The following is a 55,891-nucleotide window of genomic DNA, read 5'->3' as shown; positions in this document are numbered from 1 at the left end:
CTCAGCGATTACGAGACGCGATTGTCCGACAAGATCCAGCTTCTGCTCGATGCCGTGCTCGGCTTCATCAACATCCAGCAGAACGAGATCTTCAAGGTCCTGACAATTGTCTCCGTGGTCGGCGTGCCGCCCACGATCCTGGTCGGTGTCTGGGGCATGAACTTCAAGAACATGCCGGAGCTGAGCTGGACGTTCGGCTATCCGCTGTCGCTGCTCGTGATCGTCGCCAGCGGCGTGTTGCCGCTGATCTGGTTCAAGCGGCGCGGCTGGTTCGAGTGAGACGGCAGCGCACCGTCCGAAAACGATGCGCCGCTGGCCGCTTCATGCCGCCTTCGCCTCGACGCTGCCGATCCAGCTACGGGCGAGCGTGACGTCGGCCTGCGACAGCTGATGGCCGGCCGGCAAGACCTTGTGCTCGACGCGCGCGCCTGCTTCCGACAGCAGCGCCGCAAGCCCTGCCGAATTGGTCGCCGGCACGATCGGGTCACTTTGGCCGGACAGCAACAGAACGGGCTTGCCTGCAAGGTTGGCCTTGGGCGGATCCGACAGCGGCACCATGGCGCGCAGCAGGATCGCGCCTGCAAGCACGTCTGGCTTCAGCAGCAACAGTGCGGCTGCGATGTTGGCGCCATTGGAGAAGCCGACCGCAACTGGCGCGCCAATGCCGTATTGCTTCCGTGCGTCGGCGACGAACTCGCCGAGCTCGAGCGCGCGGCGACGCACGTCCTCCTCGTCGAACACGCCTTCGGCAAGTCGGCGGAAGAAGCGCGGCATGCCGTGCTCGAGCACGCGGCCGCGCGGCGAGAGCAGGGCGGAGCCGGGAGCGATCATCTCGCCGAGCCCGAGCAGATCGTTCTCGTCGCCGCCGGTGCCGTGCAGCAGCAGGAGAGGGGGAGAGCCCGCCTTGGTGGCGGGCTCGTAGCGATGGATGAAGCCGGTCATGACGCGGTCTCTTCCAAATTCGGCAGCACGCCCTCGATCTGCTTGCGATGCGCTTCGAGGAAGCCCGGCAGCTTCAGGTCGCGTCCGAGCGTCGCGACGGGCTCGTCGACGGCGAAGCCGGGGATATCGGTCGCGATCTCGAACAGCACGCCGCCCGGCTCACGGAAATAGATCGAGCGGAAGTAGTTGCGGTCTCGCTGCTCGGTCGGATGCAGGCCGTGATTGGTCACGAGCTTCTGCGCCATCTTGCCCTGCTCGGCATCGTCAGCCGCGCGGAACGCGATGTGGTGCACCGAGCCGCCGCCCTGATGTCCACGCAGGAAGCCCTTGGCCTCGTAGATGTCGACGACGCTGCCCTCAGCATCGCCCGAGGCCTTGAAGCGGATCACCGAGCCTTCGCGCCCGGTCTCCTTGAAGCCGAACACGTCGGTGAGGACGGCGGCCGTCTTCGCCGCGCTGTCGAGCAGCAGCGTCACGCCGTGGAAGCCGCGGATCGCATGCTCGGCGGGCACGTCGCCATTGCTCCAACCCGGCTCGTTCTCGGCGCCGGGAATGCCGACCAGCGCGAGCGCCATGCCGTCAGGGTCGGTGAACGGCAGCACGGACTCGCCGAAGCGCTTCTCGAGCGCCTCGTAGGCGATGCCCTTCTCGACGAAGCGCTGCGTCCAGTAGCCGAGCGAGCGCTGCGGCACGCGGAAGGCGGTCTGATGGGTCTCGCCGACGCCGCGACGCCCGGCCGATGCGCCGGCCCACGGGAAGAAGGTGAGGATGGTGCCGGGGCGGCCGGTCTCGTCGCCATAATAGAAGTGATAGGTGCCGGGATCGTCGAAATTGACCGTCTTCTTGACGAAGCGCAGGCCGAGATCCCGGGTGTAGAAGCCGAAATTGCGGATGGGGTCGCCGGCAATCGCGGTGACATGGTGCAGTCCAGACATTGTCGTCCTCCAGTATTCGGGGAGCGGTCTTGCTCTGGGACGAAATATCGTTCCGCTTTGGATTGGAGACAATCCATGCAAATATGACGTCTATGTCTACGATTTGGAACCAATCGGGGCTGGTCCTTGGATAAGGTCGCCAGCCTCCGGGCCTTCGTGAAGGTGGTCGAAAGCGGCAGCTTTGCCGAAGCCGGCCGGCAGCTGCGGCTGTCGCGCTCGGCGATCAGCAAATACATCGCCGACCTCGAGGAGAGCCTCGGCGTCCAGCTTTTGAACCGGACCACCCGCCACGCCAGCCCGACCGAGAACGGCCAGCGCTATTTCGAGCGCGCCGTCGTCATCCTCTCGGAGATCGAGGCCGCCGATCAGGCGGTGGCGCAGGCCCAGTCGGCGCCGCGAGGACTGTTGCGTGTCAACGCGCCGATGTCGTTCGGCACGATGCGGCTCGGGCCTGTTCTCGCGGACTTCATGAAGCAATATCCGGAGCTTCAGCTCCAGATCGTGCTCAGCGACGATCTACTCGACCCCGTCCAGGACGGCTTTGACGTGACGCTGCGGATCGCGGAGCTGGAATCCTCGAGCTTGATTGCGCGAAAAATCATGCCGGTGGCGCGCATGATCTGCGCATCGCCGGATTATCTCGCGCGCCACGGTTCGCCAAAGCATCCGCAGGATCTGCGCGAGCATGCCTCGCTTACCTACGGCTTCCTGCTCACCGGCAACCAGTGGAAGCTCACCGGCCGCGACGGCGATCACTGGATCCAGCCGGCCTGGTCGCTCTGCGTCAACAATGCCGAGGTGCTGCGCGATGCCGCGATCAAAGGCAGGGGGCTCGCGCTGTTGCCCGACTTCATCGCTGCGGATGCCTTGCGCAAGGGCGAGCTGCGAACGGTACTGGACGGTTATTCCGCGCCGCCGCTCGCGCTCTATGCGGTCTATCCGCCGACGCGGCATTTGTCGGTGAAGGTGCGGCTGTTTATTGATTTCCTGGTTGAGCGGTTCGGGCGCGAGGAGGAGGGGGGCGCGCGTTCATGAGATCCGCGATGCCCGCTTGTCTCCTGGCAGCGGTGGAGGAGCGGACATTTGCATGAGGTCCGAAGGCCACGAACTGGCCTCCTCGCTCGATTTTTTTATCTCAACGTCACGTTGCAGCCTTTCACTCGCCGAGGTAGTACTTTGCCGGGTTGAAATCATGCAAGCCGGGGTGCGCGCAATGGCGCGCCCTCGAAAGCAGCGACATGATGCCGACAGGGCGGGAGACGTGATGGCCGAATTGGTCCGAGATATTGTACTCACAGCGTATCCATCGAGCCTACTCGGGAAGATCAGGACCTCGCTTGGAATCGACCGCATCGCGGCCGTCGATTTCGCGGAGCATCAAGGCAAAATCGACGGGGTCACCGGTTTCGCCCACAGCCTTTGGGAGCGGTATTTCCTCGACACCGAGATGCCTATCGAAGCAATTAATGTCTCCCGCGTGAACCGTCTTGTGGGAGAGGTTGATAACGGCGGCCTCTGGCAATTCGTGCAAAACACAAGTTGGGATAAATACATTGTCGAGGGAACACGGGATGGCCTGAAGGCTGTCGGCGCCGACGAGCATCTGGCCGTTTTCGACGGTGCGGCGCGAATGATCGAGGAAGCGAACGCCAACGGCGGCAACATCGACCTCAATGAATTTTACGCAAAGGTCAAGCGCCTAGAGACCGAGTTCTTCAGTGATGCAAAGCTGAGTCGGCGGCTGCGACGAAGAGTGGACCCATCGTGGACCTGGGGCACTCGCTGGGCAATTGCCCGGCTCCTGACCTCTCGCTACATCGACGGCTTGAAGAACATTCGCGTCGTCGCGCCGCAGCGCTACGAAGAAGAACTCGACAGACTGATGTCGGCCATCCCGGATCTCGAATTTCGCCGGGCGGCCCGCGCGGACGCTCGGCCTTGGGAAAAGAAAACCATCGAGCGTGTCATGACGGCAAAAGGCCTGGATCATGTCTGGTACACTGCGTTTTCGGCGCGGGCTCATGGCGGCAAGACTCTTTGGTGTTGGAATTTCACGGTGGGGACCACGCCGAGCGAGGGTCACCATCAGGCGATTTTCGCTGACGGTGAGGTCATCGTCTATAAGGGCCATACGGACGAAATCGTGACGCGCGCGCCATGCCCGGAAGCTGCGGAAGGCAGCACCGAGCCTGACCAGGAGCCCGGGAATTACGGTGACAGTGCACTTAATGCGTTCGGTCGAATTGAATGCACTGTCACCGTAACTTCTCGTCTTCCTTTGGCTGGGCGGGCTATATTGCACCTGCCGGTATTGGAAAGATTTTAGAGAAGATGAAATACGGCGCGGCGGATCAAAGAGGACCGCCCGGGAAAAATGGCATTCACTACACCCGCCTTCGAACTAGGTATTGGTTGTGAGCTATAGGTCGGAGCAGCCCTCAGCGACACCGCCGTGAAGGCCAGCTATGGGCCACAAGCCGACCTTATCCGCCTGCCTCGTTTCATAACGGAGCGCCAAAGCCTATCTTGCGGCAAGCCATCCACAAGCGGTGCAGATCATCGTCCGATGGAGCATCCGAATGGTCCATGCCGGTTTCAATGCACGCATTATTCAGTTCTCTGTATTGCGGCGATCCGTAGAAATAGAGACCTACAAGCAGTGCGAGCGCCAAGCCTATACCCATCATCGCGCGCTGCATCAGCGTTCGCCGTCGGTCATGAGTTAGGCCATTTGTTGACGTGACGTGCAAGTAGAACCACTGCGCACATCGCCGCTATAGAAATCGCGAAAGACAGGGGCACTATTGGAAACGCTCGCGACGAGCTTCCGCTCACAAACAGGTACTGCAGCGTGATTGCTGTCAGCTTCCAAACAAAAAACCAAAGGATCCCAATGCCCGCAGCAGCGATCAACGTATAACCAGCGCCACCCGCCCTCGGGGAGGTCGAGCTTGCTTCGACCGGAGCTATTGCTTGCTCGCTTGTTGAGCTGTCGGCCGCAATGGGCGCTCGTAGCAGCAAGAATGCCAATGCCGTGAAGAGGGCGATGATCCCGACCGCAAGGGTTAGAAGCGCCAAACCCATTTTATCGACCTTCCTCGCGACCTCACACGCGGCTTACATCATCGTTTGGTTGCGTGTACGCTGCATGTCAACCGATCGCGCCGCAGATGCTCAATTTTAGATAAACATCGGCTTGACCGCTTTGGGTCACTAGCGGAAGTCGACCGTTAGGGTGCTGCTGCGCGCTTCCACACCGTTCGAAGCGTCATGCCGTTTGGCGTTCGAGGATTATCGAACTTGAGTTCGTCAGCGGTTAGCAGAGTAATCGTTCTCTTCTGATCGGGAATAGCCGCAACGTTCGCGTAAGTACTGGTGGCAAGGTTGACCACCATGACCTTTGTCTGCTCGTCAATCGAATATGTGCCGTAATACGCTATGCTTGATGCGACGATGCTTTGAGCTTCTTCGGGCGTAGCCTTGGCCCGGTCATTGGCCGCTATCTTGGGGATTTCCGCGCGTGATTGAAAAAGCGAGAAGTGGCCGTCGTTAGAGAATATGACCACGCCCTTGGGGGATGGACCGAATGGCTCCCCTTTTTTGCCATCGTCCATCTCACTGTTGACAGACACTAGGGTCCATGCGCCGACAATCGCGTCTTTAGCCGACTTCTGTTGACCGAGCGCGGTGCCCGACAGGACGAAGCCAAGTACAATGATGACGAAAGTCTTCTTCTTCATCGTATTTCTCCGTGATAAAAATATCCATTATTGTGCGCCTCTGGCGTCACCACGGCAAGGTCGGCTTCGGGTCAACAACTGTCCGCGACCGGCTGCGCGCGGCAGGTCAGCTGTGGGCCGCTTTCGGACTCATGCGCCGCAACAAAAAGCGCCTTCAATATCGCCCCTCGATCATCAATATCCGGGATATATTGGGGGGATACTGACCGCTTTGTGAGAGATGATCCAATGGAGCCCATCAGTGCAGATCTTTCCACGATACTAAACCGCATCCTTGATACGGCGGCAGATAATCTCAGGATTACAAAGATTCTCGTTCAAATGGGGCTTGATCCCAACAACATCACCTACGACGCACTGTTTGATCGGCTGCTGGAAATTATGTTGGCCAACATCACGCTCGCCAGCATGTTTGCCTTGGTCGGCGCAATCTTCTTTGTCGCTACCTTGCTGATGCAGAGAATGGTGCCGCTGCGGGTCGCGAATATGGTCGGCTGTGCATTCTTCGTAATCTCTGGCGCGCTTGCCGGAAGCGTCGCCACCTTTCTGCTTTATCTGCTGTTGCTGCCGGTCAATGCCGTTCGTCTCCGCCAACTGCTCAGGCTCGTTAAGAAGGCACGTAACGCGATGCAAGGTGACATGTCGATGGAATGGCTCAAACCGTTCATGACCGAACGCAGATATCGCCATGGCGACCGATTATTTAGGAAGGGTGATGCGGCGACCGAAATGTTTCTCACCGTCACCGGGAAGTTTCTCGTCAAAGAAATCGGCGTCGAGCTTCCGCCGGGGCGTCTCATGGGAGAACTTGGCTTCCTTGCGCCCGATAAGCGACGAACCGGAACGGTCGAGTGCATAGAAGACGGACAAGTCCTGACTATAACTTATGAAAGGCTGCTCGAAATCTACTTTCAAAGTAATCAGCAATTCGGCTACTACATCCTCCTCCTCACCAGTCAGCGTCTGCTGGAAAATAACCAGCGCCTCCAGGAAAATATCTCGCGGCTGGAAGCAACTCTCGCGCAAGAGAAAGCGGCGCGACAGACCCCCGCCGCGGATGGCACGGCTTGAAACTTGTCTCTTGATTGCTCCACCAACGCGGTGCAGGTCTCGCGAGGCAACGACGTCCGCTCGGGGTCACCGCGGCGTTTCGGCATACCGGCCGCTTACTTCTGGTTAAGCACCGTGAGCGGACATCACCGGCGCCGGTCGGGAGGTCCGAGATGGATCAAAAGCGCAGTTTGGCGCTCATCTGCAAACTTCCGGTCTGCCACTGTGAGCCGACATTTAGCAGCGCGGAATCAAGGGCAGCCATGGGCCACAAGCGGAAGTCGTCAACTATGCACGCCTGCGGCTTCGTCGCGCTATGTACATGACCGTAACGGCAGCTGCGGGATAAATTAGCAATGGCCAAAGGTCCGACCATTTCGGATGCCGAAAGACCAGAAACGAATAGACCGCGAAGCTGAGGGCGGCGAAAACATAAAACACAGACTTGCGATCAGGATAGTTAGCAAACAGGCCAAGCTCTCCGAGGGCCAGCCACGTTATGTAAGGGAGCCACCATCCCACGTAAAAGAAAGACACGAAAGCGATGGCGATTAGCACGTCTCCGGGATGAGCGTATGCTCCTGAGCCGCCCAGAACACCACTGATGAGCAGCCACAACGCAATTGCGCCAAGATACCACATAGGGTCATTCACTTTCGCGAAACATGATCTGGACCCTTTGGTTGTATGGAGCGCAGATTAATCTTCAATGACTGAGAAATTCCCAGTTTACGGTACTCTGTGCGCGACTTCGATGTCGGCTTCGGGTCAAAACCAGAAGCGACTACCGACGAGCACAATGAGCCCGCTTTTGGCCGGGTCGTGATCGAAATACGCGACAATCGGCTTGCTGACGCGCTCCTGTCTCGCGCGCCTATCCAGTCCTAGCTGACCGACCGCTGCTCGGTGGGCGCGAGCAGATCGTCCAGCGCGCTCATCGACGATGCGCGAAGCGCGGCCAGCTCGCGCGCTGCATCCTGGCACTTGGCGAGCGGCATCGACGGCGCGGCCAGCTCGATGTCACGGCAGCGCTCGAACAGGCGGACCAAACCGAGCGCACTGGCCGCGCTGCCGAGCTGGTGCGCGGATCGCGCCAGCTGCTTGTGATCGCCGGCTGCGGCCGCCGCGGTGATGTCGGCGATCAGCTTTTCGCCGGTCTGGTCCAGCAACTGGTGAAGCTTCGCGATCTGCGAGGCGCCGAGCAGCTCCTTCTGATCGTCGAGAAAGTGCCGGTCGATCAATGCGCCGGCCGCAAGCGGCGCGTCGGTCGAGCGGTGCTCGGGCTCGTCCTCGATCGCCTCGCGAAGCGCGTTGATCAGGATCGGCTTGCTGACGATTTTGGTGATCCCGGCGACTGCGAGCCGCTCGCGGGTGCTGCGCGACACGTCGGCGGTCACGACGATGATCCGCGGCATCGGCTGCAGCGGGAGCTGTCGAATGCGCGCGGCCGCCTCGACGCCATCCATGTCGGGCATGTGCAGATCCATCAGGATGGCGTCGAACGACTGGTCGGCGGCGAGCGCGACCGCGGCCGCACCATTCCTTGCGATCCTGGAACGGTGGCCGAGCCGGTTCAGAATCGCTTCGCCGACCTCGCAATTGACGGGGTCGTCATCGACCAGCAGCACGCGGCGCTGCCGCGATGGCGGCGAAGGCGCGCCTTGTGCAACGCCGCTGCCGGCATAGCCGAGTGGAACTAGAAGCGTGAACACGCTGCCTTTGCCCGGCGTGCTCGCCACCGTCAGCTCGCCGTGCATCAGCCGGGTGAGGCGGCGGGCGATCGCAAGTCCGAGGCCGGTGCCGCCGAACCGCCGCGCGATGCTGTCGTCGGCCTGCACAAAATCCTCGAAAATCCGCTCGTGCATGTCGGGCGCGATGCCGATCCCGGTGTCACGAACGACGAGGCGAAGCAGGGCATGATCGTCGTGCCGCCCAGCGGTCGCGCTCAGCGAGATGCCGCCGCTCGGGGTGAACTTGACGGCGTTGCCGATCAAATTGAGCAGGATGCGGTTGAGCCTGACAGGATCGCCGTGCACGGAGGTGCTGAGCGTCGCATCACAGTCGAGGTCGAAGCTCAATCCCTTGCCGAAGGCTTGCGGTCGCATCAGATCGGCCGCGGTCTCGACCAGCCGGTCGAGACGGAAGTCGCGCGTCTCCAGCGCCTCAGTGCTGGCCTCGAGACGGGCATATTCTAGAATGGCGTCGACCAGCGCGATCAGCGTTTCGCCCGAGGCGGCGGCGGTTGCGAGGTGGCGGCGCTGGACCTCGCCGAGGCGGCCGTCGTCCAGCAGCTGCAGCACGCCCATGACGCCGTTGAGCGGCGTGCGCAGCTCGTGGCTGACCACGGCAAGGAAGCGCGATTTGGTTTCGTTGGCCACAACCGCTACGCTGCGCGCACGCTCGGCCGCATCGTGCTCGGCAAGGGCGTGATCGCGCGCCTTCTCGAGCTCGGAGGTCCGTTCGATGACCTTCCGCTCCAGCGTCGCATAGGATTCACGCAAATGCGCGGCCATCCGGTTGAACTGGTCGCCGAGCGCCTCGAGCTCGTCACCCGTCCTGATCGCGAGCCGCAATCCGAGATCGCCGCTCTCGATCCGCCGCGCGCCCTGCGTCAGCATCTGGATCGGCACGGTCATGCGCCGGCTGAGCCAGAGCGACACCAGGGCCGCGAAGGCCAGCAGGACGATCAGCAGGAACGTCGACCGTCCGATCGAGGCGTAGATCGGCGCGTAGGCTTCGCCGAGCGGAAGCTCGACGAACACCAGCCAGCCGAGCGAGGGGACCGTCGCATAGGTCGAAAGCACGCGTTGCCCGGAGAAATCCTGCTTGATCAGGCCGCTGGAGGGCGGGCCTACGCCGTCGAGCGCGGCGCGCACATCCGGATGGCCGGAGAGATCGCTGCGGCGGAGCGCCGGCCACAAATCGGGATGCGCGATCAGCACGCCAAGGCGATCGACCACATAGGCCTTGCCGGTGTTGCCGACCCTGATCCCGGCGACAAGGTCCCAGATGAAGCGCAGATTGACCTCGGCGACGACCACATGGGGCTCGCGGCCGGTGCCGCGGGTGGCGATCGTCATGAAGGGCTCGGTGTCGCCGAAGAAGTAGACCGGCCCGTAATAGGCCCGGCTTTCATTGGCGCCGCGGAAGGCGGCAGAGGAGGAGTAGTCGGCGTTGCTGCCGATCCTGTCCGCGACACGGCGCGACACGCGCACCTGCTCGCGGCCTTGCGCATCGAGCTCGGTCAATTCGGCGATTGCGGGCGAAAGGCGAAGCAGGCGGATGGCGTTCAGGCGCTCGTCCTCGTTGTTCGACAGCTCCGGAGGCAGGCGGGAGAGCCATCTGATTTGACTCTCGATCCGGCCGATGAATTGGCCGATCTGAATGGCCGCGCTTGCGGCCTGCTCGCGCTGGGTCGCCGCGAGAAGCTGCTTCTGCTCGCGATAGGAGAACCAGATGTCGAAGCCGGTGTTGATGGCGAGCGCAGCAAAGGCGAGGGCGGCGATCGAGTAGAGATATTTGCGGAACAGCCGGCCCGGAGGCGTCCGCAAATGTCCCTGGTCGACCGCCTCGTTCACTCGCGAATCTCGTCGGCGCGCGCGAGCAGCGTGAACGGGATGGTCAGCCCGAGCGCGTTGGCAACGGTACGGTTGATCAACAGCTCGTATTTCCGCGGCGATTGCACCGGGAGATCGCCGGCCTTGGTGCCGCGCAGGATGAGATCGACGTAATCGGCCGAGCGCACCTCCAGCGTCGGCCCGTAGCTCATCAGCCCGCCGGCATCCATGAAGTAGTGGAACGGATAGATCATCGGCACGCGATATTTCGCGGTCGTCGCGACGATCGCCTGCCGGTTCACTACCAGAAAGCTGTCGACGAGCGAGATCATCGCCGCCTTCGGCGGCCCGGCGAAGCGGCCGATCGCGCCGTCGATTTCGGCTGCCGTGCTGATCGGGGTGAGGACCACGGTCACGCCCGAGGCCGCGGCCTCCTGCTCGACGGAGTCAAGATAGAAGCGCCCGGCGCGAGGCGTGCTCGCCGGATTGAACAGGACGCCGACGCGCTGGATATCCGGCACGGCCTCCCTGACCAGCTGAAGCCATTTGCCACCCATCTCGGGGGTGCTGCTGGTGAAGCCCGTGACGTTGCCGCCGGGACGGGCGAGGCTTTGAACGAAGCCATTGCCGATGGGGTCGTTGGATGTCGCGAAAACGATCGGGATGGTCTTGGTGGCTGCCATGACGGCTGCGGTTTCGACGGTCGAGCCGGTGAGGATGACATCCGGGTTGAGGTCGATGAGCTCGGCGACCGCGGACTTCATCTTGTCCGGTCCGCCGAAACTCGAGCGGATCTCGAAACGGTAGTTGACCCCTTCGACCCAGCCACGCTGCCTCAGGCCCGCGATCAGCGCACCGAGGCGCGTGGTCGGGCTTTCGGTCATGTTTCGTCTGGTCAGCTCGTCGTCGAGCGACAGGCTGGTGATCGAGGCGACGACCCGCATGCGATCCGACGTTGCCCCAAGCGCAAAAAATCCCGCGGCTGTCGCGCCCGCAAGGCGAATGAAATCGCGGCGGGCGACCGCCGGCACAACGCGGGCAGGAGCGGGCCGCTCAGTCATGACATGCTTCGCAAAGATTGTCCCTGAGCATGTGCATAACGCGAAAGCCTGACGGCGACAATTGATGAAAAAATACCCTTGTGAATGTTCATTCGCAGCCACGGGCAGCCCGATACCGTATTGCTATGCAGAAGTTGCCAATTCCAGGAGAACTCGCGTATGCACTAGCTGTAGGTCATACTGTGAGCAATTCAAATGACGATGGAGCTGAGGGGCGCGAGAGGCGAGGGATTTGCGACGGTGACCGCCGACGGTCGCGTGCTGGATTCCTGGTTCCTTCATCTGCGCCTGGTTGAGGAGGCCGGCAAGTCGGCAACGGTGCTGCTGACGAAGGACGAGATCAAGAGGTCGCTCGGTGAGTCGGCAGACGGATACGCGCGGCACGACGACGTCCGCAACGTCGGTATCGTTGCAATCCAGACAGAAATTGACTCTCTTGCATCCGCGCCGATTGATGTGCACGACGCATATCTTCGCCTCCATCTCCTGAGCCACCGGCTCGTCCAGCCCAATTGCCTGAACCTCGAGGGAATTTTCAGTCTGTTGCCTAACGTTGCCTGGACCACCCTCGGGCCCTGTGAATGCCCTCGTGTACCGGAAGCACGAATCCTCGCACGAACGCGGGCCCTGGCGTTCGAGGTGACAGGCGTGGATAAGTTCCCGCGCATGACTGACTATGTGACGCCTGCGGATGTGAGAATTGCAGATGCGGATCGCGTGAGGCTCGGAGCCTACCTGGCTCCGGGCACGACCGTCATGCATGAAGGCTTTTGCAATTTCAATGCAGGTACGCTCGGCCCCTGCATGGTCGAAGGGCGGATCAGCGCCGGTGTGGTTGTGGGTAGTGGCAGCGACGTTGGCGGCGGAGCCTCGATCATGGGCACTCTGTCCGGAGGAGGCAAAGAGAGGATTACAGTCGGTGAGCGCTGCCTGATCGGAGCCAACGCCGGTATCGGCATTTCATTGGGTGACGATTGTATCGTCGAGGCGGGCTGTTACGTCACGGCAGGCGCGCGCATCCTTCTGGAAGATGGCCGGGTGCTGAAAGCCAGAGAGCTCTCGGGTGAGAGGGGCCTGCTTTTTCGTCGTAATTCCCAGAGCGGCGCTCTTGAGGCAACCAGGCGTACTCCAAATTGGGACGGCCTCAACTCGCAGCTTCACGGCTAGGTCCGAGACGCAGCTCGCTTAGCGCCGCAGCGTGAATTCGTCTGCACCCCGCCGGTGCTCCCAATTCGCCCGCTCGAGCTCGGGCTGATCGCACTCCGCCTCGGGATAGCCGATGCAGAGATAGGCGATGAATTTCCAGGACGCGGGCACGTCGAGCACGCCGCCGATGCGCTCCGGATTGAGGATCGAGACCCAGCCGATCCCGATCCCCTCGGCGCGTGCGGCGAGCCACATGGCGGTGATCGCCGCGACCACGGAATATTCTGTTGTCTCCGGCATGGTCGCGCGGCCGAGGCCGTGGCCGATCTCGCTGGCCTTGTCCGCGAATATTGCGAGATGGCGAGGTGCCTGTTCGAGCCCAGAGAGCTTGAGCGCGGCATAGCGCGCGGCGCGCTCGCCGGAGTAGCAGTTCAGCGCGTCGGCGTTGCAGGTCCTGAAATCGTCGATCACGTCGCGGCGCCGTACCGCATCATCGACGGTGACGAAGCGCCATGGCTGGCTCAGGCCGACCGACGGCGACAGGCAGGCCGTCTCGATCAGCCGCTCCACGGCACCGTCGGGCAGCGCATCGGTGCGGAAGCGGCGCACGTCGCGGCGCCACACGAACAGCTCGCGCAATTGCCGGCGGAAGGCGTCGTCGAACTCGACCATCGATCATCCTCCCGCATGAAGGAAAGCTGCGGCCACCAGCAAGATCAGGATCTCGCCGACCTGCTCGAAAGCGCCGAGGATGTCGCCGGTCTGCCCGCCGATCTGACGGATGGCAAGCTGCGCCACGATCAGCCCGGTGAGCGAGAGCAGGACCAGGCCGACCAGCGCCTTGGCCGGTCCGAGCGCGAGGGCGAGGGCGAGCGTTCCAACAGCGAAGGCGATCGCCACGCTGCGGCCCGGCGGCGATCCGGCGCGCGCGGAGAGCCCGTCGGGACGCGCAGGGGCGACCAGCGACATGAAGGCCGGCACGCCGGCGCGGGCCGCAGCGTGGGCTGAGCACAAAGCCAGCATCACGGCCCATGGATCGGCGATTGCGGCGAGCGCACTCCAGCGCAGGCCGAACGACAGGATCAACGCACAGACGCCATAGCTGCCGATCCGGCTGTCGCGCATGATCTCGAGCTTGCGCTCGCGCGTCCGTCCGCCGCCGAGGCCGTCGGCGGTATCTGCGAGCCCGTCTTCGTGCAGCGCGCCGGTGATGAGGGTCGTTGTCGCGAGAGCGAGCAGGGCGGCCATGCCTGGTGCCAGTCCCAGCTTGCTCGCGAGCGCATAGGATACTGCGCCTGCAAGGCCCACCAGCAATCCCGCGATCGGCAGCGCCCAGACCGCTCGCGCGATGTCACCATCGCCGGCCGGCTTTGAGGATGCCACCGGCACGATCGTGACAAAGGACGCCGCGATCCTGAGATCGGCGACCACGTCTTTCAGAATGGCGGCGCGCGGCTTCATTTCAGTTTCATCGGCAGGCCGGCGACGACGAGCTCGACTTCGTCGGCGGCCGTCGCAATGGTCTGGTTCATGATCCCGGCGGCGTCGCGAAAGCTGCGCGCCAATGCATTGTCGGGCACGATGCCGAGACCGACCTCATTGGTGACGAAAACCACCGGGCTGCCGAGGCGGGGCAGGGCGGCGGCGAGCTCGGTCACCTCGCGTTCCCAGTCGCGCGCCGCATGCATCAGGTTGGAGAGCCACAGCGTCAGACAGTCGACGAGCCGCGCGCCGCCGCCATCGGTTGCGACCAACGCGGGCACGAGATCGAGCGGCACCTCGCGCTCGATCCAGTCGGTTCCGCGGCGCGCGCGATGTGTTGCGATGCGCGCCTCCATTTCCGCATCGAGCGCCTCGGCCGTCGCGACATAGACGGGCTGCCCGGGAAAGGCGCGCGTGCGCGTTTCCGCACGCCTGCTCTTGCCCGATCGCGCTCCGCCCGTGATCAAGATGACGGCCATGAAGGTCTCCTGTGGGCCTGACTAATCACCAATCGCGGCCAAAGACAAAGCCGAAATCAGGCATCCGGGGGCTTGCGCTCGCCGCTCGCTTTGCGCAACAGGGGCGGGACAGGAGGCCAGTGTGGGTTTTGCGGGCGCGATGGTGGTGGCGATGGCGGTGGATGCCTTGCTGGGCTGGCCGTCAAAGCTGTTTGCGCGGATCGGCCACCCCGTGACCTGGCTGGGCGGGCTGATCGCCGCCATCGATGCCGGCTGGAATCGCGAGTCTGACCCGCCAGCGCTCCGCCGCGCTGCGGGCGTCGCCGGCGCGCTTCTGGTGATTGCGCTCGCGGTTGCGTTCGGTTGGCTGCTTCAATCCTTGCTTCGGTTCCTGCTTCCTTGGGGTTGGATCGGAATCGCGCTGGCTGGCATCCTGGCCTGGCCGCTGGTGGCGCTACGTTCGTTGCATGATCATGTCGCCGCGGTCGCGAGTCCCCTGCTGGGCGGCGACATCGCCGCGGCCCGCGCGGCGGTCTCGCGCATCGTTGGTCGCGATCCCGCCGCGCTCGATGAAGCCGGCATCGCGCGCGCGGCGATCGAGAGCCTTGCGGAGAATGCGTCCGACGGCATCGTCGCGCCGGTGTTCTGGGGTGCGCTGTTCGGCCTGCCCGGTATTTTGGGCTACAAGGCGATCAACACGCTCGACTCCATGATCGGCCATCGCAACGAACGGCACGAAGCCTTTGGCTGGGCCGCGGCGCGCATCGACGACGTCGCGAATTTCATTCCGGCGCGTCTGACCGGATTTCTATTCGTGCTGCTGGCGCCGCGACGAGCCGCTGCGCTGTCGTGCATGATGCGCGATGCGCGCCGTCATCGATCGCCCAATGCCGGCTGGCCGGAGGCGGCGATGGCGGGAGCGCTCGGCGTGCGGCTCAGCGGCCCTCGCATCTATCACGGCAGCATCACCGACGAGCCCTGGCTGAACGGAGGAGCGCGCGATCCGCTTGCGGCCGACATCGGCGAGGGATTGACCGTCTACCGTCGGGCCATGCTGCTGCTCGCGGGGCTCCTTGCGATCCTGGCCTGCGCGTGAAAGAACAGGGCATGCGCGAGCACGGTGGAAATCTTGATCACGCCCGGTGGCATTTTGGCGGCCACGCAGAGGACTGGATCGATCTGTCGACCGGGATCAACCGGCTGCCTTATCCGGTGGGCGAGATCGCCGCGCATCATTGGCAGGCGTTGCCGTCGCGATCCGAGATCGACGCCCTGCATCAGGCCGCCCGGCACGCCTATCGCACGAGCGCGCCGATCGTTGCGATGGGCGGCGCACAGGCTGCCATTCAATTGCTCCCGCAACTCGCGCCGCGCGGCCGCGCGCGCATTCTCGCGCCGACCTACAACGAATATGCCGCCGTTCTGTCGGCCGCAGGATGGGAGGTCGAGGAGGTGAGGGCGCTCGACGCGCTGGCGGGGGCGAACCTCGCCATTGTCGTCAATCCCAACAATCCCGACGGCCGCCGTTACGCGCCGAAGGATCTGCTCGCGCTGTTGCCGCGCGTCGGTCACCTCGTCATCGACGAGAGTTTTGCGGACGGCGTTCCCGAGCTCTCGCTCGCTTCGGAAGCGGGGCGGCCGGGGCTGCTGATCCTGCGCTCCTTCGGAAAGTTCTATGGTCTTGCCGGCCTGCGGCTCGGTTTTGCGATCGGCCATGCGGATGACATCGGCAGAATCGCGGCGGCGTCAGGTCCATGGCCGGTGTCGGGCGCGGCGATCGCGATTGGCTGCCGCGCCTTGCGCAATGACGCCTGGGCCAAGGCGACGTCAGCGCGGCTTGCCCGCGACTGCGTTCGCCTCGACGACATCGCGCAGTCGCAAGGCTGGCGGCTGGTTGGCGGTGCGCCACTGTTTCGCCTCTACGAGGCGCCGGATGCGCGTGCTGCGCAGGAAAAGCTGGCACGCGGCCAGATCTGGTCCCGCGTCTTCGCGCAAAAGCCGACATGGCTGCGCCTTGGGCTTCCGGGCGCTGAGGCCGAATGGTCGCGCCTTGCCGAGGTGCTAGCGCGCTAGCGCGAGCAGGCCTTCGACGTCGAGATGCTTTTCGATGTGATCGGCCAGCGCATCGAGCGCGCTCTCGACCCTGGCGTGATAGGGCTCGTCGCCCGCGGGAATGTCGAGCTTCGCCAAGAATGCCTTGCGAAACGCGTCCGACGTAAACAGGCCGTGCAGATAGCTGCCCTGCACGCGCCCATCGCGTGAGATCGCGCCTTCGGGCTCGCCGTTCAGTTTTGCGAATGGCCGCGCGCGATCAGGTCCATCGGTGCGACCGATATGGATTTCGTAGGCCTCGATCGGCTGATCCGTCGCCACATGCACCGCCGTCACACGCGTCAGCGTCTTTTGCGGGCTCATCACCGTTTCCACATCCAGCAGGCCAAGCCCCGGCGTGTCGCCCGCGGGCCCCTCAATGCCATCGGGATCGGCGACGCTGCGTCCGAGTATCTGGTAGCCGCCGCAGAGGCCGAGCACGTGGCCGCCCCTGCGGTGATGCGCGAGCAGATCGATGTCCCAGCCCTGTGTGCGCAGGAAGGCGAGATCGCCGCGGGTGGATTTTGAGCCGGGGATGATGACGAGGCTGACATCGCCCGGGATCGCTTCGCCCGGACGCACCATCACGAGGTCGACACCCGGCTCGAGCTTCAGCGGATCGAGATCGTCGAAATTGGCGATCCGCGACAGCGCGAGGCAGGCGATCTTGCACTGGCCTGGCTTGCGCGCGTCGCTTAAGCCCAGCGCGTCCTCGGCCGGCAGCTCGCCGGCGCGCGCGAACCAGGGCAGCACGCCAAGGCCGCGCCATTCGGTCTTCGCTTCGATCAGCCTGTAGCCGTCGTCGAACAGCGTGGGATCGCCGCGGAACTTGTTGATGACAAAACCCTGGATCATCGCGGCATCATCCGGGTCGATCACGGTCTTGATGCCGACGAGTTGCGCGATGACGCCGCCGCGATCGATGTCGCCGACCAGCACGACGGGCACGCCGGCCTTGCGCGCAAAGCCCATATTGGCGATGTCGGCCTTGCGCAGATTCACCTCGGCCGGACTGCCGGCGCCTTCGACCAGCACCAGATCGGAGCGCGCCTTCAGCCGCTCAAAGCTCTCCAGCACCGCGCCCATCAAGGAAGGCTTCATCGCCGCATATTCGCGCGCACGCGCGGTCGCGATGCGCTTGCCCTGCACGATGACCTGCGCGCCGACATCCGTCTCGGGTTTCAGCAGCACCGGGTTCATGTCGGTGTGCGGCGCGACGCCGGCGGCGAGCGCCTGCAGCGCCTGGGCGCGGCCGATCTCGCCACCATCGATGGTGACGGCGGCATTGTTCGACATGTTCTGCGGCTTGAACGGGAGCACGCGGAGGCCGCGGCGCGTGAAGGCGCGCGCGAGACCGGCGACGATGAGCGATTTGCCCACGTCCGAGCCGGCTCCCTGGATCATCAATGTGCGCGCCATGGTTTTATTAGAGCTTGGTTTTTTCAGAGCTTGGTGTCTTCAGAATTCGACGCCGGCCTGCGCCTTGATGCCGGAGCGGAACGGATGTTTCACCAGCGTCATCTCGGTGACGAGATCGGCGATCTCGATCAACTCGTCCTTGGCGTTGCGGCCGGTGAGCACGACATGCGTCATCGGCGGCTTCGAGGTCTTCAGGAAATCGACGACCTCCGCGATGTCGAGATAGTCGTAGCGCAGCGCGATGTTGATCTCGTCGAGCACGACCATGCGCAGGCTCGAATCGAGAATCAGTTCCTTGGCCTTGTCCCAGCCGGCGCGCGCGGCCGCGATGTCGCGGGCGCGGTCCTGCGTCTCCCAGGTAAAGCCTTCGCCCATCGCATGGAACTGGCAGAGCTCACCGAAATGGCCGGTGAGCAGGCGCCGCTCGCCGGTATCCCACGCGCCCTTGATGAACTGCACGACGGCGCAGGGGAAGCCATGGGCGACGCAGCGCACGATCATGCCGAAGGCGGAGGAGGACTTGCCCTTGCCGGCGCCGGTGTGGACCATGATGAGGCCTTTTTCGCCGCTCTTGGTCGCCATGATCTTGTCGCGGGCGACCTTGATCTTCGCCATTTTTGCGGCGTGCCTGGCGTCGGCTTCCGCGGCCGTTTTTGTATCCGGTTCAGGCGTCATCGTACCCGGTCCTTCGGCTTGACAAGAGGCGGCCGGGGGCAAATGGTGACCCGGCGTTGGTTCCTGTCCTATGACAGGCGAAGAGGGAATGCGATAGGGTCCGAATCGGCAAGATTTGGGTCCAAACTGCAGCCGCCCCCGCGACCGTGACCGGAGAGATGCCCAAAGCCACTGATCCTCTGGGATCGGGAAGGCGGGGATCGAAGGGGAAACCCTGCTCCGCAAGCCGGGAGACCTGCCAGCGCGGACGATTCTTGAACCGGCGGACGGGGTGTTCCGCGACGGGGAAACGGGCCTTCGCAAGAACGGTTCGTGTGCCTCTTCGCCTCCCGCAGATACTTCTGGAAGAGGCGATGACCGTCACACTGCACGTCTGCATCACCTGCCGCGCCGGCGAGACGCCGAGCGAAGGCGAGGCGACACCCGGCAAGCGCCTGCATGGAGCGATCCTCGAAGCCGGCGTGCCCGACGGCGTCAATGTGGTTCCTGTCGAATGCCTGTCTGCATGCAGTCAGGGCTGCTCGGTGGCGCTCAGCGCGCCCGGCCGCTGGTCCTATGTCTATGGCCGGCTGTCGGATGCCAACGCGCAGGACGTGGTCGCGGGCGCTGCCGCCTATGCCGCCGCGCCCGATGGCCTCGTGCCGTGGCGCAGCAGGCCTGAGATCTTCCGCAAGCAGTCGCTTGCCCGCATTCCCCCCATTGCCGTGTTGCCGGAGGCCGCCGAATGAACTCGCTCGCAAAAGTCCCTGTGACGGTGGTCACCGGCTTTCTCGGCTCCGGCAAGACGACGTTGATCCAGCATCTGCTCGCCAATCCCAACGGCAAGAAGCTCGCCGTGCTTGTCAACGAGTTCGGCAGCGAAGGCGTCGACGGCGAGATCTTGAAGTCCTGCGCGGATGCGAACTGCCCCGAAGAGAACATCGTCGAGCTCGCCAATGGCTGCATCTGCTGCACCGTTGCGGATGATTTCATTCCGACCATGGAGAAGCTGCTTGCGCGCCCGGTGCGGCCTGATCACATCCTGATCGAGACCTCGGGCCTGGCGCTGCCGAAGCCGCTACTCAAGGCGTTCGACTGGCCGGAGATCCGCTCGCGCATCACGGTCGACGGCGTGATCGCGCTCGCCGATGCCGAGGCGGTCGCCGCCGGCCGCTTTGCGCCGGATCCGGCTGCGGTCGAAGCGCAGCGCGCGGCGGACGAAAATCTCGATCACGAGACGCCACTGTCGGAAGTGTTCGAGGACCAGATCGCCTGCGCCGACATCGTGCTGCTGACCAAAGCCGATCTGGCGGGCGCAGCCGGCATTGAGGCCGCAAGGGCCGCGATCACGGCCGAGATGCCGCGCCGCGTGCCGATGTTGCCGATCACCGACGGCGCCATCGACGCGCGCGTGATCCTTGGTCTCGGCGCCGCCGCCGAGAATGATCTCGCCGCGCGCCCCTCGCATCATGATGGCGAGGAGGACCACGAGCACGACGATTTTGCCTCCGTCGTGATCGATCTTCCTGAGGTCACTGACATCGATGCACTGGTCGCATCGGTCCAGAAGCTGTCACGTGAGCAGAACGTGCTGCGCGTCAAGGGCTACATCGCGGTCGCGGGCAAGCCGATGCGCCTGCTGCTGCAGGCCGTCGGCGAGCGTGTGCGCCATCAGTTCGACAAGCCCTGGGGCGCGGGTCACAGGCAGTCAAAGCTCGTCGTGATCGGCGAGCACGGCGATATCGACGCGGCCGCGATCAAGGCGGGATTGGGAGTCTGATGCACGTCGTCTTCCGCGAGAGCCGCGGTCTCGAGGAGACCGCGACGCCAAGGGACATCGGCCAGGACCCGGCCGATCTCGTGGTGCTCTCGTACTCGGATTCCGACCTCGCGGCGTTCGCGGCCGGCTGGCGGCGCGGCCGCACCAGCCTGCCGTCGCTGCGGCTGGCGAACCTAGCAGAACTCCGTCATCCGCTCTCGGTCGACACCTATATCGACCGTACGCTGTCGCGGGCGCGCGGAATTCTGGTGCGGCTGATCGGCGGCGAATCCTATTGGCCGTACGGGCTGGCGGCGCTGCAGCAGTTGGCAAAAGATCGCAACATCGTGCTCGCCGTGCTGCCGGCCGATGGTCGTGATGACACGCGGCTCGATGCCTACTCCACCTTGCCGGTCTCGACGCTGCGCCGGCTGAAAGTGCTCTGCGACACCGGCGGCCCCGTCGCCGCGCAAGCCGCGATCGCGCAACTCGCGCTGGCATCTGGCCTATACGCCGGGCCGGTCGTCGGCGAGATGACCGTTCCCGAGATGGGCTTTTACGATCCCGCACACGGCGTGATCGCGGCGCCGGTTCTGAGCGAGGGGAAGCCACGCGCGCTGGTGACGTTCTATCGCTCCTATCTCACGGCTGCCGACACCGGTCCGGTCGATGCGCTGATCGCGGCGCTGCGCGAACAGGGGTTTGACGCTCACGGCGCGTTCGTGACCTCGCTGAAGGCCACAGGCGTTGCGGATTGGCTGAGGACGTATTTCGCGAACAATCCTCCGGCGGCGATCGTCAATGCGACGGCGTTCTCGGCGATGGGCGACGACGGCACGACGCCGTTCGATGCCGCGTCATGTCCGGTGTTCCAGGTCGCGCTCTCATCGGCGCGACGCGAGGACTGGGCGGAATCGCTGCGCGGCCTGTCGCCGGGTGATCTTGCGATGCATGTGGTACTGCCCGAGGTCGACGGCCGCCTGTTCGCTGGCGTGCTGAGCTTCAAATCGGCAGCGATGCGCGATCCTGATTTGCAATTCTCCCATCTGGCCCACAGGGCGGATGAGGAGCGCGTGAAGGCCGTCGCCGCACGCGTTACGGCCTGGCGGCGGCTTGCGGAGAAACCTGCCGCCGAGAAGCGGTTGGCGATCGTGCTCTCGAACTATCCCGGCCGTCCGCACCGGATCGCGCATGCGGTCGGTCTCGACGCGCTCGCCTCGATCGAAGCGCTGGTGTCCGATCTCACTGAAGCCGGCTTCGATGTTGCGCCGATCAGAGCGCTTGGCGAGACATTGCTCAGCCAGAAACTGACCTGGAGCGTCGCCGAGTACCGCGTGGCGCTCTCGCGCCTTCCGCAAAGTTTGCAGGACGATCTCGCACAAGCCTGGGGTGCGCCGGAGAACGATCCGAACTGCCGCGACGGTGCGTTCCACTTCGCTGCGATCCAGTGCGGCCACTCGATCATCGCAGTTCAACCCGAGCGTGGCGACGCGATCACGCGCGATTCCGACTATCACGATCTCGCCCGCACGCCGGGCCATGCCTATGTCGCGTTCTATCTCTGGCTCCGGGAGCAGGGGATTGATGCCGTCGTGCATATGGGCGCGCATGGCACGCTGGAATGGCTGCCCGGAAAATCGGTGGCGCTGTCGTCCGCGTGTTGGCCGGAAGCGCTGATCGGCGATCTGCCCGTCATCTATCCCTTCATCGTCAACGATCCCGGCGAGGCCGCGCAGGCCAAGCGGCGCATCGGTGCTGTGACCATCGGCCATCTGCCGCCGCCGCTTGAACAATCCGCGGTCCCGGAAGGCCTGCGCCGGCTTGAACGTCTGCTCGACGAATATTCGACCGCCGATGGTCTCGATCCCGCCCGCCGCCAGCGCTTGATTTCTGCGATCCGCGACGAGGCGCGCACAGCGGGCCTCGAAGACGATCTCGGCCTCGATGCATCGGCCGGACCGGCTGAAGCCATCCCGCGGATCGATCGTTTCGTCTGCGATCTCAAGGAAAGCCAGTTCGGCGATGGTCTCCACGTGTTCGGCCGCGGCGTCTGTTGCGAGGCCGAGCGGGACGGGTTGCGTGCCGCGCTCGCGGGCCAGCGCGTGGCGCCGGGCCCGTCAGGCTCGCCCTATCGCGGGCGGCAGGACGTGCTGCCGACCGGACGCAATCTCTTCGCCGTCGATCCGCGCGCGGTGCCGACACCGTCGGCGCATGCGCAGGGGATAAAACTCGCCGAAGAGCTGCTGCGTCGTCATCTTCAGGATCACGGCGACTGGCCGAAAGGCCTTGTCGTCGATCTCTGGGGCTCGGCGACGATGCGCACCGCGGGCGAGGAGTTCGCGATGGCGCTGCATCTGGCCGGTCTCGCGCCACACTGGGATCACGCCTCCGGCCGCGTCACCGGCTACGACATCATCGCGCCGGCCGAGCTTGGCCGTCCCCGCATCGATGTCACGCTGCGCGTGTCAGGCCTGTTCCGCGATGTGTTCGCAGGCCTTGCGCAATTGTTCGAGGCTGCCACCGAGGCGCTGGCGTCGCGCGAGGAGGAGGGCGAGGAGAATCCCTATCGCCACCGCGCCTCGCGCGTGTTCGCGCCGCGCCCCGGACAATACGGCGTCGGCCTCTCGGCAATCCCCGATGCCTTCACGCCCGAGACGCGCGACGCCGCGGGCGAAGCCTGGCTGTCGGCATCGTCCTGGGCGTTCTCCGCCGATGGCGAGATCAAGCCGGATCGCGCCGGCATCGAACAGCGGCTTGCCTCCGCCGATGCTTTCGTTCACGTCCAGGATCTGCCGGAAACCGATCTGCTGCTCGCGGCCGACTATGCCGCGCATGAAGCCGGCATCGCCGCCGCCGCCGCGCATCTCGGTACGGCGGGGCCATCGCTCTATCATCTCGACACGACGCGATCCGACGAGCCGCATGCGCGCACGCTGACCGAAGAGATCTCGCGGGTGGTGCGGGCGCGCGCGGCCAACCCGGCCTGGATCGCCGGCATGATGCGCCACGGTTTTCGCGGTGCCGCCGAGATCACCGCGACGCTGGAGCACATGGCTGCCTTCGCCCATCTCGCTGATGCCGTGCCGCCGCATCTGTTCGATCTCTATTACGACGCGACGCTGGGCGACGCCGACGTCCGTGCCTTCATGGCCGGCGAAAATCCGGCGGCGCTCGCCGCGATGGAGACCTGCTTCACGCGGCTGCACGAGGCCTCGCTCTGGCGGACGCGCCGTAATTCGATTGCGGCTGCGCTGAAGGAGGCGTCATGAGCGCGGCTTCGGTGAAGGGCTGGTGTCCCGGCGCGCTGCGGCCGATGCAATCGGGCGACGGGCTCGTGGTCCGTGTGCGCCCATTCGGCGGCCGGCTCGATGCGGCACAGACCTCCGGGCTTGCGCATCTGGCCGAGCGCCACGGCAATGGCCTCATCGATGTGACCAGCCGCGCCAATCTCCAGATCAGGGGCGTCACCGACACCAGCCACCGGCTGCTGCTTGACGGTCTTGCGCAACTGACGCTGCTCGACCCCGACGCCGACACCGAATCCCGGCGCAACATCCTGGTCACGCCGTTCTGGCGCGATGGCGACGAGACCCAGGCGCTTGCGGCCGAGCTCGAAGAGGTGCTGGCGGACTCGATGCTCGAGCTTCCGACGAAATTCGGCTTCGCCATCGATGACGGCAAGTCACGCGTGCTCGCCGGCAATTCCGCGGATGTGCGGATCGAGCGTGATGCTGCAGGCGGTCTCATCGTGCGCGCAGACGGCGCCAGGCTCGGCCGCAGCGTCGCGCGCGGCGAGGCTGTGACGACCGCACTTGCTTTCGCAAGCTGGTTCATCGCCTCCGGTGGCGTCAGCGGCGGGCGCGGGCGCATGGCAAAGCATCTTGCCGCTGGCGCGGAATTACCTGAGCTGCTGCGCAGCGAGGCGGAGCCGGCGCCCATCATGGCGGCAGCGCGCCCCGGCCTTTATCCGCAAGGAGCCATGGTCGGCGTCGCCTTCGGGCAGATGCCGCATGCGACGCTCAATCGCTTGTCCGGCTGCGGGCATGCACTGCGGATGACGCCATGGCGCATGGTCTTGAGCGAGGGCAAGCGGACGATGCCGACCGCTTCCGGCCTGATCACCGAGGCCTACGATCCGGCGCTCCGCGTCATTGCCTGCAGCGGCGCGCCGCGCTGTCGCGAGGCGCATGCCGACACGCGCGCACTTGCCGCGGCGCTGGCACCGAACATCGGCGCGGCCTCGCGGCTTCACGTCTCGGGCTGCGCCAAGGGCTGTGCCCATTCCGGCGCCGCAGCAATCACGCTGGTTGCGACAGGAGCAGGATTCGATCTCGTGCGCGGCGGGTCGACCCGCGATGAGCCGATCCTGCGCGGGCTCGACCGCGATGATATCGTTCGCGATCCCTCCATCCTGATGGGAGGGCACTGATGCCGCATACTTACGAGACCGACGGCGCCGCGATCTACCGGCAGTCCTTCGCGACCATCCGGGCCGAGGCCGATCTGGCGCGCTTCACGCCTGATGAGGAGCAGGTCGTGGTACGGATGATCCATGCCGCCGGCATGGTGGGTCTCGAGGCGCATATCCGCTTCACGCCTGATATGGCGACCGCCGCGCGCGCAGCGCTGCAGAAGGGCGCGCCGATCCTGTGCGACGCGCGCATGGTCTCGGAGGGAATTACGCGCGCGCGATTGCCTGCGGCCAACACCGTGATCTGCACGCTCGGCGACGAGACTGTTCCGGCGCTGGCGCAATCCATGCGCAACACACGGTCGGCGGCGGCGCTGGAACTGTGGCGCCCGCATCTCGACGGTGCGATCGTCGCGATCGGCAATGCGCCGACGGCGCTGTTTCATCTTCTCAATATGCTGGAGGACCGCGACTGCCCGCGGCCTGCGGCGATCATCGGCTGCCCCGTCGGCTTCGTCGGTGCGGCCGAATCCAAGGCCGCATTGATGGCCGATCCGCCGGCACCGGCGTTGACGGTCGAAGGCCGCCTCGGCGGCTCCGCGATGACGGTCGCCGCCGTCAACGCGCTCGCAAGCCGGAGCGAATAGCGATGGCACGTATCATCTGCTGCGGTCTCGGCCCCGGCGATCCTGATCTGATGAGCGTGCGCGCCGATCGGACCGTGCGTGGCGCGAAGCATGTCGCCTATTTCCGCAAGAAGGGCCGGCCCGGCCAGGCGCGGCGCATCGTCGAGGGTATGCTCGGAAGCGGCGTCACTGAATATCCCATGGAGTATCCGGTTACGACCGAGATCGCTTTCGACAGCCCGGACTATGTCCAGCTGCTGGCCGGCTTCTACGACGAATGGGCCGAGCGCCTGGCGCGACTGGCGCGCGCCGTCGATGTCGTCGTGTTGTGCGAGGGCGATCCTTATTTCTACGGCTCCTTCATGCATCTGCACACGCGGCTGCAAGGCCGCGTCGAGATCGAGGTGATCGCCGGCATTCCCGGCATGGTCGGCTGCTGGAACGGCGTTGGTCAGCCGATCGCGCTCGGCGACGACGTGACGACGGTGCTGATGGGCACGCTGACTGAGGCCGAACTCGAACGCCGCATGCGCGATTCCGATGCGCTCGTCATTATGAAAACCGGCCGCAATCTCGCAAAGGTGCGCCGTGCGCTCGGGTCCGTCGGCCGGCTGGATGACGCCTGGCTGGTCGAGCGCGGCACCATGCCGGGCGAGCGCGTCGTGCGGCTCGCCGAGATCGACGCCGCCGACTGTCCCTACTTTGCGATCGTGCTCGTACACGGCAAGGGCCGGCATCCGGACGCCGCCGAATGACGGGCACGCTGACCATCGCGGGTCTTGGGCCGGGCAGTAATGCACTGGTGACGCCGGAGGTGTCCGCCGCGCTCGCCGCCGCGACCGATATTCTGGGCTATGCTCCCTATGTCGCGCGCGTCGCGCCGCGTCCCGGTCTCACCCTGCATCCGTCCGACAACCGCGAAGAGCTGCAGCGCGCGCGCGAAGGGTTGCGTCTGGCTGCCGAAGGCGGACAGGTCGTCGTCGTCTCCTCCGGCGACCCCGGCGTGTTTGCGATGGCCTCGGCCGTCTTCGAGGCGCTCGAGCAGGCGCCGCAATATCAGGAGCTGCCGATCCGCGTGCTGCCGGGCATCACCGCGATGCTGGCCGCCGCCGCGCGCGCGGGTGCGCCGCTCGGCCACGATTTCTGCGCGATCAATCTCTCCGACAATCTCAAGCCCTGGGCGGTCATCGAGAAGCGGCTGAGGCTTGCCGCGGAAGCGGATTTTGCGATTGCGCTGTACAATCCTCGCTCGGCGAGCCGGCCGGAAGGATTTGGCCGTGCGCTCGCGGTGTTGAAAGAAGCCGGCTGCGGCGAGCGCCTCGTGATCTTCGCGCGCGCGATCAGCGCACCTGACGAGAAAATCGTGACCGTGACGCTGAACGACGCGACATCAGAGATGGCCGACATGCGCACGCTCGTCATCGTCGGAAATTCGCAGACGCGCCGGGTCGGCCGCTGGGTCTATGCGCCGAGGCAGGTTCGATGACCGAGCCACTGCATCACCTCTGCGACGCTCTCCACCCGCAGCCGTTCAGGCAATTGCGGTCGCGAGATCATGATCACGGGCAGGCCGAGCCTGCGGGCCGCATCGATCTTGGCGTGCGCGCCATCGCCGCCGGAATTGCGCGCCACAATCCAATTTATGCCGCGCATGCGCATCATCTCCAGCTCGCCATCAAGGGTGAACGGTCCACGCGATACGATCACATCGGCTGCGAAGGGCAGGGGTGCTTCGGGCGGATCGACGAAGCGCAGCGTGTAGGCGTGCTGGGGCCGCGCCGCGAACGGCGCGATGTGCTGGCGGCCGATGGCGAGGAACACGCGTGCGGCTGCTTCGGGAAGGGCGGCAACCGCGGCGTTGACGTCGCCGACTTCAATCCAGTTGTCGCCGGGCGCTTTTGCCCAGAGCGCGCGTTCGAGCGCAATCAACGCCGTGCCGGTTTCCGCGCACGCTTCAACGGCATTGCGGCTCATCCCGGCCGCGAAGGGATGCGTCGCATCAATCACGTGCGTGATGCCTTCGCGCCTGATGGTATCGGCAAGCCCGCCCGCGCCGCCAAAGCCGCCGCTGCGGGTCGGCAGCGGCTGATCGGCGGGCGCGCGGGTGCGGCCGCCATAGGAATACACGGCATCGATCCCTGCGCGTGCGATCTCCGCGGCAAGCAGGCTCGCATCGGCAATTCCGCCCAATATAAGGGCGCGCATCATGGCTGATCCCTGGCTGACCATCATCGGTATCGGCGAAGATGGCCTTGCCGGGCTGTCCGATGCAAGCCGAAAGGCGCTAGCCAAGGCAGAAACCGTGTTCGGCGGCGAGCGTCATCTCGCGCTTGCAGGCGTGAGCGGGCGCGGCCGCCCGTGGCCTGTGCCGTTCGACGGGGATGTGGTGCTGAGTCGACGCGGTCGGCCGACAGTGGTGCTTGCCTCCGGCGATCCGTTCTGGCACGGCGCCGGCGCGAGCTTGGCCGAGAAGCTCGACGGGGATGAGTGGATCGCACACCCGGCGCCGTCAACCTTCTCGCTGGCGGCGGCACGGCTGGGTTGGCGCCTGGAAGCAACCGCCTGTCTTGGTCTCCACGCCGCGCCGTTTGAGCGGCTCGTGCCGCATCTGGCGCGAGGTGCGCGCATCATTTGTCTCGTGCGCGATGGCAAGGCGGCCCGCGATCTGGCGAAGTGGCTGACGCAACGCGGATGGGGCGCCTCACTCGTGTGGACTCTCGTTGCGCTTGGCGGCCCAAGCGAAAGCATCGACCAGCACCGCGCCGATCTCTTTGCCGAGGATATTGCCAGCAATCTGGTTGCGCTGGCGGTGCAGGCGTGGGGAGGCCAGGGCATTTCGCGCAGCTCTGGATTATCCGACGATCTCTTCGTTCACGACGGCCAGATCACCAAACGGCCGGCGCGCGCGCTCGCGCTATCGGCGCTGGCGCCGCGATCCGGTGAGCTTCTGTGGGACATCGGCGCCGGCTCAGGCTCGATTTCTGTGGAGTGGGCGCTGTGCGGGGGAGCTGCGATTGCCATTGAGGCGCGCGAGGATCGCGCTGAAAACATCCGCAGCAATGCGGCGGCATTCGGATTGGGGCATCGGATCACCGTGGTAGCGGGACAGGCGCCGGAAGCACTCGCGGCGCTGGGAGCACCTGACGCCGTCTTCGTCGGCGGCGGTCTTGATCGTGCGATGTTCGATGCCGTCTGGTCGCGCCTCGCGCCCGGTGCGCGGCTGGTCGCCCATGCGGTGACGCTGGAGACGGAAGCGCTGCTCGGCGAATTGCACCAGCGCCCCGGCGGCGAGCTGATGCGGGTCGAGATTGCGCATGCCGCTCCGCTCGGCCGCTACCGGTCCTGGGAGGCGACGCGGCCGGTGGTGCAGTGGAGCACAGTCCGATGAAGGTCGCCGGGCTCGGATTCAAGAAGGATGTGACGCTGGCTTCGTTGCGCGAAGCGCTTGCGGCGGCCGGCGGGTCCGATGGCCTCGCGGCTATGGCAACAGTCAGCGACAAGGCTGACGCAGAGGCATTGAAACTGCTCGCGCGCGAGTGTGGCGTTCCGATCAGGGCCGTCGCCGCCGAAGTGCTGGCCGGCATCGCGACGCCGACGCAGTCAAAACTCATCACGGAAAAATTCGGTACTGGATCGGTTGCCGAAGCGGCAGCGCTCGCCGTGGCCGGCCCTGGCGCGCGGCTCATCGCAACGCGCGCGGTCTCGCAGGATCGCACCGCGACCGCGGCGATCGCGGAAGGAGACGGCCCATGACCGTGCACTTCATCGGCGCCGGGCCGGGCGCCGCCGATCTTCTCACCCTGCGCGGGCGCGACCTGATCGCGGCCAGTCCGGTCTGCCTCTATGCGGGCTCGCTGGTGCCCGAGGGCGTGCTGGCGCATTGCCCGAACGGTGCGCGCATCGTCAACACCGCATCATTATCGCTCGACGAGATCGTCGCGGAGATCACGGCCGCGCATGCGGATGGCAAGGACGTCGCGCGGTTGCATTCCGGCGACCTCTCGATCTGGTCGGCGATGGGCGAGCAGCTTCGCCGCCTGCGCGCGCTCGGCATTCCTTTCACCGTCACGCCCGGCGTGCCGTCGTTCTCGGCGGCCGCGGCGGCGCTCGAGGCCGAGCTGACGTTGCCTGGCCTTGCCCAGACGGTGGTGCTGACGCGCACGCCGGGCCGCGCCAGCGCGATGCCCGAGGGCGAGAAGCTTGCGGCATTCGCCGCGACCGGCGCGGTGCTCGCCATCCACCTGTCGATCCATCTGCTCGACAAGGTCATCGCCGAGCTGACGCCGCATTACGGCGCGGACTGCCCGGTCGCCATCGTCTGGCGCGCGAGCTGGCCCGACCAGCGCATCGTCCGCGCCACGCTCGCATCGCTCGATGCAGCCACAGCTACCGAGATGGAGCGCACCGCACTCATCCTGGTCGGAAGGACGATTGGCGCTGCGGATTTCGACGAGAGCCGGCTTTACGCCGCCGACTATGACCGCCGCTACCGGCCCGTTGGTGCCGAGCCGCGTTTTCCGGAGGCATCGTGATGCCGGCCGGCCTCGTCATCTCCGCGCCGGCCTCCGGCGTCGGCAAGACCACGCTGACACTGGCGCTCGCGCGTGCCTGGCGCAATCGCGGACTGAACGTGCAGTGCTTCAAGAGCGGGCCCGACTACATCGATCCCGCCTTCCATGCCGCCGCCACAGGCCGCGCCTCCGTCAACATCGACAGCTGGGCGATGGACCGCGCCACGATCGCGCATCTCGTCGGCCGGGGCACGGATGCCGACATCGTGCTCGCCGAGGGCTCGATGGGCCTATTCGACGGCGTCGCCGCGCGCGGCGTCTCCGGCACCGGCGCCACCGCCGACATCGCGGAGATGCTGGGCTGGCCGGTGGTGCTGGTGATCGATCCCTCCGGACAGGCGCAGACGGCAGCGGCGATTGCCGCTGGCATGCGCGACTATCGCCTCGGCGTGCGTCTCGCCGGCGTGGTGCTCAACCGCGTCGCGAGCCCCCGTCACGAAGACCTCGTGCGTCGCGCGCTCAATGACGTCGGCATCGCCGTGTTCGGCGCGCTGCCGCGTCACGCCGAGATCAGCCTGCCGAAGCGGCATCTCGGCCTGGTGCAGGCCGAGGAGCAGGCCGAGATCGGAAAGCTGATCGACGAGGCCGCGCGCTTTGTCTCGGAGCATGTCGATCTCGATGCCGTGCTGCGGTCCGCGGCCGCCTGGTCTGTGCAACCAGCGGCGAACGGCCTGAACGTGACGCCGCCGGGGCAGCGCATTGCACTCGCCCGCGATGCCGCTTTCTCCTTCGTCTATCCGCATATGCTGGAGGCCTGGCGCGCGGCGGGTGCGGAGATCTCGACGTTCTCGCCGCTGGCGGATGAAGTGCCCGACGCGAGCGCCGACGTGTGCTGGTTGCCCGGCGGCTATCCCGAGCTTCATGCCGGCAAGATCGCCGCCAATGCGCGCTTCCGCAGCGGCTTGCGCGCCTTCGCCGAGACACGACCCGTGCACGGCGAATGCGGGGGGTATATGGTGCTGGGAACTGCTTTGACCGACGCCGACGGTATCAGTCATGAGATGACGGGCCTGCTCGGACTGGAGACGAGCTTTGCCAAGCGCCGCATGCATCTGGGTTATCGTCTCGCCGCGCTCGCTGCGCCAATGCCGGGCCATCAGGTTGGCGCGCGCCTGCGCGGTCATGAATTCCACTATTCGACGATCGTCGCCCAGCCCGATACGCCGCTGGCAGTCGTGCACGACGCAACCGGAGCGGTCATCGCCGAAACCGGCTCGTGGCGCGGCCACGCCACCGGCACGTTCTTCCATCTGATTGCGGAGGATCGGTGAGCGGCTTTGTCACCTTCATTTCCGCCGGGCCCGGCGATCCTGAGCTGCTCACGCTTAAGGGCGCCGCGCGGCTGCGCGAGGCGGACGTCGTGCTCTATGACGACCTTGCCTCGGGCGCGATCCTCGATCTGGCGCGCCCGGGCGCCAATCTCGTCGCGGTCGGGAAGCGCGCAGGGCGGCCCTCGACCAAGCAACACCACGTCAACCGCTTGCTGGTCGACTACGCTGCCACGGGCGTGCGCGTCGTGCGGCTCAAGTCGGGCGATGCCGGCATTTTTGGCCGGCTCGAGGAGGAGCTGGAGACGCTGCGCGAGGCCGGTATCGGTTACGAGATCGTTCCCGGCGTCACTTCGGCTTGCGTTGCCGCCGCGCAGGCCGGCATTCCCCTGACCCGTCGCCACACCTCGCGCCGGGTGCAGTTCGTGACTGGCGCCGATGTCACCGGCGAGCTGCCGCAGAATTTGAACTGGGCCGCGCTGGCCGATCCTGATGCGACGACCGTGGTCTATATGGGCCGGCGCACCTTTCCGGCGTTGGTCGCGAAATTGATCGAGCACGGGCTTTCGCCGAATACGCCGGCGCTATTCGCCGAGTCCCTCGGCCGTACCGACGAGCGGCTGGTGCGCACCACCATTTCCGAGCTTGCCGAGCAGCTCGCGCGCGGCGGTGCGGCTTCCACGGCGGCTGTGATCGTGTTCGGCGCGCTGGCGGAGGGCGGATCGTCATGATGACGCTCTCCCTGATCGGCATCGGTTGCGGCGATCCCGGGCAGCTCACGCGTGCGGCGATTGGCGCAATAAATGCCGCCGATCTCGTTCTAATCCCACGCAAGGGAACGGCAAAATCCGATCTTGCCGATCTCAGACGGACGATTTGCGCCGATGTGCTCACCAACCACACCACACGATTCGCCGAGTTCGATCTCCCCGTGCGCGACGCGGGTGATGCCGATTACCGTAAGGGCGTGGACGACTGGCACGACGCGGTCGCCGCGACCTGGTCGCAGACAATCGCCGATCATCCCGGCGGTGACGGTAAGGTCGCGCTGCTGATCTGGGGCGATCCCTCGCTGTACGATTCCTCGCTCCGCATCGCGCGGCGGCTCCATCCGTTGCCTGATATCGAGGTCGTGCCCGGCATCACGTCAATCCAGGCGCTGTGCGCGGCGCATGCACTGCCGCTCAACGACATCGGCGAGCCGTTTCTGGTGACGACGGGACGCCGCCTGCGCGAAGGCGGCTGGCCCGTGGGCGTCGATACAGTCGTTGTGATGCTCGACGGCGGCACGGCGTTCCAGTCGCTCGATCCGGAGGGACTTCACATCTGGTGGGGCGCCTATCTCGGCATGGCCGATCAGATCATCATGTCCGGCGCGCTCGCCGAGATCGGCCCGCGCATCGTCGCATCGCGGCAGGCCGCGCGCGAGCGGCACGGCTGGATCATGGACAGTTACATTCTCAAGCGCAGGCCGTAAGCGAGGCACCATGCTCCCTGATTGGGTCACCCGGAAATGCCCCGAGATCTCCGCCGCTCATCGCGAGGCCGCGATCGCGCGGCAGACGCAACTGACAAAACCGACCGGCGCGCTGGGGCGGCTGGAGCAGCTTGCGATCGAGCTTGCCGCCTTGCAGGCGACCGAACGCCCTCGCGCCGCACGCGTGCCGATCGTCATCTTCGCCGGCGATCACGGCATCGTCGCGCAGGGCGTGTCGGCCTATCCGCAGGCCGTGACCATCGCGATGATGGCGAATTTTGCCTCCGGCGGCGCCGCGATCTCGGTGCTGGCGCGCGAGCTCGGCTCTACCCTCGAGGTCGTCGATGCCGGAACGCTGGCTGAAGTGGCGATGCCTGATATCGTCACGGACAAGCCGCGCTTTGGCACCCGCGATTTCAGCATCGACGCAGCACTCTTGCCGGCCGAGCTGGCATTCGCCTTCGAGGCCGGCCAGCGCGCAGTGGCGCGGGCGCAGGCCCATCAGCCCGATCTGCTGATCTTCGGCGAGATGGGCATCGGCAACACCACGACCTCGGCGGCGATCGCCGCGAGCCTGCTCGGCATCGGCGCCGAGGAAATCGCGGGCACGGGCACCGGAGTCGATGCGGCGGGCCGGGCGCACAAGGCGCGCGTGATCGATGCGGCGATCGCACGTCATGGCGTTGCGGGCGCAGCGCCCGAAAAGATCCTGTGCGCCGTGGGCGGCCTCGAGATCGCGGCGATCTCCGGCGCAATCATCGCGGCTGCGCAGGCGCGCATTCCCGTGCTGATCGACGGTTTCATCGTTTCGGTTGCTGCGCTCGCGGCGGTGCGGCTGAACCCGTCTTGCCAGCCGTTCCAGCTCGCCTCGCATCAATCGGCGGAGCAGGGGCATCGGTTGGTGTTGCGCGCGCTGAACGTGCAGCCGCTGATCAGCCTCGATCTCAGGCTCGGTGAGGGATCGGGCGCCGCGATCGCGCTGCCGCTGGTGCGATCGGCGTGTCACCTTCACAACGACATGGCGACGTTCGCGCAGGCCAACGTGCCGGATCGGCCTGTTTGATCAGGCCACGCGCTGATTGACCGAGACGACACGCCAGCCGGTCGCGAGCCGATCGATCCGGGTCAGCGACAGCGGATCGATCACGAAGCGCAACGCCGCTTGCGGCGTCAGATCCAGTGCGAGGCAGAGCGCGGCACGGATGGTGCCTGAATGCACGACGAGCGTTGCGCGAGCTGTGCCGATCCGCGCTAGCCCCAGCCGGACGCGCGCGACCTGATCCTCAAAGCTCTCGCCGCCTGGCGGCCGTCCGCGCGCCGGATCGCTCCAGAATTGCGCATAGGCCTGGCCTCCGTCAGCTGCGAGCTCGTCATGCCGCCGGCCGGTCCAGTCGCCAAAATCCTGCTCGCCGAATTCGGTGACCAACGCCGGCTCTAGCCCTAGAGCGCGCGCCGTCTCGACCGTACGTCGTGACGGGCTGGCATAGCTCGCGGCATCCTGCGGCAAGCGCTGCCGCAGCGTCTCCAGCTGCGCCCGGTCGCCGAGATCGGCGGGCGCGTCGGCGGCGTGGATCGTCCCTTTGACGCCGTCGACCGGCGCATGCCGGATCAGCCAGAGGAAGGTCTCGCCTTCCATGCTTATCTCCAAAGAAGTTGGTCGCTGCGGCAATAATGGCGCAGCTTGTACATTGACTCTGTCTTGATCGTAACCCTAGATGATTTTGACGGTTTCCCCGAGAGGGGATGAAAAGGGAATGCGGTGCGGGGACATTGTCCCCAATGCCGTAGCTGCCCCCGCAACTGTAAGCGGTGAATCCTTCGTCAGAAGCCACTGGGTCCTCGGTCCCGGGAAGGCGACGAAGTGGTCACGACCCGCGAGCCAGGAGACCTGCCGTCAGCCGTGGTCACACGCGAAGATGTCGGTCGGGGAGTACAGACATTCGGCTTCATCGGAAGGCTTATGAGCCGGAAGATGGGACCTTGGTTCGCGGTGACGTGCCACTGACGTCACACCGAGGTCCAAGACCGTGTCTTCTAGCCATATTGTGCGACTACGCCGTTTCCTGCTGGCGTCCGCCGCTCTCACATCTTTTGTCGCCATCGACATGCCAGCTGCCTTGGCGCAGCAGTTCCGCGAACCCCTGCCGCCCGTGGAGGTCTCGCCGCCGCAATCCCGCAAGCAGACCAAGCCGGCCGGCCGGGATGCGGCAACGGTGCGCCGCACAGCAGCGCGCAGGCCCGCCGTGGCCGCGCCCAAGCCGGTCGTGCCGAACGCTTCGGCGCCGACGCCGCTCAACAGCAACGCGATTGCCGAAAGCGCCTCGCGCCTCGGCCTGACCGTGCGCGAGACGCCCGCAACCGTCGAGGTGATCTCCGCCGAGACCATGCGCGAGCAGGGCTACCGCACCGTCTCCGACGTCGCCCAGGGCGCGGTCGGCGTCACCGCCGGCGACAATCCGGCGGAGCCGTCGGCCTTCTCGATGCGCGGCTTCACCAACAGCCAGATCAACACGCTCTACAACGGCATCAAGATCGGCCCCCAGAACATGACCTCGCGGATCATGGACACGGCCAATCTCGAAGCCGTGGAGATCCTGAAGGGGCCGGCCTCGCTGATCTCGGGCGAGGGCGCCGCCGGCGGCGCGATCAACTTCGTCAGCAGGCAGCCGCACACCGGGCCGATCCGGAATGAAGCGGACTTTTCCTGGGATTCGCTCAATTCGTTCCGCGCGCATTACGGCTCGGGTGGCAGCACCAATGTCGAGGGGCTCGACTACCGCTTCGACGTCAGCCGCTCCACGCTCAACGGCTTTGCCGACGACACCAACACCAGGACGCTCGACGTCTCCGGCCAGCTCAACTACCGCATCTCCGACAGCCTCAAGGTCTGGGGCGCGATCGAATATCGCGAGGACCGCTCAAAGGCATATTGGGGCGCGCCACTGGTGCCGGTGGCCTATAGCGGATCGCATGCGACGGCCGGCATCGTCTCGGGCGCCTATGTCGCCTCCAACAATTCGATTCTCGGGCCGATCACGATCGACGACCGCACCTTCAACACCAATTACAACGTCCTCGACAATCGCAACGTGGCGCAGGAGGTCTGGCTGCGCGGCGGCTTCGAGCTGAAGCTGGCGCCCGACCTGACGTTGAAGAGCCAGGCCTATGCCTACGGCGCGGAGCGCTCGTGGTTCAACAACGAAGTCGAGGCATTCAACGCCGCGACGAACTTGGTGGATCGCAGCCGCTTCTCTGTCGCGCACAGCCAACGGCTGGTCGGCAACATCACCGACCTGACTTGGGATGCGAATATCGCAGGCTTCGACAATCGTCTCGTCACGACGCTGTCGTCGAGCTACCTGGACTTCGTCAGGCCGGGTGCCTTCAAGCCCCTTGGCGATTCTGTGCCGCTGGTCGATTTCGACCGCGGTTTTTATGGCCCGCTCACGATACAGCAGCAGACCGCGCGCATCGACAACGAGGCGCTGTCGTTCGAGGACCGGCTGAAGCTGACGCGCACCTTTGCGCTGATCGGTGGTCTGCGCGTCGAGCATATTGGGCTTGACCGCAATTCGACTGACCCCGCCGGGCTTGTGAAAGCAGACTTCCCATTCTCGAAATCCTGGGCGCCCGTCACCGGCCGCATCGGCTACACCTGGGAAGCCGTTCCGGGTTTGACCTTCTTCAGCCAGTACGCCACCGGCGCGGACGTCTCGGCCAACAATATCTTCCTGGTTGCTCCGACCCAGAACCTCGACCTGACGACCGCGCGCACTTACGAGACCGGCGTCAAGCATGTGCTCTGGGACAACAGAGCGGAGTGGTCGTTTTCGGCCTACGACATCCTGCGCAAGAACGTCTATGCCGCGGCCGGTGGCATGCAGCTCAACATCGCTGGACGGCAGGAATCGAAGGGTGTCGAGCTTGCCGGATCAATCCGCCCGATCGAGCCTTTGCGTCTCTGGGGCAACATCGCCTATGTCGATGCGCGCTACGCCGGCTACGACTTTGCCGGCGGCTCGTTCTCGGGCAACACGCCGCCGAACGTGCCGCGCTTCGTTGCCAATGCCGGCGCGTCCTGGCGCTTCTCGACGGCATGGCCGGTGGAGGTCGGCATCACCGGCCGTCATGTCGGCGACCGCTACAACACCGATGCGAACACCGTGACCATGAATGCCTACACGGTCGGCGATGTCTACGCCTTCGTCGATATCCCCAAGACGGTCTTCAATGCGGCCGACCAGGCCCGCCTGACTTTCCGGGTGCGCAACTTCACCGACAAGCGCTACGCGATCTGGGGCGACCCGTTTTATCCCAACCAGATCCTGCTGGGTGCACCGCGGACCTATGAAATCTCCGCCGCGTTCAAATGGTAGGGTGTTGACCACATGATGGGCGCGATCGTCCTCTCGCACCGCTGGCTCGGGATCGCGTTCTGCTTCCTGTTCGCGATGTGGTTTGCGAGCGGAATCGTGATGCACTTCGTTCCGTTTCCGTCGCTGACGGAGGCGGAGCGCTTTGCCGGGCTCGCGCCAGTTGAGCGCGCGCAGCCGGTCATGTCGGTGGCCGACGCGGTCGCCGCCAGTGGGATCGCGGACGCCACGCGTGTGCGCTTGATCCAGCGCAGCGACGGGCCGGTCTATGTGGTGTCGGGACCATCGCGTGTGCGGGCGGTTCATGCGTCCGATGGGGCCGATGCATCGGTGGAGTTTCCCGACGTCGCGCTCGCCATTGCGCAAGATCATGCTCGTCGACGTGGGCTCGATGCCGCAAACGCCACGATCGTGGCGCGTGCCGATTACGATCAATGGAGCGTCCCCAACGGTTTCGATCGCCATCGGCCTCTGTTTCGCGGCGCGCTCGGCGATGCGGCGGGAACGGAAATCTATGTCTCGTCGCGCACCGGCGAGGTTGTGCTCGACACGATCCGCAGCGAGCGCGGATGGAATTGGGTCGGCAGCGTCGTGCACTGGATCTATCCGACGGTGCTCAGGAGCAACTGGTCGCTGTGGGACCAGGTGGTCTCGACACTGTCGTTGGTGGCCTTGACGGCTGCGGTGCTGGGCGCAGTGCTCGGTGTCATCAGGATCAGGATCCGCGGGCGCCAGATCGCGTCGCCCTATCGCGGCTGGCACGCCCTGCATCACATCATCGGGCTCGTTTCGACCGTTTTCGTGCTGACCTGGATTTTCAGCGGCTGGCTCTCGATGGATCACGGCCGGCTGTTCTCGCGTGGGCAATTGACCCCGGCCGAGGCCGCCGTGACGAACGCCGTGCCGGACTGGCGCGCAGCTCCGTCGATCGATCAGCAGCCCATTTCCTCCCCGGTCCGTGAAATCGAATGGTTTGCCTTCAAGGGGAGCGTCTTTCGGCGCGATCGGACCGGCCTTAACAGCCAGACCTTGACCAGGGCGGGCGAGCCGGCCCCGGCTCGGCAAGCGGCGTTCCTGACTGAGCAGGACTTCCTCAGCCTGACGACGCGCCTGGCGACAGGCTGCGGCGCGGCGTCCGTTGTCGCCTATAAGGATGACTATCCCGCGCAGTCCATCGTTCCCGGCGCGCCCGTCTACCGCGCCCGCTGCGGCGATCTCTGGTTCGACATCGACGGCGCCGATGGCAGCGTGCTGCAACGGCTGGATGCCTCGCGGCGAGCCTATCGTTGGCTCTATGGCGCGCTGCACACGCTCGACGTCCCTGTCCTGATGGCCCATCCGCGTCTGCGTGATGTCCTGATCGTCGGACTTTGCGCGCTTGGCCTGGTGTTCTCCGTCACGGGCATCGTGATCGGCTGGCGGCGTTTGCGGTCGACCTTCGTGACGTGACCTACGCCCGCAGCACCGCCTCGATATGTCGTGCGGCGCACAGCAACGTGCGGTCCTGCCCGCGCCGGGCGATGATCTGGAGGCCGAAAGGAAGCCCGGCCGTATCTCGCCCGCATGGGATCGAGATCGCCGGCAGCCGGGCGTGATTGACGAATGGTGTGAACACGGCGTGCCCGCGGGGGCTCGCCGGGCGGCCGCCGATCAGGTCGGGTCCGAGCTGGGTCAACGGCCAGGCGACACAGGGCACCGTCGGGGCCAGCAGCAGGTCGACTTCGATGAAGAAGGTCGCAAACGCATGGGCGATCGACGTGCTGGCGACCAGCGCCCGGGCAACATCGCTGCCTGACCAGGCGAGACCGCGTTCGACCTGCTTGGCGATGTCAGGATCGAAAGCGGTTGGATCCTTGCGAAAGGCATCGCCGTGGAGAGCGGCAAGGCCCACGTGCTGAAGCGGCATGATAGCGTCTTCCGTCGCACCCGGGGGCCAGACGGGATCGCGTTGTGCGACGGGTAAGCCTGCGGTGGCGAGACGCGCAACCGCGGAGGCGAGCCCATTTGCGACGACATCGTCGACTGCGACGTCGAGCCCGAGACGTGGCGAGAATGCGATGCGCAGGCTGGAGATGTCACTGGCATGTCGCGCGATGTTCGCTGAGTCCGGATCGCGCGGATCGTCGCCGGCCATGGCTTCGAACGCCAGGGCGATGTCGCCGACATCAATGGCGATCGGCGCGATGACGGACAGGCCGAAGAATGGCTCGACGAAACCGGGCCCATAGGGGATCGCGCCATAGGACGGCTTGAAGCCGGCGACGCCGACATGGGCCGGCGGCCTGCGGCTGGAGCCACCGGCATCGGTGCCGATCGCGAGCGGCACGAGGCCGGCTGCAACGGCCGCGGCGGGTCCGCCCGAAGAGCCGCCCGGCGTCAGTGCGGGATTCTGCGGATGCCGTGTCGGCCCAAACAGCGGCGAGGTGGTGACGCCCTTGCTGGCGAACTCGGATGTTGCCCCGATGCCGACGACAACGGCGCCTGCGCGGCGCAGCCGCTCGATCGCAATGGCATCCTGCGGCGCGATGAAATCGGCGAACAGGCGCGAGCCCTGCGTCACGCGCCAGCCGCCGACCCAAATATTGTCCTTGACGATGACGGGAACGCCGGCGAGCGGGACCGTCTCGCCAGCGCGCAAGCGAGCATCGACCGCTGCGGCATCGGCGAGTGTGCGCGCAGGATCAGTCGTGACGACCGCATTCAAGGTCTTCGCGGCGTCGATGCGGGCGAGGGCGGCCTTGACGGTCTCGACCGCGCTGATCCGTCCGGCGCTGACCTCGGCCGCAATCTCGCGCGCGCTATGTGCCGGATTTGTCATGGCCTCCCCGGATCAACGCCAGTGTGGCGCAGAGCGCGAGGCACGCTGCGCCGAACGCCGGCAGCAGTCCAGGCACTGGCCGAACCGCCGTGTTTCCGTCTACCATGGCGGCGCGCTCACGGGAGGAACATTGTGGCAGGCGGCATTTCCATTCACGCGGTCGATGTAGCGAGCGGATGTCCCGCGCGGGGGTTGCGCGTCGAGATCTGGCGGATTGATCCGGATTCGTCGCGGATCGCCGACGGGCGGCTCGGCGCCAACGGCGTGCTCGATCATCCAGTTACGCGCGGCGAAGGCGTCACGGCCGGCGAGTACGAGGTGCTGTTTCATTTCGGCGAGTTCTTCGCGGACAGCGACGGCTTCCTGACCGTGACGCCGTTCCGCTTCCGCATCCACAATGTCGACGACCATTTTCATCTGCCGCTGAAGTTTACGCGCTGGGGATATTCGCTGTTCCGCGGCGCCTGATCAGTTCGCCAAGCGCCGCGACAGGCCGGTGACGCGCTCCATGACAGCAACCAGCAGGACTGTGGCAATGATCAGCACGCTCGAAAGTGCTGCGATGGTGACATCGAGCTTGCCCTCGAGATCCTGCCACATCCGGATCGGCAGCATGTCGGTTGCGGCATCGCGCAGGAACAGCGAGACCGGCACGTTGTCGAAGGACGACATGAAGGCGATGAAGGCCCCGGCAATGATGCCCGGCCGGATCAGCGGCAGCACGATGCGCCGGAACGTATAGAGGCGGCTCGCGCCCAGCACTGCCGAGCTCTCCAGGAGCGTCGGCTCGAGCTGGGCAAGAGCCGCGACCGTATTGCGCACGACATAGGGCACGCAGACCACGGTGTGGCCGATCACCAGCGTCAGCGGCGACACCGGCAAGCCGACGAGCGAGAACAGCATCAGCGCAGCGAGACCGAATGCCAGCGCCGGCAGCACCAGCGGCGACATGAACAGGGAATCGAGCAGCCGCGCCGATAGCGTTTGCGACCGCGAGATCGCAAGTGCCGCGGCAACGCCAAGCACGATCGACAGGCCCGTTGCCCACAGCGCCACGATCAGGCTGTTCTTCGCCGCGAAATGGAGCTGCCAGGCGTTCCACAGTTCGGCGTACCAGCGCAACGAATAACCCGGCGGTGGGAACCGCAGCGAGAAGCCGCTGGTGAAGGAGACGATCAGGACCACCAGCGATGGTGCAATGATGATGACCAACGCGATGATCGCGATGACAGTCATGACAAATTCGAAGCTGATCGCTTCAAGAGTCCGTTTGCGTCCGCTCATCACGCCCCTCCATAGCCGCGCGACATGCGGCCGAGCGTGGTGAAGACGGAGACGACTGCGAGCACGGCGAGCAGGAAGATGATCGAGATCGCGGACGCAAACGGCCAGTTCTGCAGCGTGGACGCCTGCTGATAGAGATACATCGGCATGAACAGCATCTGCCCGCCGCCGATCAGCGACTGCGTGATGAAGGCGGTGATCGCAGCGGCATAGGTCAGCGTGCATCCGGCGATCACGCCGGGCAGCGACAGCGGCAGCACGATCCTGAAAAAGGTGCGCCAGCTCCCGGCGCCGAGCGAGCAGGAGGCGTCGTCGAGATTGGGATCGATCCTGCCGAGTGCGGTGATCAGCGGCAGTGTCATCAGTGGCATCTGCACCTGCGCCAGCGCGATCACCACGCCGAACTGGGTGTAGAGCAGTTTTAAGGGCGTATCGACGATGCCGAGCGATTGCAGCGTCGCATTGATGATGCCCTGGCGGCCCAGGATGACGATCCAGGCGAAGGTGCGGACCACGACGCTGGTCAGGAGCGGCAGCAGCACGATCAGGATGATGATTGTCTGCAGCCGTGGCCCGACCCGTTGGTAAAGCCAGGCGATCGGAAAACCGAGCACGAGGCAGACAGCAGTCACCTCGGCACCCAGCAGCAGCGTCGAGCCGAGCACGCTGAGGCTGAAGGGATCGGTCAGGAAGTGGAGATACTGGCCGAGCCCCCAATGGAGCCCGGCCGTGTCGTTGTGCAGCGAGAGCCAGAGCAGTTGCAGCAGCGGCGCCACGAAGAAGACCAGGAAGAACAGCGCCAGCGGCGCTGCCAATCCCATTCCGTAGGACGTCACGTCCCGTGATGCCGGTGCTGTGCCCATGGTGCTAGATCTTGATCTCGCGGTTGAAGCGCTCGATCCAGGCTGAGCGCTGCTCATTGATCTTCTTCCAGTCCTGGAACACGAATTTCTGCTTCAGCTCGGCCGTGTCCTTGGCGAGCACACGCGCGATCTCGCCGCCCATCGCCACCTTGGAATTGGTCGGCACGATCAGATAGGGCGAGTTCATCAGCGTGGTCTGCACCTCCGGGCTCAGCGATGCCTCGATCAGCTTGAAGGCGAGCTCGCGGTTGGGCGAGTTCTTGACGATATGGATCGTGGTCTTGAAGGCGATCGCGCCTTCCTTCGGCGCCACGAACTCGACCGGCACGCCGCGGGCTTTCAGGATCTGGATGGCGTTGAAATTGCCGGGTGAGATGTCGATCTGGCCCTGCTGGAACAGGGTGGCGAGCGCGCCGGGATTGGCGGCGACCGCGGCCAGATTGGGCTTCAGCTCTTCGAGCGCCTTGAAGGCGGGATCGACATTGGCCTCCGAGCCGCCGCGCATCTTGGCGATTTCGACCAGCCAGCCGGTGCCGAGCGTCGAATTTAGGTTGGTGATGCCGACGCGGCCCTTGAATTCCGGCTTCCACAGATCGGCCCAGGAGGTCGGCGGCGTCTTGATAGCCTCCGGATTGTAGGTGAGGCCGACGACCTGGAAGAATGGGGCGGGGCCCATCGGCTCCTGCGCTTCCGAGATCAGGTCCTTGAAATAGGCGCTCTTCTCGACCGGATAGGATTCTGCGAGATCCTGGCCAATCGCGACAAGCGCCGGACCGGGATCGTGCAGCATCACGTCGATCGGCGGATTGGCCTTGGCGGCATTGATCTTCGCGATCTGGTCGACCGACAGCATCGGATCGAGCACGATCGCCGCGTCCGCATTGGCTTTGCGGAACGCCGGCACCAGCACGGCCTTGTGCGCTTCCTCCCAGCTTCCGGTGAAGGTCGCAAACACCAGTGGGCGGGCCTGGGCGTAGCTCAGCTCGGGAAACGCCTTCATGGCGCCGAGGGTGAGTGCGGTGGTCATCAGGCTTCGGCGGTTGAGGATCATGTCGAACTCCCTGTGGACTATGACTGGATCTAAAGCGTTGCAGGAAAGGCGTTGGCGAGCGACGGGGCGAGCGGTGCAAGGCGCACCGCGGCACCGCTTTCCAGCGCGCGCGTCTCACCGATGCGCGCCTGGGAAATCTTGACGCCGGAGCCGTCGGCGGTCGTCACTTCGTGCACGACGGTGGCCCCCAGCGGCAGCGACATGCCGACCACGCCGGCAAAGCCCGTCTCGTCGCCGACGAATTGCAGATGCTCGGGGCGGATGCACACGGTGACGCGGCCGCCCTCGGTGAGAGTGCCGCCGGCCGGCCGCGCGATGATCTCCGCGCCGGCATCGAGCCGCACCTTTGCAGCCGTGCGGTCCGCGGATACCACGACGCCCGGCATGCGGTTGCTGGAGCCGACAAAGGTGTTGACGAACAAGGTCTGCGGACGGTCATAGACGTCCGACGGCGATCCGAACTGCTCGAGCTTGCCATGGCTCAGCACGGCGACACGGTCGGCCATCGATAGTGCCTCTTCCTGGTCATGCGTCACGATCAGCGTCGTGATGCCGGAGACGCGCTGCAACCGCTTGACCTCGATCTGCATGTCGAGCCGCAGATTCTTGTCGAGCGCGGCAAAGGGCTCGTCGAGCAGCAGGGTCGACGGCTTGATCGCGAGCGCACGGGCGAGCGCGACACGCTGCTGTTGGCCACCGGAGAGTTGCCGGGGTAGCCGCTCCGCCATTGCGGGTAACTGCACGAGTTCGAGCAGCCGCTGCGCCTCACGCTGGCGCGACGCCTTGTCGACGCCGCGGGCGGCGAGGCCATAGCCGACATTTTCGCTGATCGAGAGGTGCGGAAACAGCGCGTAGTTCTGGAACACGATGCCGACGGCGCGGCGGTTGGGCGGCAGCGCATCGACGATGTGATCGCCGATGATGATCCGCCCCTGGGTCTGTGCAATGAAGCCGGCGATGATGCGCAGCAGTGTCGTCTTGCCGCAGCCGGAGGGCCCGAGAAGTGCGATGATCTCGCCGCCCTTGATGTCGAGATTGATGTTCTCGACGGCAAGCGCGCCGCTGTGATAGCGATGGGTTACCGCGTCGACGACGAGCGATCGCCCGCCTGGCGTATCAGCCATGGTGTTGCCTCCCGTTCTCCCCGGAAAGAAAGCAAGTCTCGTGCCCCAGTCTGCCGCCAGCCGTGCGATTGAAGACCGATCGTACCTCTCGCATCGTCAGACCCTTCTCATTCATTGTCGCGATGCTCGAGCCGGGCGGCGAGCACCTCGGCAAGGCCAATGGTTGGCTTGGCAGCGGGCCTTCGGAACGTCCCTGCCGTAGCCTTGCGCAGGCGCAGCGCAACCAGCGCCTCGGCCTGCTTCACTGAGGCGACCACTTGATCAACCACAGGAACCGGGACGCGGTGGGCGACGCGCTCGGCAAGCCCCGAAAGCGGGGCGCCCGCAAAGATCAGGACGTCGGCCTCGTTCTCGTCGATCGCGCGTTGGGCGAGATCGACGAGCACATCCTCCTTTTCGGTGCCGACCTCCGAGATCGCTTGAAACGGCGTATCGAGCATTCGGATACCGGCGCAGCGCTCCCACAGCCCGTGGGCGCGGACGCATTCCTCGTACCAGGGCCCCAAGGCCCGTGCGAAAGTGACGATGGCAAAGCGGCGTCCGGCCATGCAGGCCGTGAGCATCGCTGCTTCCGCCATGCCGACCACGGGAATGTCAAAGGTCTCGCGTGCGGCGAACAGGCCGGGGTCACCGAAAGCCGCGATAATTGCGGCGTCGACGTTCCGCTGCTGCTCGGCCAGCATCTCCAGCGCGATGGCGCCGCCGATCTGGGCCTCGGTGCGCGTCGAGATATAGGGCACACCGCGCGTCGCGGTGCAGGGGATCAGCTCGGTGCCGGGGGATGCCGCGCGCTGTCCGACGCCCGCCATCAGCCGGGTGACCTCGATGCTGGTGTTCGGGTTGAGCAGCAGAAGCTTCATGATTGCGACGCCGTCCGCCTGGGTTGGGATTTGGCGAGGACTTCGAGCAGCGCCGTCCCGGTGCGTGCGACATGAGCGCCGAGCAGGCGGCCGGCGGCCTCGCCGTTGCGCGCCTCGAGCGCCGCAAGGATAGCGGCGTGCTCCTCGACCGAATTGCTCCAGCGGCGGTCGGCACCGAGTGCGAGGTAGCGCGCGCGCTCGGCGCGGGAGATCAGCATCACATGCGCCTCGCGCAGCGGCTTGTTGCGGGCCATACGGACGATGGTGTTGTGGATCTCGCCGTTGATGGCGAAGTAGTCGTCGAGCTTGCCGTTACGGTGATGACCCTCCATCCGGGTCTGAAGCGTGCGCAAGCGGGCAAGGTCGCGCTCGGTGGCACGCTCCGCGGCGAGCTCTGCGGCAAGTCGCTCGATGCCGGCCAGCGCCTCGAACAATTCCGAGATGCCGTCGACCGCGATATCGGCGATGCGCGGGCTGCGGTTGGGACGGAGCTCGATCAATCCTTCGGCGGCGAGCACCTTCATCGCCTCGCGCAAAGGGGTGCGCGATACGCCCAGCTCTTTCGACAGCTTTGTCTCCTGGGTCTGCGATCCCGGCGGCAGCTCGCCGCGAATGATCATCGTCCGCATCCGCGTGGCGGCGCGCTCATGCAAGCCCGTCCTCTTGAGCTTGGGCGATTTTCGTCCGGGGCTTGGTTCGGATTTCTGCTGCACGCGGGCTTCCTGCCTGCGCATGACCCTATCCACTCCCCACCAAATGCGGTGCCCAAATTGGCGACGTATGTGGCTCAAAACAATTGCATATCGAATAAATTGTATGCAGCATGCAGATTGCGGCTTGCGCAGCGCGATGCCGGCAAGGATGATCTTTCGAGGGGCGCAATCGCGCCTTCGCAATGGAGCGTCCGTGATCGATGTCAGTCCTGCGCAAGCGTCTCGGCATGATCACGCCGTCCTCCAATTCGGTACTGGAGCCCGTCACCAGCGTCATGCTGCAGGGCATCGACGGCGTTACCGCCCATTTCTCCCGTTTCCGCGTCACCGAGATCGCGCTCGACGTGGCAGCGCTGAGCCAGTTCGATGCATCGGTGATGCTGCCGGCCGCTGACCTGCTGGCCGATGCCAAGGTCGACGCCATCGCCTGGAACGGTACGTCGGCGAGCTGGCTCGGCATCGGCCGCGACAGGGGCCTTTGCGACGCGATCACGGCGCGCACCGGCGTGCCGGCAACGACCTCGACGCTGGCCTGCATCGATGCCGTCCGCGCACTTCGAGCCAAACGTATCGGCCTGGTCTCACCCTATAGCGATGACGTGCAGCGGCGGATTGGCGAGGTCTGGGCCGAGGAGGGCATCGCGCCACACGCCGAGCGTCACCTCGGCTTACGCGATAACTTCGCCTTTGGCGAGGTCGCGTCCGCGGTGATCGCCAACATGATCCGCGTGGTGGCGGCGGAGGGCGCCGACGCCGTCGTCATCCTCTGCACCAATCTCGACGGTGCCGCGCTTGCGGCCTCGCTCGAGCAGGAGCTGAATATCGTTGTGCTTGACTCCGTTGCAGTCACGCTGTGGCGAAGCCTCAGCCTCGCCGGCGGCGACATCGCGACCCTTATGTCGTGGGGGCGGATATTCCAGACAATGCCGATCATCAAGTGACGGAGACGCAAGTGCTTCAAGGTCAAGTGACGCAGCTCGATCTCGCCATTCGCGGCGGCACCATCGTGACGGCCAGCGACGAGTTTCGCGCCGATGTCGGCATTCGCGACGGCCAGATCGTCGCCATCGCCGACAGCATTGAAGGTGCGGCACGCGAGATCGACGCGTCGGGGCTGCTGGCGCTGCCGGGCGGGATCGACAGCCACGTCCACATCTCTCAAGCCCAGGGCCCCGACGTCGTGATGGCCGACGATTTCGCCTCGGCGACGCGCGCAGCCGCAGCCGGCGGGAACACCATGGTGCTGCCCTTCGCGCTCCAGGAGAAGGGGACGTCGCTACGGACCTGCGTGGAGAACTACCGTAATCTCGCGGAGGGCGAGTGCTACATCGACACCGCCTTCCACCTCATCATCTCCGATCCGACCGCGGTCGTGCTCGGCCAGGAACTGCCGGCGCTGGTCAAGGACGGTTATACCTCGTTCAAGGTGTTCATGACCTATGACGACCTCGTGCTCAGCGACAAGCAGCTGCTCGAGGTCTTCGATGTCGCACGCCGCGAGGAGGCGCTGGTGATGGTCCATTGCGAGGGCTATGACGCCATCCGCTTCCTCACCACGAAGCTCGAACGCGAGGGCCACATCGCGCCTTATTATCATGGCAGCTCGCGGCCTCAGGCCGTCGAACGCGAGGCGACGCATCGCGCCATCAGCCATGCCGAGGTGATCGGCGTCCCCATCATGATCGTCCACGTCTCCGGGCGCGAGGCGATGGAGCAGATACGGTGGGCCCAGCAGCGCGGCCTGCCGGTGCATGCCGAAACCTGCCCGCAATACATTACGCTCACGGCCGACGACATGAAGGGCCTGAACATGGACATCTCAGGAGCCAAATATGTCTGCTCGCCGCCGCCGCGCGATGCCGAGAGCCAGCAGGCGATCTGGGAAGGCATCACCACCGGGGTGTTTCAGACCTTCTCGTCCGACCACTGCCCGTTCCGCTACGACGATCCCAAGGGCAAGCTGACGCCGAATGCCCGCACCTCGTTCCGCTGGGTGCCGAATGGCATCCCCGGCATCGAGACGCGACTGCCGATCCTGTTCTCCGAGGGCGTCTCGAAGGGGAGGATCACGCTGCAGAAGTTTGTCGAGCTGACCGCGACCAACCACGCCCGCATCTACGGGCTCTATCCGCGCAAGGGCTCGATCGGAATCGGCTTCGACGCCGATATCGTGCTATGGGACCCGAAGCTCAAGAAGCCGATCCGGCAGGTCGATCTGCACCACGGCTCCGACTACACGCCCTGGGAAGGCTTTGACGTCACCGGCTGGCCTGTCACCACAATCGCGCGGGGCCGGGTCGTGTACGAGCAGGGCAGGATCGTCGGCGATAAGGGCGCGGGCGAGCGGCAAGTCGAGCCTGGTGTGACGGGAAGATGATGCCGTGGCGCGCTTTGCTATTTTGTGGTCACGGCGCGCGCGGACAGCGTGACGAGGCACATCAGCGCGGCGAGCATCCAGAATGCCATCGGCAGCCCGGTGGCGTGGGCGATAAAGCCGATGCCGGCGGGGCCAACCAGAACGCCGGCATATCCGGCGGTGGTGATCGACGCCACCGCGAGCCCCGTGGGCATCGCGGTCTGCATGGCTGCGCCACGAAACAGCACCGGCACGAGGTTCGAGGCGCCGAGACCGATGAGCAGGAAACCGGCGATGGCAACGGCCTTGCTCGGCGCGAGCAACAACACTGCAAGGCCCGCGACGGCAAGCAGGCTTCCCCCGACCAGCGTTGTGCGATCGCCGATGCGTGCCACGACGGCGTCGCCGCCGAGCCGGCCAATGGTCATCGCGATCGAGAACACGATGTAACCGATCCCGCCCTGGGCCTCGCTGACGAGGCCCGTGCCGATGACGAGCAACGCGCCCCAGTCGAGCATCGCGCCTTCGATCAGGAAGGTGATGGCCGCCAGCAACGCCAGCAGCAGCACGATGCCATGCGGCAGCACGAACAGCGGTCCCTCCTGCGCCTGCGCCGAACGCAGCAGGCGCGGCCAGGCGAGCGCCATCGCGATCAGCATCAGCACGGCGCAGATCAATGCGCTCGCGAGCGGTCCAAGATGAAACGACAACAGCGCCGTCATCACCGCGGATCCGGCGAACCCGCCAATGCTGAAGAGCGCATGAAAGCCCGACATCAGCGGTTGTCCTGCCGCACGTTCGACCTCGACGGCATGGATGTTCATGGCGACATCGATGGAGCCGAGCGCAGCGCCGAATGCGAGCAAGGCAATCGCCAATGTCAGGGGCGTGCCGGCGATGACCAGCAGGGGCAACACCAGGGCGAGGGCAATTCCGCCCGCGATGATGATCGGCTTGGTGCCGTGGCGTGCGCTCAAGATGCCGGTTGCGAGCATCGCGATGACCGAGCCGATACCGAGGCTGAGCAGCAGCAAGCCAAGGACCGCGTCATCGACCGCGAGCCGTTGCTTCGCGAACGGCACCAGCGGCGCCCAGCACGCAATGCCGAAGCCGGCGACCAGGAACGAGAGGCGCGTGGCGAGCCGCGTCGCCGGACGGTCGGCTGATGTCATTCGCAAAGCTCCGGAGGGGATTGGGGAAGAGGAGAGGGGGGCGCAGCTATAAACCGAAGCGAAGAGAGAGGTTCCGCATGCTTGTAGCTCGGATGGAGCGACTTGTCCGCCGAACGGGGGCGGCGGCATGAAAGCTGCTTGGCTGGAAAAACGGCGCGAGGCTGCGTTATGCTGCGCGTGCCGCCCCCCAGAAGCTGCGATCCCCAGCCTCGCCAAGAAATTTTTCAAATAATCAGGAACTCGCTGATGCGTATCGTCAATGTTGCCGCCGCCCAGATGGGCCCGATCCAGAAGGCCGACAGCCGCGAGGCCGTGGTCAAGCGCATGATCGCGCTGATGGACGAAGCCAAGGCCAAAGGCGCCGACCTGATCGTCTATCCGGAACTGGCGCTGACAACGTTCTTCCCACGCTGGTACGCAGAGGACCGGGCGGAGTTCGACAGCTGGTTCGAACGCGAGATGCCGAGCGCTGCGACCAAGCCGCTGTTCGAGCGTGCCGCGCAGCATCAGATGGCAATGAATTTCGGCTATGCCGAGCTGACGCCCGACGGCCGCCACTTCAACACGGCGATCCTCACCGACAAGTCTGGCAAGATCGTCGGCAAATATCGCAAGGTCCATTTGCCCGGCCATGCGGAATACGACACCAATCGATCGCACCAGCATCTGGAGAAGCGCTATTTCGAGCCGGGCGATCTCGGCTTCAACGTCTGGCGCGAGCTGGGCGGCATCATCGGTATGGCGATCTGCAACGACCGCCGCTGGCCGGAGACCTATCGCGTCATGGGCCTGCAGGGTGTCGAGATGGTGCTGATAGGCTACAACACGCCATCGGTGAATGCGGAGCGAAGCGAGGAGGGCGTCGAGAAGCGCCTGTTTCACAACCGCCTCTCCGTGCAGGCCGGCGCGTATCAGAATGCGACCTGGGTGGTCGCGGTGGCCAAGGCAGGCGTCGAGGACGGCCATGCGTTGTTTGGCGGCGGTCTGATCGTCGATCCCGACGGCGAGATCGTTGCCGAAGCCGAGACGGAAGGCGACGAGCTACTTGTCCATCCCTGCGATCTCGAGGCCACCACCTTCGGCAAAACCACGATCTTCAACTTTGCACAGCACCGCCGCATCGAGCATTACGGCCTGATCACCAGCCGTACCGGCGCGGTGCCGCCGCCGGAGAAATGATGCCCATGGTGTTCCTGCAAACCTGCAATCATTTCGCTCAGGCCTATCATGGAGTGCCTCATGACTGAACCCACTTACGATCTGATCATCCGCGGCGGCCGCGTCGCTACCACGACAGATGTGTTCGAGGCCGATGTCGCAATCTCCGGCGAGACCATCGTAGCCATCGGCCGCGGGCTTCCGTCCGCCACGCGCGAGATCGACGCACGCGGCAAGCTGGTGCTGCCCGGCGGTGTCGACAGTCATGCGCATATCGAGCAGCTGTCCGCGGCCGGCATCATGAATGCCGACACTTTTGAAAGCGCGACCGTGTCGGCGGCCTTTGGCGGTACGACCACGGTGATCCCGTTCGCGGCCCAGCACGTCGGCATGAAGCTGCCGCAGGTGGTGGAGGATTATCACGCGCTTGCGAAGAAAGGCGCCGTGATCGACTACGCCTTTCACATGATCATCGCGGACGCGACCAGGGAGACGGTCGAGGAGCACATTCCGGCGCTGGTGAGGCAGGGGCACGCCTCGATCAAGATCTTCATGACCTACGACCGGCTCAAGGTCGACGACGAGCCGCTGCTCGACATTCTCCTCGCCGCACGCCAGTCCGGCGCGATGTTGTGCGCCCATGCCGAAAATCACGGCATCATCGCCTGGATGGTGAAGCGGCTGCTCGCGCGCGGCTACACGATGCCGAAATACCACGCCGTCAGCCACGCGCGTGTGTCTGAAGCCGAAGCCTTCACCCGGCTGATCGGCATGGCGGCGCTGATCGATCAGCCCATCATGATCTTCCATGTCTCGACCGCCGAAGGCGCCAAGGTCATCCGCGACTCGCGCGGGCAGGGGCTCAAGGTGTTTGCCGAGACCTGTCCGCAATACCTGTTCCTCACGGCTGATGATCTCGACAAGCCCGGCGCGGAAGGGGCGAAGTGGATGTGCAGCCCGCCGCCGCGCACGCATTCGGACCAGGAGGCGCTGTGGCAGGCGCTTTCGCTCGGCGATCTCCAGACCATCTCATCGGACCACGCGCCGTATCGTTACGACGAGACCGGCAAGCTGCGCGCTGGCCCCAATCCGAACTTCAAGCAGGTCGCGAACGGCCTGCCGGGACTGGAGCTGCGGCTGCCGCTGCTGTTCGACGCGATGGTGTCGAAAGGACGGCTCGGCCTTGAAAAGTTCGTCGAGCTGACCGCGACGGCACCCGCAAAAATCTACAATTTGCATCCGCGCAAGGGCTCGATCGCGGTCGGCGCGGATGCCGATATCGCGATCTGGGATCCCAATCGCGAGACCACGATTGCGGACGAGATGATGCACGATCTTGCCGGCTACACGCCGTTTGCGGGCCGCAAGCTGAAGGGGTGGCCGGTGTCGGTGCTCTCGCGCGGCCGCGTGATCGTCGACGGCGACAAGTGCCTCGCCAGCGCCGGCAGCGGCAAATTCCTGGCGCGGAGCGGCGGCGGGGCGGCAAGGCCGACGGGCCGGCTGGTGGCGGACATGGATCCTGAGCGGAATTTCGGAGCAGAACTGCTGTGATCGCGGACCTGGCGCGATGAGGATCGTCGCGGACCAGCACCTCGCGTGTCCTTGGCGCGGTCTCGTCCGTGCTGCTGCGCAACGATAGGCCAAAAGGCGATGAGAACCCGCTGGCGGCCCCGCGGTTACTGGCATACCATTTGCACGCAAATGGGCTCTGTTTCACCTGCCCTTGGCCAATACGGCCGGCATCACGGCATTACCGGGAGGATTTCATGGATCGCAGGACCGTATTGAAGGGACTGGCCGGCGCGGGCGGTTTGGCACTGTCGGGGAGCCTCTCGGCGCCTGCGATCGCGCAAGGCGCGTCAGCCCGCACCCTGCGCTTCGTGCCACAGGCCAATCTCGCCAATTTCGATCCAATCTGGGGCACCCAATATGTCGTGCGCAACGCGGCGGCGCTGGTCTGGGATACGCTCTACGGCATCGATTCCTCGCTTCAACCGCAACGTCAGATGGTCGAATCCGAGGAAGTAACCGACGATGGCACGACCTGGACGTTCAAGCTGCGATCGGGGCTCAAATTCCATGACGGCGAGCCGGTGCTGAGCAAGGACGTCGTCGCGAGTCTTGCGCGCTGGGCGGCGCGCGATCCGATGGGTCTGATGATCAAGGCGCTCCAGCAGGAGCTCACCGCGGTCGACGACCGCACCTTCAAATGGGTGCTGAAGCAGCCTTTCCCGAAGTTGCTCTACGCGCTCGCGAAGAACAACTCGCCTTGCGCCTTCATCATGCCGGAGCGGATCGCTCAGACCGACCCGTTCAAGCAGATCGGTGACTATGTCGGCTCCGGGCCGATGAAGTTCGCCAAGAGCGAGTGGGTCCCCGGCGCGAAAGCCGTGTTCGAGAAATTCGCCGACTATGCGCCGCGGCAAGAGAAAGCGTCGTGGCTCGCCGGCGGCAAGCAGATCCTGGTCGATCGCGTTGAATGGATCGTGATGCCGGACGCGGCGACCGCAGCGGCCGCGCTGCAGAACGGCGAAGTCGACTGGTGGGAGAGCCCGATCGCCGACCTCGTTCCGGTCCTGAAGAAGAACAAGAACATCAGCGTCGATATCGGCGATCCCCTCGGCAATATCGGCTCGTTCCGCATGAACTTCCTGTATCCGCCCTTCAACGACGTGCGGGCGCGGCGTGCGGTGCTGATGGCGATGAGCCAGGAAGACTATATGCGCGCCATCGTCGGCGACGACAATTCGCTGTGGAAGCCGCTGCCCGGCTACTTCACGCCGGACACGCCGCTCTATTCCGAGATGGGCGGCGAGATCCTGAAGGGCAAGCGCGATCTCGATGCGGCCAAGAAGCTGCTCGCCGAGAGCGGTTATTCCGGCCAGCCGGTGACGTGCCTGGTGGCGCAGGACCAGCCGATCACCAAGGCGCAGGGCGATGTGACCGCGGACCTCCTCAAGCAGCTCGGCATGAATGTCGACTTCGTCGCCACCGATTGGGGCACGGTCGGCTCGCGCCGCGCGGCGAAGACGCCGCCGGGACAGGGCGGCTGGAACATGTTCCACACCTGGCACGCCGGCGCGGATTGCATCAATCCCGCGCCCTACACCGCCATTCGCGCCAACGGTGACAAGGCCTGGTTCGGCTGGCCCAGCAGCCCCAATACCGAGAAGGAAGTCTCTTCCTGGTTCGAGGCCAAGAACCTCGATGAGGAGAAGGCCGCCATCGGTCGCCTCAACAAGGCGGCACTCGATGATGTCGTGTACGCCCCGACCGGATTCTTCCTGAGCTATACGGCGTGGCGCAAGAACATCTCCGGCATCACGAAAGGGCCGCTGCCGTTCTTCTGGGGCGTGTCGAAATCCGCATGACCGCGCGCTGAAGCCAGATGCTCTCCTACATCCTCCGGCGCATCGTCTCGACCTTGCCAGTGATGGCAATCGTCGCGCTGTTCGTGTTCAGCCTGCTCTACATCGCGCCGGGTGATCCCGCCGTGGTGATTGCGGGCGACCAGGCAAGCCCGGAGGATGTGGAGCGCATCCGCCAGAGCCTCGGCCTCGATCGGCCCTTCCTGATCCAGTTCGGAAGCTGGGTCTGGCGTATCCTGCATGGCGACCTCGGCACCTCGATCTTCACCAACCTGCCGGTTTCGACGATGATCGGCCAGCGCCTCGGGCCGACGCTGTCGCTGATGATGGTCACGCTGCTGCTCACGATCGTGGTCGCGGTGCCGCTCGGGGTCGTGGCCGCGTGGAAGGCTGGCAGCCTGATCGACCGCGCCATCATGGCGTTCGCCGTGTTCGGCTTCTCGCTGCCGGTCTTCGTGGTCGGCTATGTCCTTGCCTATATCTTCGCGCTGGAGCTCGAATGGCTTCCAGTGCAGGGCTACACGCCGCTCACGGAGGGATTCTGGCCCTGGCTGCAAAATCTGATCCTGCCGGCGGTCGCGCTCGGCTGCGTCTACATCGCGCTGATCGCGCGCATTACTCGCGCGACCATGCTCGAAGTGCTGCAGCAGGACTATATCCGCACGGCGCGGGCCAAGGGCCTGGGGCAGGGCGGCATCCTCTTCGTTCATGCGCTGAAGAACGCAGCCGTGCCGATCGTCACTGTGATCGGGATCGGCATCGCGCTTTTGATCGGCGGCGCGGTCGTGACTGAAAGCGTGTTTGCGATCCCGGGCCTTGGGCGGCTGACGATCGATGCGATCCTGCGCCGCGACTATCCCGTCATCCAGGGCATCGTGCTGCTGTTCAGCTTTGTTTACGTGTTGGTCAATCTGATGATCGACGTCACCTATACGATCGTTGACCCGAGGATCCGCTATTGACCGACATGACCGTCAACCCGCACGCGCTCCCGGCCGGCCTCGTTGTCGCGCCTCAACTGCCCGAAATCCTTCGGCCCGTTGTGATCCGGCGTGGCATCGTCGGTTTTCTGCGCAGCCATCCGACGGTCGCCATCGGCGGCGCGCTGCTGCTGATGCTAGTTCTTATCGCGGTCTTTGCGCCCTATCTCGGCACGGTCGATCCGACCGCGCTCGCACCAGCCAAGCGGACCCGCGCGCCCTCGGCTATTTTCTGGTTTGGCTCCGACGTGCTCGGCCGCGATATCTACTCGCGCGTGCTGTTTGGCGCGCGGGTCTCGCTCACGGTCGGTCTGTCCGTTGCGATATTCGCGTCCGCGGCGGGTCTTGCCATCGGAATCGTCGCCGGCTTCATCCGCTGGGCAGATGGCATCCTGATGCGCTTCATGGACGGCTTGATGTCGATCCCGCCGATCCTGCTGGCGATCGCGCTGATGGCCTTGACGCGCGGCAGCGTCGGTAACGTCATCCTGGCGATCACCGTTGCCGAGATCCCGCGCGTCTCGCGCCTCGTCCGCAGCGTCGTGCTGTCGTTGCGCGAACAGCCCTATGTCGATGCGGCGGTAGCCTGCGGCACGCGCACGCCGATGATCATCCTGCGCCATATCCTGCCCAACACGCTGGCGCCGATGTTGGTGCAGGCGACCTATATCTGCGCCAGCGCGATGATCACGGAGGCGATCCTGTCCTTCATCGGCGCCGGCACGCCGCCGACCATTCCGTCCTGGGGCAACATCATGGCCGAGGGCCGCGCGCTGTGGCAGGTCAAGCCCTATATCGTGTTCTTCCCGGCGGCATTCCTGTCCGTCACCGTGCTCGCGGTCAACCTGCTGGGCGACGGCCTTCGCGATGCGCTCGATCCGCGCATGGCCAAGAGCCTCTGATGTATCGAGGCTGATCGCGATGGCACTGCTCGAAGTCGAGAATCTGCAGACCCACTTCCGCACGCCCAGCGGCATCAACCGCGCGGTCGACGGCGTATCCTTCCACGTCAATGAGGGCGAGACGCTGGCCATCGTCGGGGAGTCCGGCTGCGGCAAGTCGGTGACCTCGATGTCCCTGATGCGGCTGATCCCGGAGCCGCCGGGCAGGATCGCAGGCGCCAT

Annotated in this window: 53 protein-coding genes and 2 riboswitches (2 of these 55 only partly in view); of the genes, 32 read left to right on the top strand and 21 right to left on the bottom strand. The window is 65.2% G+C overall.

Features of this window, described 5'->3' with window-relative positions:
* Positions 1-279, top strand: the end of a protein-coding gene (locus tag FXB38_RS35160; protein WP_148755528.1) for a magnesium transporter CorA family protein. Its footprint begins 696 nt before the window's first position; the window shows 279 of its 975 coding nt (coding positions 697-975); its start codon lies off the left edge, out of view; the stop codon is at positions 277-279.
* Positions 280-321: 42 nt separating this feature from the next.
* On the opposite strand, the gene FXB38_RS35155 is transcribed toward FXB38_RS35160, so the two are convergent.
* Together FXB38_RS35155 and FXB38_RS35150 are read right to left on the bottom strand one after the other, a co-directional pair.
* Positions 322-942, bottom strand: a complete 621-nt coding sequence (locus FXB38_RS35155) for an alpha/beta hydrolase (RefSeq protein WP_148755527.1) — start codon at positions 940-942, stop codon at positions 322-324.
* Positions 939-1,877 (bottom strand): ring-cleaving dioxygenase, encoded by a 939-nt coding sequence (locus FXB38_RS35150; RefSeq protein ID WP_148755526.1) that lies wholly within the window; start codon positions 1,875-1,877, stop codon positions 939-941. The genes FXB38_RS35155 and FXB38_RS35150 overlap by 4 nt, the downstream gene beginning before the upstream one ends.
* A 126-nt stretch (positions 1,878-2,003) precedes the next feature.
* On the opposite strand from FXB38_RS35150, the gene FXB38_RS35145 reads away from it, so the two are divergent.
* Positions 2,004-2,912: a LysR family transcriptional regulator gene (locus tag FXB38_RS35145; protein WP_187435357.1), complete on the top strand. Its 909-nt coding sequence runs from the start codon at positions 2,004-2,006 to the stop codon at positions 2,910-2,912.
* A 52-nt stretch (positions 2,913-2,964) separates the two neighbouring features.
* Positions 2,965-4,203, top strand: coding sequence for a DMP19 family protein (locus FXB38_RS35140; protein ID WP_148755525.1), 1,239 nt, complete (start codon positions 2,965-2,967; stop codon positions 4,201-4,203).
* A 175-nt stretch (positions 4,204-4,378) separates the two neighbouring features.
* Here FXB38_RS35140 and FXB38_RS35135 read toward each other — a convergent pair whose 3' ends face one another.
* Together FXB38_RS35135 and FXB38_RS35130 are read right to left on the bottom strand one after the other, a co-directional pair.
* Complete coding sequence (locus tag FXB38_RS35135; RefSeq protein WP_148755524.1) at positions 4,379-4,576, bottom strand: hypothetical protein; 198 nt, start codon at positions 4,574-4,576, stop codon at positions 4,379-4,381.
* 531 nt (positions 4,577-5,107) lie between these two features.
* Positions 5,108-5,617 carry a lipocalin-like domain-containing protein gene (locus FXB38_RS35130; protein WP_148755523.1) on the bottom strand — a complete coding sequence of 170 codons (510 nt, stop codon included), beginning with the start codon at positions 5,615-5,617 and terminating at the stop codon, positions 5,108-5,110.
* Between the two features lie 228 nt (positions 5,618-5,845).
* Here FXB38_RS35130 and FXB38_RS35125 point away from each other — a divergent pair, with 228 nt between their 5' ends.
* Positions 5,846-6,688, top strand: coding sequence for a Crp/Fnr family transcriptional regulator (locus FXB38_RS35125; protein ID WP_148755522.1), 843 nt, complete (start codon positions 5,846-5,848; stop codon positions 6,686-6,688).
* 863 nt (positions 6,689-7,551) lie between these two features.
* On the opposite strand, the gene FXB38_RS35120 is transcribed toward FXB38_RS35125, so the two are convergent.
* Positions 7,552-10,245 carry a hybrid sensor histidine kinase/response regulator gene (locus FXB38_RS35120; RefSeq protein ID WP_148755521.1) on the bottom strand — a complete coding sequence of 898 codons (2,694 nt, stop codon included), beginning with the start codon at positions 10,243-10,245 and terminating at the stop codon, positions 7,552-7,554.
* Positions 10,242-11,285 (bottom strand): ABC transporter substrate-binding protein, encoded by a 1,044-nt coding sequence (locus tag FXB38_RS35115; protein ID WP_148755520.1) that lies wholly within the window; start codon positions 11,283-11,285, stop codon positions 10,242-10,244. Before FXB38_RS35115 ends, FXB38_RS35120 begins: the two co-directional genes overlap by 4 nt.
* Positions 11,286-11,480: 195 nt before the next feature.
* Between FXB38_RS35115 and dapD the strand changes: the two genes are divergently transcribed.
* The gene (dapD, locus tag FXB38_RS35110) at positions 11,481-12,452 is read left to right on the top strand and encodes a 2,3,4,5-tetrahydropyridine-2,6-dicarboxylate N-succinyltransferase (protein WP_148755519.1); all 972 of its coding nucleotides are present in this window, start codon (positions 11,481-11,483) and stop codon (positions 12,450-12,452) included.
* An 18-nt stretch (positions 12,453-12,470) separates the two neighbouring features.
* Here the strand turns inward: dapD and bluB are convergent, their stop codons facing one another.
* From bluB to cobU, 3 genes are read right to left on the bottom strand one after another with little or no spacing between them, the layout of a single operon-like run.
* Entirely contained in the window at positions 12,471-13,103 is a 633-nt protein-coding gene (gene bluB, locus FXB38_RS35105; protein WP_148755518.1) for a 5,6-dimethylbenzimidazole synthase, read from the bottom strand.
* 3 nt (positions 13,104-13,106) lie between these two features.
* Entirely contained in the window at positions 13,107-13,892 is a 786-nt protein-coding gene (gene cobS / locus FXB38_RS35100) for an adenosylcobinamide-GDP ribazoletransferase (RefSeq protein ID WP_148755517.1), read from the bottom strand.
* Positions 13,889-14,392: a bifunctional adenosylcobinamide kinase/adenosylcobinamide-phosphate guanylyltransferase gene (gene cobU, locus FXB38_RS35095; protein WP_148755516.1), complete on the bottom strand. Its 504-nt coding sequence runs from the start codon at positions 14,390-14,392 to the stop codon at positions 13,889-13,891. The genes cobS and cobU overlap by 4 nt, the downstream gene beginning before the upstream one ends.
* 121 nt (positions 14,393-14,513) lie before the next feature.
* Here cobU and cbiB point away from each other — a divergent pair, with 121 nt between their 5' ends.
* Together cbiB and cobD are read left to right on the top strand one after the other, a co-directional pair.
* A complete protein-coding gene (gene cbiB / locus FXB38_RS35090; RefSeq protein WP_187435356.1) occupies positions 14,514-15,467 on the top strand; it encodes an adenosylcobinamide-phosphate synthase CbiB in 954 nt (317 codons plus the stop codon).
* An 11-nt stretch (positions 15,468-15,478) separates the two neighbouring features.
* A complete protein-coding gene (gene cobD / locus FXB38_RS35085) occupies positions 15,479-16,444 on the top strand; it encodes a threonine-phosphate decarboxylase CobD (RefSeq protein ID WP_187435355.1) in 966 nt (321 codons plus the stop codon).
* Here cobD and FXB38_RS35080 read toward each other — a convergent pair.
* Positions 16,433-17,881, bottom strand: coding sequence for a cobyric acid synthase (locus tag FXB38_RS35080; RefSeq protein ID WP_148755514.1), 1,449 nt, complete (start codon positions 17,879-17,881; stop codon positions 16,433-16,435). The genes cobD and FXB38_RS35080 overlap by 12 nt on opposite strands.
* Before the next feature lie 39 nt (positions 17,882-17,920).
* Positions 17,921-18,556, bottom strand: a complete 636-nt coding sequence (gene cobO, locus FXB38_RS35075) for a cob(I)yrinic acid a,c-diamide adenosyltransferase (RefSeq protein ID WP_148755513.1) — start codon at positions 18,554-18,556, stop codon at positions 17,921-17,923.
* 40 nt (positions 18,557-18,596) lie between these two features.
* A riboswitch (cobalamin riboswitch) is annotated at positions 18,597-18,813 on the top strand.
* A 96-nt stretch (positions 18,814-18,909) separates the two neighbouring features.
* Here cobO and FXB38_RS35070 point away from each other — a divergent pair.
* From FXB38_RS35070 to cobJ, 7 genes are read left to right on the top strand one after another with little or no spacing between them, the layout of a single operon-like run.
* The gene (locus FXB38_RS35070; protein WP_148755512.1) at positions 18,910-19,284 is read left to right on the top strand and encodes a DUF1636 family protein; all 375 of its coding nucleotides are present in this window, start codon (positions 18,910-18,912) and stop codon (positions 19,282-19,284) included.
* The gene (cobW, locus tag FXB38_RS35065) at positions 19,281-20,315 is read left to right on the top strand and encodes a cobalamin biosynthesis protein CobW (RefSeq protein WP_148755511.1); all 1,035 of its coding nucleotides are present in this window, start codon (positions 19,281-19,283) and stop codon (positions 20,313-20,315) included. The genes FXB38_RS35070 and cobW overlap by 4 nt, the downstream gene beginning before the upstream one ends.
* Entirely contained in the window at positions 20,315-23,563 is a 3,249-nt protein-coding gene (gene cobN, locus FXB38_RS35060; RefSeq protein WP_148755510.1) for a cobaltochelatase subunit CobN, read from the top strand. The genes cobW and cobN overlap by 1 nt, the downstream gene beginning before the upstream one ends.
* On the top strand, positions 23,560-24,723 hold the full coding sequence (cobG, locus tag FXB38_RS35055; protein WP_148755509.1) for a precorrin-3B synthase: 1,164 nt from the start codon (positions 23,560-23,562) through the stop codon (positions 24,721-24,723). Before cobN ends, cobG begins: the two co-directional genes overlap by 4 nt.
* Positions 24,723-25,352: a precorrin-8X methylmutase gene (locus FXB38_RS35050; protein WP_148755508.1), complete on the top strand. Its 630-nt coding sequence runs from the start codon at positions 24,723-24,725 to the stop codon at positions 25,350-25,352. The genes cobG and FXB38_RS35050 overlap by 1 nt, the downstream gene beginning before the upstream one ends.
* A gap of 2 nt (positions 25,353-25,354) precedes the next feature.
* The gene (locus tag FXB38_RS35045) at positions 25,355-26,086 is read left to right on the top strand and encodes a precorrin-2 C(20)-methyltransferase (RefSeq protein WP_148755507.1); all 732 of its coding nucleotides are present in this window, start codon (positions 25,355-25,357) and stop codon (positions 26,084-26,086) included.
* Positions 26,083-26,817, top strand: a complete 735-nt coding sequence (gene cobJ, locus FXB38_RS35040) for a precorrin-3B C(17)-methyltransferase (protein WP_148755506.1) — start codon at positions 26,083-26,085, stop codon at positions 26,815-26,817. Before FXB38_RS35045 ends, cobJ begins: the two co-directional genes overlap by 4 nt.
* Here the strand turns inward: cobJ and FXB38_RS35035 are convergent.
* Positions 26,793-27,539, bottom strand: coding sequence for a cobalt-precorrin-6A reductase (locus tag FXB38_RS35035; protein WP_148755505.1), 747 nt, complete (start codon positions 27,537-27,539; stop codon positions 26,793-26,795). The genes cobJ and FXB38_RS35035 overlap by 25 nt on opposite strands.
* On the opposite strand from FXB38_RS35035, the gene cbiE reads away from it, so the two are divergent.
* From cbiE to cobT, 7 genes are read left to right on the top strand one after another with little or no spacing between them, the layout of a single operon-like run.
* Positions 27,538-28,719 (top strand): precorrin-6y C5,15-methyltransferase (decarboxylating) subunit CbiE, encoded by a 1,182-nt coding sequence (cbiE, locus tag FXB38_RS35030; protein WP_148755504.1) that lies wholly within the window; start codon positions 27,538-27,540, stop codon positions 28,717-28,719. The genes FXB38_RS35035 and cbiE overlap by 2 nt on opposite strands.
* On the top strand, positions 28,716-29,084 hold the full coding sequence (locus tag FXB38_RS35025) for a cobalamin biosynthesis protein (RefSeq protein WP_187435354.1): 369 nt from the start codon (positions 28,716-28,718) through the stop codon (positions 29,082-29,084). The genes cbiE and FXB38_RS35025 overlap by 4 nt, the downstream gene beginning before the upstream one ends.
* Entirely contained in the window at positions 29,081-29,863 is a 783-nt protein-coding gene (gene cobM / locus FXB38_RS35020) for a precorrin-4 C(11)-methyltransferase (RefSeq protein WP_148755502.1), read from the top strand. Before FXB38_RS35025 ends, cobM begins: the two co-directional genes overlap by 4 nt.
* Positions 29,863-31,173: a cobyrinic acid a,c-diamide synthase CobB gene (locus FXB38_RS35015; protein ID WP_148755501.1), complete on the top strand. Its 1,311-nt coding sequence runs from the start codon at positions 29,863-29,865 to the stop codon at positions 31,171-31,173. The genes cobM and FXB38_RS35015 overlap by 1 nt, the downstream gene beginning before the upstream one ends.
* The gene (gene cobA / locus FXB38_RS35010; protein WP_148755500.1) at positions 31,170-31,901 is read left to right on the top strand and encodes a uroporphyrinogen-III C-methyltransferase; all 732 of its coding nucleotides are present in this window, start codon (positions 31,170-31,172) and stop codon (positions 31,899-31,901) included. Before FXB38_RS35015 ends, cobA begins: the two co-directional genes overlap by 4 nt.
* The gene (cobF, locus tag FXB38_RS35005) at positions 31,898-32,647 is read left to right on the top strand and encodes a precorrin-6A synthase (deacetylating) (RefSeq protein WP_148755499.1); all 750 of its coding nucleotides are present in this window, start codon (positions 31,898-31,900) and stop codon (positions 32,645-32,647) included. The genes cobA and cobF overlap by 4 nt, the downstream gene beginning before the upstream one ends.
* A 10-nt stretch (positions 32,648-32,657) precedes the next feature.
* Complete coding sequence (cobT, locus tag FXB38_RS35000; RefSeq protein WP_148755498.1) at positions 32,658-33,710, top strand: nicotinate-nucleotide--dimethylbenzimidazole phosphoribosyltransferase; 1,053 nt, start codon at positions 32,658-32,660, stop codon at positions 33,708-33,710.
* Here cobT and FXB38_RS34995 read toward each other — a convergent pair whose 3' ends face one another.
* Entirely contained in the window at positions 33,711-34,283 is a 573-nt protein-coding gene (locus FXB38_RS34995; protein ID WP_148755497.1) for a histidine phosphatase family protein, read from the bottom strand. It abuts the gene before it with no gap.
* A 72-nt stretch (positions 34,284-34,355) separates the two neighbouring features.
* A riboswitch (cobalamin riboswitch) is annotated at positions 34,356-34,557 on the top strand.
* Positions 34,558-34,674: 117 nt separating this feature from the next.
* On the opposite strand from FXB38_RS34995, the gene FXB38_RS43200 reads away from it, so the two are divergent.
* Positions 34,675-37,023, top strand: coding sequence for a TonB-dependent receptor (locus FXB38_RS43200; RefSeq protein WP_187435353.1), 2,349 nt, complete (start codon positions 34,675-34,677; stop codon positions 37,021-37,023).
* A gap of 12 nt (positions 37,024-37,035) precedes the next feature.
* Entirely contained in the window at positions 37,036-38,469 is a 1,434-nt protein-coding gene (locus tag FXB38_RS34980) for a PepSY domain-containing protein (protein WP_148755495.1), read from the top strand.
* 1 nt (position 38,470) lies between these two features.
* Here FXB38_RS34980 and FXB38_RS34975 read toward each other — a convergent pair whose 3' ends face one another.
* Entirely contained in the window at positions 38,471-39,838 is a 1,368-nt protein-coding gene (locus FXB38_RS34975; protein WP_148755494.1) for an amidase, read from the bottom strand.
* A gap of 132 nt (positions 39,839-39,970) precedes the next feature.
* On the opposite strand from FXB38_RS34975, the gene FXB38_RS34970 reads away from it, so the two are divergent.
* The gene (locus tag FXB38_RS34970; protein WP_187435352.1) at positions 39,971-40,306 is read left to right on the top strand and encodes a hydroxyisourate hydrolase; all 336 of its coding nucleotides are present in this window, start codon (positions 39,971-39,973) and stop codon (positions 40,304-40,306) included.
* Here FXB38_RS34970 and FXB38_RS34965 read toward each other — a convergent pair whose 3' ends face one another.
* The 6 genes from FXB38_RS34965 to FXB38_RS34940 all read right to left on the bottom strand — a co-directional run bounded on the left by FXB38_RS34965 (position 40,307) and on the right by FXB38_RS34940 (position 45,754).
* Complete coding sequence (locus FXB38_RS34965) at positions 40,307-41,122, bottom strand: ABC transporter permease (RefSeq protein WP_187435351.1); 816 nt, start codon at positions 41,120-41,122, stop codon at positions 40,307-40,309. It lies immediately after the preceding gene.
* Positions 41,122-41,985, bottom strand: coding sequence for an ABC transporter permease (locus FXB38_RS34960; RefSeq protein WP_148755491.1), 864 nt, complete (start codon positions 41,983-41,985; stop codon positions 41,122-41,124). Before FXB38_RS34960 ends, FXB38_RS34965 begins: the two co-directional genes overlap by 1 nt.
* A 4-nt stretch (positions 41,986-41,989) precedes the next feature.
* Positions 41,990-43,036 (bottom strand): ABC transporter substrate-binding protein, encoded by a 1,047-nt coding sequence (locus FXB38_RS34955; protein WP_148755490.1) that lies wholly within the window; start codon positions 43,034-43,036, stop codon positions 41,990-41,992.
* 29 nt (positions 43,037-43,065) lie between these two features.
* Complete coding sequence (locus FXB38_RS34950; RefSeq protein WP_148755489.1) at positions 43,066-44,160, bottom strand: ABC transporter ATP-binding protein; 1,095 nt, start codon at positions 44,158-44,160, stop codon at positions 43,066-43,068.
* 107 nt (positions 44,161-44,267) lie between these two features.
* Positions 44,268-45,020, bottom strand: a complete 753-nt coding sequence (locus FXB38_RS34945; protein ID WP_148755488.1) for an aspartate/glutamate racemase family protein — start codon at positions 45,018-45,020, stop codon at positions 44,268-44,270.
* Positions 45,017-45,754: a GntR family transcriptional regulator gene (locus FXB38_RS34940; RefSeq protein ID WP_148755487.1), complete on the bottom strand. Its 738-nt coding sequence runs from the start codon at positions 45,752-45,754 to the stop codon at positions 45,017-45,019. Before FXB38_RS34940 ends, FXB38_RS34945 begins: the two co-directional genes overlap by 4 nt.
* A gap of 179 nt (positions 45,755-45,933) precedes the next feature.
* Between FXB38_RS34940 and FXB38_RS34935 the strand changes: the two genes are divergently transcribed.
* Together FXB38_RS34935 and hydA (FXB38_RS34930) are read left to right on the top strand one after the other, a co-directional pair.
* Positions 45,934-46,674 carry a maleate cis-trans isomerase family protein gene (locus FXB38_RS34935; RefSeq protein ID WP_148755486.1) on the top strand — a complete coding sequence of 247 codons (741 nt, stop codon included), beginning with the start codon at positions 45,934-45,936 and terminating at the stop codon, positions 46,672-46,674.
* A 26-nt stretch (positions 46,675-46,700) separates the two neighbouring features.
* On the top strand, positions 46,701-48,110 hold the full coding sequence (hydA, locus tag FXB38_RS34930; protein ID WP_148755544.1) for a dihydropyrimidinase: 1,410 nt from the start codon (positions 46,701-46,703) through the stop codon (positions 48,108-48,110).
* A 17-nt stretch (positions 48,111-48,127) separates the two neighbouring features.
* Here hydA (FXB38_RS34930) and FXB38_RS34925 read toward each other — a convergent pair whose 3' ends face one another.
* The gene (locus tag FXB38_RS34925; RefSeq protein ID WP_187435350.1) at positions 48,128-49,261 is read right to left on the bottom strand and encodes an MFS transporter; all 1,134 of its coding nucleotides are present in this window, start codon (positions 49,259-49,261) and stop codon (positions 48,128-48,130) included.
* 246 nt (positions 49,262-49,507) lie between these two features.
* Between FXB38_RS34925 and FXB38_RS34920 the strand changes: the two genes are divergently transcribed.
* The 6 genes from FXB38_RS34920 to FXB38_RS34895 form a co-directional block, all read left to right on the top strand.
* Positions 49,508-50,440, top strand: coding sequence for an N-carbamoyl-D-amino-acid hydrolase (locus FXB38_RS34920; protein WP_148755484.1), 933 nt, complete (start codon positions 49,508-49,510; stop codon positions 50,438-50,440).
* A 60-nt stretch (positions 50,441-50,500) separates the two neighbouring features.
* Complete coding sequence (gene hydA / locus FXB38_RS34915) at positions 50,501-51,970, top strand: dihydropyrimidinase (RefSeq protein ID WP_148755483.1); 1,470 nt, start codon at positions 50,501-50,503, stop codon at positions 51,968-51,970.
* Positions 51,971-52,185: 215 nt separating this feature from the next.
* The gene (locus FXB38_RS34910) at positions 52,186-53,790 is read left to right on the top strand and encodes an ABC transporter substrate-binding protein (RefSeq protein ID WP_148755482.1); all 1,605 of its coding nucleotides are present in this window, start codon (positions 52,186-52,188) and stop codon (positions 53,788-53,790) included.
* Between the two features lie 17 nt (positions 53,791-53,807).
* Positions 53,808-54,749, top strand: a complete 942-nt coding sequence (locus FXB38_RS34905) for an ABC transporter permease (RefSeq protein WP_148755481.1) — start codon at positions 53,808-53,810, stop codon at positions 54,747-54,749.
* The gene (locus FXB38_RS34900) at positions 54,746-55,669 is read left to right on the top strand and encodes an ABC transporter permease (RefSeq protein WP_148755480.1); all 924 of its coding nucleotides are present in this window, start codon (positions 54,746-54,748) and stop codon (positions 55,667-55,669) included. The genes FXB38_RS34905 and FXB38_RS34900 overlap by 4 nt, the downstream gene beginning before the upstream one ends.
* A 19-nt stretch (positions 55,670-55,688) precedes the next feature.
* On the top strand, positions 55,689-55,891 hold the 5' portion of the coding sequence (locus FXB38_RS34895; protein WP_187435349.1) for an ABC transporter ATP-binding protein. 787 nt of this gene lie beyond the right edge of the window; 203 of the gene's 990 nt are visible here — the first part of the coding sequence; the start codon lies at positions 55,689-55,691; its stop codon lies beyond the right edge, outside the window.

This window comes from Bradyrhizobium cytisi (genome assembly GCF_008123515.1).
Lineage (GTDB): Bacteria > Pseudomonadota > Alphaproteobacteria > Rhizobiales > Xanthobacteraceae > Bradyrhizobium > Bradyrhizobium cytisi.
The sequence above is the reverse complement of the archived record's forward strand: the minus strand, read 5'-3'. Positions and strand labels throughout refer to the sequence as shown.

What these genes read in the sequence shown, in the direction of transcription:
- FXB38_RS35155 (WP_148755527.1), bottom strand. Translation starts at nt 942, where the DNA reads ATGACCGGCTTCATCCATCGCTACGAGCCCGCCACCAAGGCGGGCTCT.
- FXB38_RS35150 (WP_148755526.1), bottom strand. Translation starts at nt 1,877, where the DNA reads ATGTCTGGACTGCACCATGTCACCGCGATTGCCGGCGACCCCATCCGC.
- FXB38_RS35140 (WP_148755525.1), top strand. Translation starts at nt 2,965, where the DNA reads ATGAGGTCCGAAGGCCACGAACTGGCCTCCTCGCTCGATTTTTTTATC.
- FXB38_RS35135 (WP_148755524.1), bottom strand. Translation starts at nt 4,576, where the DNA reads ATGCAGCGCGCGATGATGGGTATAGGCTTGGCGCTCGCACTGCTTGTA.
- FXB38_RS35130 (WP_148755523.1), bottom strand. Translation starts at nt 5,617, where the DNA reads ATGAAGAAGAAGACTTTCGTCATCATTGTACTTGGCTTCGTCCTGTCG.
- FXB38_RS35125 (WP_148755522.1), top strand. Translation starts at nt 5,846, where the DNA reads ATGGAGCCCATCAGTGCAGATCTTTCCACGATACTAAACCGCATCCTT.
- FXB38_RS35115 (WP_148755520.1), bottom strand. Translation starts at nt 11,285, where the DNA reads ATGACTGAGCGGCCCGCTCCTGCCCGCGTTGTGCCGGCGGTCGCCCGC.
- dapD (WP_148755519.1), top strand. Translation starts at nt 11,481, where the DNA reads ATGACGATGGAGCTGAGGGGCGCGAGAGGCGAGGGATTTGCGACGGTG.
- bluB (WP_148755518.1), bottom strand. Translation starts at nt 13,103, where the DNA reads ATGGTCGAGTTCGACGACGCCTTCCGCCGGCAATTGCGCGAGCTGTTC.
- cobS (WP_148755517.1), bottom strand. Translation starts at nt 13,892, where the DNA reads ATGAAGCCGCGCGCCGCCATTCTGAAAGACGTGGTCGCCGATCTCAGG.
- cobU (WP_148755516.1), bottom strand. Translation starts at nt 14,392, where the DNA reads ATGGCCGTCATCTTGATCACGGGCGGAGCGCGATCGGGCAAGAGCAGG.
- cobD (WP_187435355.1), top strand. Translation starts at nt 15,479, where the DNA reads ATGCGCGAGCACGGTGGAAATCTTGATCACGCCCGGTGGCATTTTGGC.
- FXB38_RS35080 (WP_148755514.1), bottom strand. Translation starts at nt 17,881, where the DNA reads ATGGCGCGCACATTGATGATCCAGGGAGCCGGCTCGGACGTGGGCAAA.
- cobO (WP_148755513.1), bottom strand. Translation starts at nt 18,556, where the DNA reads ATGACGCCTGAACCGGATACAAAAACGGCCGCGGAAGCCGACGCCAGG.
- FXB38_RS35070 (WP_148755512.1), top strand. Translation starts at nt 18,910, where the DNA reads ATGACCGTCACACTGCACGTCTGCATCACCTGCCGCGCCGGCGAGACG.
- cobW (WP_148755511.1), top strand. Translation starts at nt 19,281, where the DNA reads ATGAACTCGCTCGCAAAAGTCCCTGTGACGGTGGTCACCGGCTTTCTC.
- cobN (WP_148755510.1), top strand. Translation starts at nt 20,315, where the DNA reads ATGCACGTCGTCTTCCGCGAGAGCCGCGGTCTCGAGGAGACCGCGACG.
- cobG (WP_148755509.1), top strand. Translation starts at nt 23,560, where the DNA reads ATGAGCGCGGCTTCGGTGAAGGGCTGGTGTCCCGGCGCGCTGCGGCCG.
- FXB38_RS35050 (WP_148755508.1), top strand. Translation starts at nt 24,723, where the DNA reads ATGCCGCATACTTACGAGACCGACGGCGCCGCGATCTACCGGCAGTCC.
- FXB38_RS35045 (WP_148755507.1), top strand. Translation starts at nt 25,355, where the DNA reads ATGGCACGTATCATCTGCTGCGGTCTCGGCCCCGGCGATCCTGATCTG.
- cobJ (WP_148755506.1), top strand. Translation starts at nt 26,083, where the DNA reads ATGACGGGCACGCTGACCATCGCGGGTCTTGGGCCGGGCAGTAATGCA.
- cbiE (WP_148755504.1), top strand. Translation starts at nt 27,538, where the DNA reads ATGGCTGATCCCTGGCTGACCATCATCGGTATCGGCGAAGATGGCCTT.
- FXB38_RS35035 (WP_148755505.1), bottom strand. Translation starts at nt 27,539, where the DNA reads ATGATGCGCGCCCTTATATTGGGCGGAATTGCCGATGCGAGCCTGCTT.
- FXB38_RS35025 (WP_187435354.1), top strand. Translation starts at nt 28,716, where the DNA reads ATGAAGGTCGCCGGGCTCGGATTCAAGAAGGATGTGACGCTGGCTTCG.
- cobM (WP_148755502.1), top strand. Translation starts at nt 29,081, where the DNA reads ATGACCGTGCACTTCATCGGCGCCGGGCCGGGCGCCGCCGATCTTCTC.
- FXB38_RS35015 (WP_148755501.1), top strand. Translation starts at nt 29,863, where the DNA reads ATGCCGGCCGGCCTCGTCATCTCCGCGCCGGCCTCCGGCGTCGGCAAG.
- cobF (WP_148755499.1), top strand. Translation starts at nt 31,898, where the DNA reads ATGATGACGCTCTCCCTGATCGGCATCGGTTGCGGCGATCCCGGGCAG.
- cobT (WP_148755498.1), top strand. Translation starts at nt 32,658, where the DNA reads ATGCTCCCTGATTGGGTCACCCGGAAATGCCCCGAGATCTCCGCCGCT.
- FXB38_RS34995 (WP_148755497.1), bottom strand. Translation starts at nt 34,283, where the DNA reads ATGGAAGGCGAGACCTTCCTCTGGCTGATCCGGCATGCGCCGGTCGAC.
- FXB38_RS34980 (WP_148755495.1), top strand. Translation starts at nt 37,036, where the DNA reads ATGATGGGCGCGATCGTCCTCTCGCACCGCTGGCTCGGGATCGCGTTC.
- FXB38_RS34975 (WP_148755494.1), bottom strand. Translation starts at nt 39,838, where the DNA reads ATGACAAATCCGGCACATAGCGCGCGCGAGATTGCGGCCGAGGTCAGC.
- FXB38_RS34965 (WP_187435351.1), bottom strand. Translation starts at nt 41,122, where the DNA reads ATGAGCGGACGCAAACGGACTCTTGAAGCGATCAGCTTCGAATTTGTC.
- FXB38_RS34960 (WP_148755491.1), bottom strand. Translation starts at nt 41,985, where the DNA reads ATGGGCACAGCACCGGCATCACGGGACGTGACGTCCTACGGAATGGGA.
- FXB38_RS34955 (WP_148755490.1), bottom strand. Translation starts at nt 43,036, where the DNA reads ATGATCCTCAACCGCCGAAGCCTGATGACCACCGCACTCACCCTCGGC.
- FXB38_RS34950 (WP_148755489.1), bottom strand. Translation starts at nt 44,160, where the DNA reads ATGGCTGATACGCCAGGCGGGCGATCGCTCGTCGTCGACGCGGTAACC.
- FXB38_RS34945 (WP_148755488.1), bottom strand. Translation starts at nt 45,020, where the DNA reads ATGAAGCTTCTGCTGCTCAACCCGAACACCAGCATCGAGGTCACCCGG.
- FXB38_RS34940 (WP_148755487.1), bottom strand. Translation starts at nt 45,754, where the DNA reads ATGCGCAGGCAGGAAGCCCGCGTGCAGCAGAAATCCGAACCAAGCCCC.
- FXB38_RS34935 (WP_148755486.1), top strand. Translation starts at nt 45,934, where the DNA reads ATGTCAGTCCTGCGCAAGCGTCTCGGCATGATCACGCCGTCCTCCAAT.
- FXB38_RS34925 (WP_187435350.1), bottom strand. Translation starts at nt 49,261, where the DNA reads ATGACATCAGCCGACCGTCCGGCGACGCGGCTCGCCACGCGCCTCTCG.
- FXB38_RS34920 (WP_148755484.1), top strand. Translation starts at nt 49,508, where the DNA reads ATGCGTATCGTCAATGTTGCCGCCGCCCAGATGGGCCCGATCCAGAAG.
- hydA (WP_148755483.1), top strand. Translation starts at nt 50,501, where the DNA reads ATGACTGAACCCACTTACGATCTGATCATCCGCGGCGGCCGCGTCGCT.
- FXB38_RS34910 (WP_148755482.1), top strand. Translation starts at nt 52,186, where the DNA reads ATGGATCGCAGGACCGTATTGAAGGGACTGGCCGGCGCGGGCGGTTTG.
- FXB38_RS34905 (WP_148755481.1), top strand. Translation starts at nt 53,808, where the DNA reads ATGCTCTCCTACATCCTCCGGCGCATCGTCTCGACCTTGCCAGTGATG.